This window comes from Allokutzneria multivorans (assembly GCF_039537405.1).
GTDB lineage: Bacteria > Actinomycetota > Actinomycetes > Mycobacteriales > Pseudonocardiaceae > Allokutzneria > Allokutzneria multivorans.
The window spans coordinates 173,015-230,685 of the sequence record NZ_BAABAL010000016.1 but is presented as its reverse complement, the minus strand read 5'-3'; the positions used below and the strand labels follow the sequence as shown (position 1 = coordinate 230,685).

Sequence of the window (57,671 nt, the reverse complement as noted above, 5' to 3'; positions counted from 1 at the left end):
AACGCCCGGAGGGTGATTCGAATGATCATGAGGTTCATGACGCCACCAGGTAGGAGAAGACGCGTTCCAGGGACTCGTCCGAGGGCAGCAGCTGCGCCAGGCGGATGTCCTGCGCCTTCGCCACCTTGGCCAGCTCGCGGGTGAAGCCGCCGAAGTCGTTGGCGCGCACCTGCAACCCGGCCGTGCCCAGCTCCACCCCGGACACCGACGGCAGGCCCATCAGCGCGGCGGCCAGCCTGCGGTCGTCGGAGGAGGAGATGACGAACTCGTGCGGGCGGTTGGTCATCAGCCGCCGGATGTGCCGGTAGTCGCCGGAGGCGGCCAGCCGCCCGGAGACGATCACCTGCACGGTCCCGGAGAGCCGCTCGACCTCCTCCAGGATGTGCGAGCTGAACAGGATGGTCCTGCCCTCCCCCGCCATCCGGTGCAGCAGGTCCATCATGTGCATGCGCTGCCGGGGGTCCATGCCGTTGAACGGCTCGTCCAGCAGCAGCACCGAGGGGTCGTGCACCAGCGCCGCGGCGACCCTGGTCCGCTGCCGCATCCCCTTGGAGTAGGTGGAGATGCGCCGGTCCATCGCATCGCCCATCTCGACGAGGTCGATGGCCCTGCGCGCGGCGGCCTTGGCGTCGGGCAGCTTGTGCAGCACCGCGCTGGCGTGCACGAACTCCCACGCGGTCAGGTAGCCGGGCACGCTCTCGCGCTCGGTGACCAGGCCGAGCGAGCGGTAGACCTCGGGGTTGCGCCAGCTCGGCGTGCCGTTGACCAGCACGGTGCCCTGCGAGGGCGCGAGGAACCCGGCCATCATGTGCAGCACGGTGGTCTTGCCCGCGCCGTTGGGGCCGAGCAGGCCGGTCACGCCGGGGCCGATCGTCAGCGTCACGTCGTTGACGGCGACCACGTTGCCGTACCACCGCGAGACGGAAGTCAGCTCGATCATGTTCGTGCTCACACCGACACCTTCCGATACCTCAGCAGGAGCAGGCCGACAGCCGCGCAGGTGACGAACAGCGTCACCACGCCGTGCATCGGTCCCCACACGCCGACGGCGTGGTTGGCGCCACCCAGCAGCCAGTTGTCCACGCCCTGCACCAGGTTCGTCGGCGAGATCATGCCGGGCAGCTCGGGCGTGCGGCTCAGCTCGGCGAGACCCTCCGCGATCGGGGCGGTGATCAGGAACAGCGCGAGCACGAGGGTGGAGGCGAAGATCCGCCGCCCGGAGAGCGAGGCCAGCGGAAGCGCGAGCGCGGCCAGCACCACCGAGTGGATCGCGACGGCGGCCATGCCCTGGCCGAACTGGCCCGCGTGGTCGAGCACGCCGGTCATCCCGGTCTTGGTGGAGAAGGCGTTGCCGGCGAACATGATCACCATCGCCGGGCCGAGCGCGAGCGCCACCGAGGAGATCAGCGCGGCGAGCTTGGACAGCGCGTAGTCGGCGCTGCTGAGCGGCCGGGCCAGGTACAGCGGCATCACGCTGTTGCCGATGTCGCGGGAGACCAGCTCCGGCGCGACGACGGCGAGCAGAATGATCGCCACGTAGGTGAGGTTGCCGACCAGGTCGACGTAGCCCACCAGCTGGAGGCCGGTCTGCGTGCTGACGATCATGATCACCAGCCCGGCGATGCCGGAGGCCGCGGTCAGCGTCCAGGGCAGCACCTTCGCCTTGAAGCCGCGGCCGAGGCCGAAGGCCGTGCGCAGGCTGTGCACGTACAGCGACCACATCGCGTAGCGCCTGCCGAGCCGGTGGCCCTGGTAGCGCTGGTACCCGATGTCGTGAATGACACCCTCAGGACCTGCCATGGCTGACCTCCGATCCCGGAGCGGGGTCGCGGAAGAGGTCCGCGACCTGGTGGCGGCGCTGCTCCAGCCGGTGCAGCGAGACGTCCAGGTCCACCACGGCGTCCCGGATCACGTCGTAGGTCAGGTCGTCGTCGAAGCGCACCAGCAGTTCCCTGCCCTGCACGCGGACGTCGAGCCCGGCGGCGGTCAAGCGCGCCACCAGCTCGTCGGCGCGCTCGTCCACCTCGACCGCGAGGACGCCGCTCTGCTGCGTCATCGCCGACAGCGAGTCCGAGCGCAGCAACCGGCCGCCCTCGATCGCCACGAGCGAGGTGCAGATCCGCTCGATCTCGCCGAGCAGGTGCGAGCAGACCACCACGGAGATGCCGAACTCGGTGCCGATGCGCTGCACCAGGCCGAGCATGGCCTGGCGGCCCTCCGGGTCCAGGCCGTTGGTCGGCTCGTCCAGCAGCAGCAGCTCCGGGTCGTGCACGAGCGCCTGCGCGAGCTTCACGCGCTGCTTCATGCCCGTGGAGTAGCCGCCGATCGCCCGGTAGCGCTCCTCGTAGAGGCCGACGTGGCGCAGCGTCTCCGAGGCCCGCTCCCGCGCGGTCGCGGCGGGCAGCCCGGACATGCGGCCCATGTGCGTCACGAACTCGGCCGCCGTCATGTCCGGTGGCAGGCAGTCGTGCTCGGGCATGTAGCCCACCTGCGACCGCACCTGTTCGACGTCGGTGAGGGGGTCCAGCCCCAGCACCCTGATCCGCCCCGCTGTCGGTGCGATCAACCCCAGAGCCAGCTTGATCAGCGTGCTCTTCCCCGCCCCGTTCGCACCGACCAGCCCGACAACGCCGGGCTCGATGCTCACCGTGAGGTCGGCGAGGGCGAGTGTCCCGCCGCCGTACCGTTTTTCGAGCGACTCGCTCTCGATGAGTGTCACGTCGTGCACACTACGGCGGACCACCGACGGCCGACATCCGGCGCGCCCCTGGGAACACCCCTAGGGGGTTGCGCTATTTCAGCACGATGGCGTGATTCCCTTGCGGCACAAGCTCTCCGACCACGATTCCGCCCGGCACCTCGCCCGCTACCAGTAGACCACCAGAAGTCTGAGAGTCTGTCAGCAACAGCGCCTCCGACTCCTCCACTGTGGACAGATCGACGTGCGGGCGCACCCAGTCCAGGTTGCGGCGGCTGCCCCCGCTGACGAAGCCGTCGCGCAGGGCCTCGCGCGCGCCGTCCAGGTACGGAACGGCGGCGGAGTCGATGATCGCGCTGACCCCGCTGGCGCGCACCAGCTTGTAGAGGTGGCCGAGCAGGCCGAAGCCGGTGATGTCGGTGGCACAGGTGATCCCTGCGGCGATGGCCGCAGCAGATGCCTCGCGGTTGAGCGTGCTCATCGCCTCGACCGCCTGCGGGAAGACCTCGCCGGTGGCCTTGTGGCGGGTGTTGAGCACGCCGATGCCCAGCGGCTTGGTGAGCGACAGCGGCACGCCCGCGCGCCCCGTGTCGTTGCGCAAAGTCTTTGCGGGGTCGACGATTCCGGTCACGGCCATGCCGTACTTGGGCTCCGGATCGTCGACGCTGTGCCCGCCCGCGACGTGGCACCCGGCGCTGGCGGCGACATCGCGTCCGCCGCGCAGGACCTCGGCGGCAAGCTCCATCGGCAGCACCTCCCGGGGCCAGCCGAGCAGGTTCACCGCGACGACCGGCTTGCCTCCCATGGCGTAGACGTCGGAGAGCGCGTTGGCGGCGGCGATCCGGCCCCAGTCGTAGGGATCGTCGACCACCGGGGTGAAGAAGTCCGCCGTGGCAACGAGCGCGAGGTCAGGTCGCACTCCGACCACTGCCGCGTCGTCGCCGGTGTCCAGGCCGACGAGCAGGTCGCCGACGGGGTCCTTGGGCGCCGCTCCGGTGAGTCCGGCGACGATGCTCTCCAGCTCGCCGGGCGGGATTTTGCAAGCGCATCCGCCGCCGTGGGCGTACTGCGTGAGGCGTGGGGTCATCACCCCGTTATCGTGTCAGGGTGGTGGCTGAGGGAGGTGTATCCGGTCTGGTGACCGGCGCGGTCTTCAAAACCGTTGAGCGGCAGTACCTGTCGCTGGCGGGTTCGATTCCCGTCCACCTCCGCCACCGGGGTTGGTCGTGACCGGTCCACGGCGGCTCGGTGACGACCCCGCAGCCGATCCTCGGCGGCTGATCCCGCGCACTGACGCCCTCCTCGCCGCCTTTTCCGACGCCGCGCGCGTGCACGGCACCGCGACTGTGAAGGCGGCGATCGTGGCCGCGCAGCAACGCGCTCGGGCCGGAGAGATCGCGCCGTCCGACGTGGCTTCCGAGGTTGCGGCGGCACTGCCGACCGGGCCTCGCCGCGTGATCAACGCGACCGGTGTCGTGGTGCACACCAACCTCGGCCGCGCTCCCCTGTCCCCCGCCGCGCGCGCCGCTGTCGACGCCGCTTCGGGCACCACGGACGTCGAGTTCGACCTTGCGACCGGGGCACGGGCGCGGCGCGGTCGGAGTGCGCTCGCCGCTTTGGCTTCGGCGGTTCCTGACGCTGGCGGAGTGCACGTCGTCAACAACAACGCGGCGGCTTTGCTGTTGTGCGCGTTGGCTTTCGCGGCGGGTCGGGAGATCGTCATCAGTCGCGGAGAGCTGGTGGAGATCGGCGACGGCTTCCGCATCCCGGAGCTGCTGCGCTCCGCCGGCGCGCGGTTGCACGAGGTCGGCACGACCAATCGCGTGCACCTGCACGACTACGCGGACGCCGTCGGGCCCTCGACGGGCTTCATCCTGAAGGTGCACCCGTCCAACTTCCAGGTCACCGGCTTCACGTCCACTGTGGACATTGTTGCCTTGAAGAGCCTCGGCGTTCCCGTCGTGGTCGACATCGGCTCCGGCTTGCTCGCGCCGCACCCGCTGCTGCCCGACGAGCCCGACGCGGCGACGGCTCTGCGCGCTGGGGCGGACCTCGTGACCGCGAGCGGGGACAAGCTCCTCGGCGGCCCGCAGGCGGGACTTCTGCTCGGCGATGCGGACCTGGTGGAGCGGCTTCGTCGTCACCCGGCGGCTCGGGCGTTGCGCGTCGACAAGCTCACGCTGGCGGCCCTTGAAGCAACCCTGCGCGGGCCGCTTCCCCCTGTGCGCCAGGCACTTGAGGCTTCCGTCGATTCGCTCTTCGACCGGGCCTGCGTGTTGGCGGCGGAGGTGCCGGGCGCCGAGGCCGTGTACTGCGTGGCGGCGGTGGGTGGAGGCGGAGCGCCGGGCGTCGAGCTGCCGTCGGCCGCCGTGAGCCTGCCCGTGGAGTACGCGGAATCCTTGCGGTTGGGCGAGATCGCTGTAGTCGGCCGGATCGAGCGCGGGCGTTGCCTGCTCGACTTGCGCACGGTTCTCCCGTCCGACGATGAGCTGCTGCTGCGCGCGGTTCTGGGCTGATGCGGGTCATCGCCACCGCCGGACACGTCGACCACGGCAAGTCCACCCTGGTCAGGGCGCTGACCGGGATGGAGCCGGATCGCTGGGCGGAGGAGCGGCGGCGCGGGCTGACCATCGACCTCGGCTTCGCGTGGACCACGCTGGCGGACGGCTCGTCGCTCGCGTTCGTGGATGTGCCGGGGCATCACAGGTTCGTGCCGAACATGCTCTCCGGCGTCGGCCCGGTGCCCGCGGTGATGTTCGTGGTGGCCGCCGACGAGGGCTGGATGCCGCAGTCCACCGAGCACCTGGCCGCCTTGGACGCGCTTGGCATCGAGCACGGAGTCCTGGTGATCACGCGCGCCGACCTGGCCTCCGCTGAGCCCGCGTTGGCGGAAGCGCGGGCGCGTCTGGCGGCCACCTCGCTCGCTGGGATCACACACGTCGTGGTGAGCGGCGCTACGGGTGCTGGGCTGGATGAACTGCGTTCCACCTTGTGCGGCTTGGAGATCCCTGCTCCGGACGTGGCCGCCGATGTGCGTTTGTGGGTGGACCGCTCGTTCAGCGTGGCGGGGGCGGGCACGGTGGTCACGGGCACGCTCGCGGGCGGGACGTTGAGCGTGGGCGACGAGCTGATGTTGAACGGTTCTCCGGTCGTTGTGCGCGGGCTCCAGTCGTTGGGGCGCAAGGAAGATCCGGTTGAGGCGGTTGCCAGGGTCGCGGTGAGCCTGCGTGGAGTGGATCGTGATTCTGTTCGTCGTGGCGACGCGTTGCTCACGCCGAACCGGTGGTTGCTCAGCTCCACTGTGGACGTTCTGGCGTCTGAGCTTCCGGCTCAGGTGGTGCTGCACGTCGGCTCGGCGGCGGTTCCCGCGCGCGTCCGTCCACTGGGGACAGATGCTGCTCGACTCACGTTGTCGCGCGCGTTGCCGTTGCGGATCGGTGATCGGGTGTTGTTGCGCGGCTCGGAGATTGTCGGGGCTTCGGTTGCCGACCTCGATCCTCCGGCGTTGACTCGGCGCGGAGCTGCGCGAGCGCGAGCTGCCGAGCTGGCGTCGCCGCTCGAACTTCAAGTGCGGCAGAGGAAGTTCGTGCACCGAGACCGCTTGCGCGCGATGGGGTTGCCGCACGACGGGCCGGAGTGGCGGGCTGATCCGGAGCACTGGGCGGGTTTGGTGACCCGGCTCAAGTCCGAAGTGGACGGTTGGCCGCCGCTCGACCCTGGAATGCCGGTGACGGTGGCACTTCAGCGGCTGAACATGCCTGCCGCGCTCATCGGAGACCTGGCGACCGAGGCTGGGTTGTTCGTGGTCGGTGGGCGGCTTCAGCGAACCGGGGCGGCCTCCCTCCCGGCTCGTGTCGAAGCCGCGCTGGCGACGCTGACGCGTGAGCTGCGGGCGGCGCCGTTCGCCGCGCCGGACGCGCATCGGCTGGCAGAACTCAAGTTGGGGCAGAAGGAACTCGCGGCGGCCGTGCGCGCGGGGCGGCTGGTCAAGATCGCGGAAGGGGTCGTGCTCCTGCCGGAAGCCCTCGGGCTGGCGCAGCGCGTCCTCGCGCGGTTGGAGCAGCCGTTCACCGCGAGCCAGGCGCGTCAAGCGCTCGGCACCACGCGGCGGGTCGCCGTGCCGCTGCTCGAAAGCCTCAACCGCGCGGGCGTCACCGAGCGCCTGGACGGCTCTCGTCACGCGGTGACAACGAAGCCAGAATGACGATCATGGCGAGCACGAAGCCGCCCGCCACGCAGAGCGCTCGCACGGTCAGCTCCATCTCCACCGGCGCGAACGCGGACGCGGCAGCGGCGACGACGGCGCGGAGCACGGAGACCCAGGTCGCGGGCTCGTCGGCGCCCAGGCAGCCGCACGGCGCGCTGGACCTGCGGCTTCGCAAGATCGTCAGGTAGACGGCGAAGACCGCGTAGAGGGCGGCTTGGGCCTGTGCGTAGCCCACGAGCGCTGCCAGGCCCACCACGATCTCGACCGGGCCGAGCGCCGTGGACACCGGCCCCCACGCGCGGCGTGGCAGCAGGGCCTGGACGCGCAGGACGCCTCGCAGGCGGAGCCGGTCGCGGGCGTGCCCGGCCCCCGCGAACAGCAGCAGGACGGCGGCGGCAGCGGCTACGGCAGTGGTCAGCGCGGGGAGCACGTGCGGCAACGTAGCGCAGGTAACGGCTCACAGCCGGTGATCGATAAGCGCGACGTGGCTGAACAGCAGTTAGACCTGATCTCGCCGAGCGGCGGCCGGGTGAGAGTGGCCCTGCCGGGCACGGCGCCGGTGTCGAGCGTGGTCACGGGCGTGCGCTTCGCCGGTGGCTCCTACGGGACCGGGTTCCAGATCGGACCGCGCGGCTACCACGACTTCGCGTGCGCCCACGTCGCCCCGGCGAAGCTGCGCGAGCGGCTCGTGGTGCACGGACGCGAAGTGCTCGTCGCGGAGGCGAACGACGGCGAGTCCTCGGTGGCGACGCTGATCGGCGCCTACCACGAGCTGATGACCGTCTTCGCCGGTCCGGCTCCGCAGCGCGATCGCGTGTTCTCGCTGTTCAACTCGCTGCTGATCACCGACAAGATCGGCGGCATGGTCGTCCGGCCGCGCTCGGAGACCTTGCTGGACACCATGGCTGAGCAGGTCGTCGTGGTGGTGAAGGACTACGGCTCGCTGTCCATCCCCGGGCCGCGCCAGGCCAGTGTGCTCGTGCCGAGGCACGCGGGCGCTCCGACGGCGCACGGCGAGGTGTGGAAGGCGAACTACCCTGGAGCCGCGCGCGGGCACGCGTTCATCCTCGGCTGTCCGAAGGGCCTGGCGGAGGTGCACCTGACCGAGTCGGCCGCGACCACCGAGCAGGATCGGCTCGACTGGCTCAACGGGATCGCCGTGTCCTGGCGGGATGCGAGCTGATGTCTGCCGAACTGGCGTTCTACTTGATCACGTGGGCTGCGATCGTCGTGCTGTTCCTCGGGCTCGTCGCGACCATGCGCGAGGTCCGGATGCTGCGCGCGATCGTGATGCGCAACCCCGACGGTTTCGCCGCCGCTGAGCCAGATGTCGTGCTCGGCGGCGCTTTCGCCGATGGCGCCGAGCGGCCGATCGTCGCGGCGGTGGACTCCGGCTGCCCGCTGTGCCGGGTCGTCGTGGAGGAGCTGGCTTCGCGCGCGCCGCAGGCTGTGGTGCTGACGCACGAATCCCCCTCGGTGTGGGGCGGCGTCGGTCTTGAGATCATCAGTGACCGTGAGGCTTGGCGCGCGATCTCGCACCTGTCGCCGCCGGTGCTGATGCACGTGGACGGCGGCGGTGCCGTGCGGAAGATGACATTGCCCGTGCGCGTCGAGGAGCTCGACGGCTGGATCGAGAAGAAGGGGACGCTCGGTGTCGTTGACGCTCAACGAGATTCCTGACCACGACCAGGCTCCGGCCTCGGCGGCGCCGTCCCGCGCGCTGTCCGGGTTGCGGATCACCGGCGCGCGGCGGACCGTGCTCAAGGCGATGGCGCTCGGCGCGGTCACCCTCGGCGCATCGGCGCTGGTCTGGCCACGCGCGGCGCGAGCGGAGACCGGCAAGTACGGCATGCACGGGTGGGACCGCAACGACTGCAAGGACGCCTATCCCGTTGGCTACGAGGAAAAGGGCGACACCAGCGGAGCGCACGTGAACACCTACGGCGCGTGCTTCAACGGTGCGTGGCGCGGCAGCAACTTCTGCGACGGCGGCTGGCACAAGTACGGGACCTGGAACGACAACGGCGTCCAGGCCGACCACGCGCCGACCTCGACCGCTTGTGGCACGACGACCACGAAGAACGCGTGGAAGTGGACCACGCCGGACGGGATCGTCTACCGCTGTTCCGACGGCTTCACCACGTTCTGGGGCGGCGGGCACACCGGGCAGACCTACCTGACGATCTGCCGAGCCGTCGTCTGACATGCGCTGGCACCCGCTGACGGTCGCCGTGGGCATCGTGCTCGCGGTGATCGCCGGCGCGGTGTGGTGGCCGCCGTCGATGTGGCTGCTCATGGGCGCGGCGGCGGGCTTCGCCACCAGCGGCAGCACTTGAAGCAAGAACTCGGCATCCGTGCTGAGCTCGCCGGTCCGGCGAGGTTCACCTGTAGTGGCGTTCTGCGCCGGTCTCGTCGTCGGCGGTGTGCTGACGGGCATGGGGCTGGTCGTCGTCGGGTCCCTGATCCGCGCGCCACTGCCTGACGCTGCCCGCTGGACGATCGTGGCGGCGGCCCTGGTTCCCGTGCTGCTGCGCGAATTCGACGTGCTGTCGTTCGCGCTGCCGGAGAACCGGCGGCTCGTGCCCGAGAGCGTTTTCCGGCTCGGCAGGCATCTCGGCCCGCTCCAGTTCGGCATCGAGATGGGCACCGCCATGCGGACCTACCTGCCCAGCGGGCTCCCGTACATCGGCGGCCTCGCCGTGCTGCTCTTCGCGTCGTGGCCTCTCGCGGTGTGCGCTGGTGTCGGTTTCGGACTCGGGCGTGGGTTGATGACCACGTCCAACGTCCGCTACTCCGGCGTTTGGGACGCTGAGTGGCTGCGACACTCGCGGTTGCTGACCGGGCTTCTGAGCGCGGCGTTCGTGCTCAGCCTGTTCTTCCTGCCATGACCCACTGGTGGTAGGCGTCCATGTTCACGTTGCCGCCGCACACGATCGTCGCCACGCTCTTGTTCGCGAAGCGCTCGCGGTCTTCGAGGATCGCCGCGACGCCCAGTGCGGCCGAGGGTTCGACGACGAGCCCCGCGTGGTCGAACAGCATCCGCATCCCCTGAACGATCGACTCCTCCTTCACCAGCACCGCGTCGTCCGCGACCAGGAGAAGATCCTCCAGCACCTCAGGAATCGGCCGCCGCCCCGCCACGCCGTCCGCGATCGTGTTGATCGAGTCCGTGTTGATCACGCGCTTCTCGCGCCACGAACGCGTCATCGCCGGAGCGCCCAGCGGCTGCACGCACACGACCTCGACGTGCGGCGCCAGCTCCTTCACCACGTGCCCGACCCCGGTCGCCATCGCCCCGCCGCCGAGCGCGATGAGGACCGTGTCGATGGGTTGTGCGCTTTCCACCAGCTCCAGGCCGATCGTCGCCGCGCCCTCGCACGTCTCGATGTCCAAGCTGTCCTCGACGAGGCGAATCCCGTTGTGCCGTGCGATGTCCACCGCCCGCTCGCGCGCCATCTCGATGTCGCCGTCCACCAGCTCCAGCGTGGCGTCGAGCGCGCGGATGCGGTCGAGCTTCGTCGCGGGGGCGCTGCGCGAGGCCACGACCGTGACGTTGAGGTTGCGTGCGCGGCCGGACCAGGCGAGGGCTTGGCCCAGGTTGCCCGCGCTGGCGCAGACGACGTCCTTGGCGTTGGTGTCGTCGAGGTGGCTGGCGACGATTTCGGTGCCTCGCCCTTTGAAGCAGCGGACCGGGTTGGCGGTTTCGAGCTTGATGTTGAGGGTGCAGCCGAGGTGTTGTCCGAGGGGTTCGCAGGGGTAGAGCGGGGTGTTTCGGAAGAGCGGGTTGATGGCTTTGTGGGCTGCGCGGATGCGTGCGGTGCTGAGGCGTGTTTGCGGCACTGGGTGAGTTTAGGGGGCTTTCGGTTGGTTGGTTGGGGTTTCGGGTTGTGGGCGGCTGGGGTTCTGGGTCGGGGACGGCTGGGGTTCCTGGTCGGGGACGGCTGGGGTTCCGGCTTGCACCGGCTGGGGTTCCAGCTGGGGGACGGCTGGACTTCCGGCTTGCACCGGCTGCGCTTCCAGCCCGGGAACGGCTGAACTTCCGGCTTGCACCGGCTGCGCTTCCAGCCCGGGAACGGCTGAACTTCCGGCTTGCACCGGCTGCGCTTCCAGCCCGGGGACGGCTGGGCTTCCGGCTGGGGGAAGGCTGGAGCTCTTAGCTCTTTCCAGCGGGGTACGGCTGCGCTTCCAGGTCGGGGACAGCTGGGGTTTCAGGTGGCACCGGCATCAGTAGCGGTGGGGTGCGTGTGGCGTGGTGGTTCCAGCGTGGGGGTCGGCTTGACCTGGGGCCCCTTGCGCGTGCCGTAGTGGGCCGGACGGGCACGGGATGAATCCCGGCCACGCTGACAAGCGTATGGCACGCGCACCCCAGGTAAAGCCGACCCGGTTTCGCCGACGGCTGACAGTTCCGTTTCTCCTTAGCCTGCAACGGATTTGACGCTGTCGGAGGAGTTGCTAAAATTAGAGGTAGCCAACGAGTGAGGGGGTGAATCATGTTGGATATCACGGCCGTGAAGTCTCTTTTGGTAGATCATCTCGAATCACACGACGTCTACACGTTGTCGGAGAAGGAGCATCTCGCGTTCCTGGTCGAGCTGGAGACCCTCACGAATCTGGTGACCGCAGCGAAGGTTGACGCTGCTGAGTATGCGGAGGATCGTGGTCTGCACACTGCGCAAGGGTGTCGGAATTTGGCGACGCTGTTGCGGTCGCACTTGAAGATTTCTCCGGCGGAAGCGAAGCGACGCTCGCTGCTCGTAGAAGACCTGCCCGGCGTGCCTTCCACGAAGGACGCCCTGTACGCGGGTGAGATCAGTGGGGATCACGCGGCGGTCATCGCCGATGTCATCAAGAACATTCCCGCTGATGCGGCTGATGAGGCTGAAGAGATCCTGCTTGAGTACGCGCCTGAGTTGACCGCGCGTGAGTTGGCGCAAGCAGGGAAGCGGGTTCGCTCCCACTTCGATCAAGTAGGCGCGTTCAAGGACGAGCAGAAGGCTGTGGAGGCGCGGTCGTTTCGGATGGGCAAGGATCAGCACGGGTCGTTGTTCTTCAACGGGTGTCTGCCGCCGATCGAGGGCGCGATCTTCGAGGAAGCGTTGCATGCGGTGTCGAAACCCCGGCCGACCAACGGCGAGCAAGATCCTCGGACGGTGGAGCAGCGGTATGCCGACGGGTTGTGTGAGTTGGTCGCGGTTGCGATGGCCACCCATGATCTCCCGGCCAGTGGTGGTGTTCGGCCGCAGATGGTCGTGACCATGCGGCTGGACTACTTGGAGGAGAAGCTTCGCTCGGGGTACACCGACTGGGACGGTGAAGCCACCGCCTCACTGATCCGACAGCTTGCTTGCGATGCTGAGCTGATCCCGGTGGTGTTGAACGGCGAGAGCATCCCCCTGGACTACGGGCGCTCCGCCCGCACCGCACCCCCACCTCTGCGACGGGCGTTGGCGGTGCGGGACAAGGGATGCGCCTTCCCCGGATGCGACCGGCCACCGGCGTGGACGGAAGCCCATCATGTGTTGCACTGGGTAGAGCATCGCGGGCCGACCGACTTGAACAACATGACGTTGTTGTGCTCGCACCACCATCACGTGATCCACCAAGAAGACTGGAAGATCGTCTTCGGAGAGGATGGGCGGCCGGACTTCATTCCGCCGACGTGGGTGGACCCCGAGCAGAAACCGATGCGCAACATCAGGGTCGATCCGCGAATGACCGCATAACCGAGAGGGGAGGTGTATTTGACGTGCGCGCAGCAGGCTGGAAGGTAAGGGGCGCAACGGAACCGAGGCTTTACCTGGGGTGCGCGTGCCATACGCTTCCCCAGGCGGGGAAGGACATGGGTCCTCTCCCTGGCGTCCTTCTCGGCACGCGCGAGGGGCCCCAGGTCAAGCCGACCCCACGCAGGGAATCAGCCGACCCGGGGCCCCGATCCTCACGGATTTCCGAACGGATTTCCGAGCTTGCCCTTCACGTAGTGCGAGTCGATCTCACGCTGCGACAGCTCGCGGTCGTAGAGCGCGACCTCGTCCACCCAGCCGGACAAGCGCTGGTTGAGGTCGTCGCCCCGAGCACCGATCTTGAGGCTGGAGTCGCCCGCGAGCTGGGGCGTGGCGGACTTGACCTCGGCGTCGACACGGCCGTCGAGGTGGACGGCGAGCTTGCTGCCGTTGAAGGTCACGGCGACGTGGTGCCACTCGCCGGGGGTCACGGTGGTGGTGCCGGTGACCTCGGTGATCGGCTGGCCCGGGGCGCCCAGGATCTCCGCGTACAGCTTGTTGCCCGCGCCGAGGCGGAGCACGAAACCGCGATGCCCCGGGGAGTCGTACTTCTCGATCAAGCTCTGCGGCACGGCGGCGGTGACCTTGATCCACGCCTCGTGGGTGTAAGCGCCGACAGAACTGAAGGGCCGCGCGTTCGGGACCTCGACGAAGCCGCCGATCAGCCGCGCCGAAGTGTTCTGATCCCCTTCAATGGCACCGGGTTCACCGTGCAGCGCACCACCCTGGTACAAGCCGTTGACGTTGTTCGGCGACACATCGGAGACGTTGACGCCGGTGTCGTCCATGCGCCAGTACGTGATCGGCTTGGCGTCCTTGACCAAGGTCGCGTAGTCCTTTGTGGACGGAACGGCGACGCGGACGGGCAGCTTGTGCGAGCGCGGCTTGCCGGAATCCGGAGTCGTGGTGACCGTGATGTCGTAGTCGCCCGGCGTCGTCGAAGCCGGAACGGTCAACCCGGCGGTGAAGGCCTGGCCGCGGATCACGCCATCGCTGGGGACGGCGAAATCGGAAGCGGTCTTCTCGACGGTCCAGCCGTTCGGCGCGGTCACGGAAACCTTGCCGCGCACAGTGGCGGAGCCGAGCGCCTCGACACTGCCGGACAGGCGAACTGCCTCGCCGGGGCGGAAGAGCTTGCGGTCAGCGGAAAGCGCGGTCGGCCGAGCCTGGTCGGGGTCCTCGACGGGAACGGCCTGGTACTCGGCGCGCACGATGGCGGTCGAGCGCAGGGCGCCCAGGTCCACGGTGGACTTCGCCGCGTCGACCTTCGCGGAAGCGCCGTTCACCGTCGCGGACACCAGCTTGTGACCGGCGGGCGGGCGCAGCGCCAGCACGAGATCCGAAGCCGCGGGCTGCCCGGCCCTCACCGGCGGCGGGGTCACGGTCGCGGTGACGTTGCCCTGCGCCAGGTTCGAGGTGACGGAGAACGACACCGGACCGAACATGCTGGGCAGTCGCTCGACCGACGTGGTCTTGCCGTTGAGCAGCCACTCGCGCGGCGCGCTTGGCATGACGTTGAGCCGCTTCGGCGTGCCGTCGGGACCGTTGTCCTCGGTCACCAGCAGCGACCGCATGGTCTGCACGTAGGTGGCGTTGTTCGCCGACAACGGCGGGAAGAACTGGCTGCGGTAGTACTCGCCCATCTCCGGGCACGGCGCGATCGTCGCTCCCTCGCCGCCGATGAACGTGCCGGGCGTGAGGTCGTGCGCGAGCTTGCCGTAGAACTGCAACGCCAGCAGGTCGCGGTCGTGGTTGTCGGACAGGAACTTCGACCAGCCGAAGCCGTACTGCTCGTCGAAGCCGCTGCTCTTGTAGCCGGGCGCGTTCAGCGGGAAAGCGCCGACGCTGCCGGAGTAGCACGTGCCGGGATCGATCGTGCTGAGGTTGAACCGGGTCAGGCCGAGGAAGCGCCCGCCGTGCTTGAGCACGTAGTCGCGGATGCCCTTCGCCTCGGGGCTGCCCGGCGCGAAGATCCCCGTCGACAGGATGAACGGGATGGTGATGTTCCAGTAGCTGCCGTCCCAACTCCGGGTCAGCGAGTCGTACGGCTTCTCGGCATTGGGGTCCAGCAACGACATCGGCACGAACAGCGTGCCGTCGGAGAGCTTGTGCTGCGAAGCCCTGATCGCCTTGGTCAGCGCCGCGTGGAAGCTCTCGGCCTCGGCCGCGACGCGGTCGGCCAACTCGGTCTGGCCGATCTGGCGCAGCGCGACGCCGAAGTCCCGCATGCCACGCCAGCCCTGCGCCTGGTGGTGCAGCCCGTAGATCAGGCCGTCCACGTCGGTGCCGTAGCGCTGCTTGGCGAGCAGGCCGTTGGGGTCCTTCGCGCGCTGCGCGGTGAAATCGTCCAGGTAGCCGGTGAACAGCGGCAGGTTCGCGTCCAGGAAGCTCCAGTCACCGGTCAGCAGCTGGTAGTTCGCGGCCTCCTGGAGCTTGATCCCCTTCTCCCAGTTGGGGAAGTACTCCGACCCCTGGCCTCGGCGCAGCAGCTCCTGCAAGCTCTCGCGGTAGGCGGTGAACTGCCCGGTCAGGCCGAGCGCGCGGATCGACAGCGCGACCTCGGGCACGAACGCGAAGACGGCGTCGGTGGACTCGTAGCCGTTGCCGATGCTCTGCTGGTAGCTCATCACCAGGTTCTGCAGCACCATGCTCTTCAGCGCGTCGTTGGCGTAGCCCTCAGGGACCTTCACCTCCGCGCCCTCGGTGAGCGTTCTCTTCCAGTAGGCGCTGACCTTCGCCAGCGCGGCGTCGAAGCCCGCCACGTCGGCGCCGACCCCGCCCAGGTCGCTGGGCTGGTTGGCCACCACGAAGTAGAAGCTCTGCTGCTTGCCCGCCGCGACGCGGTAGGTCAGCCGCGGCGAGTCCCAGCTGCCGCCGGGGCTGAACGCCGCGTAGGTCTTGCCGTCGCGGACCAGGCGGCCGTCCTCGGCGTCGACGTCGCGCACGTCGGCGGTGTCCAGCGCGAGCGCGACCTTGGTGGCCTTGCCCTTCTGCGGTGTCACGGTGAGCTTCACGTGGCTCACCAGCGGCCCGTCGTCACCGCCGATCCGGTGCACGAACGAGGTCCGTTCGACCTTCGCGCCAGTGCCGTCGGTGTAAGTGTTCTCCAGCACGGGCAGGAAGCCGTCCGCGAGCGCCGGGGTGTTCAACCGCGCCTGGTTGCTGCCGTAGACCTCGGTGCCGTCCTGGCCGACGAGGAAGGACACGCTCTGCGGGCTGTTCCAGCCCTTCGCCCAGTTCGTCAGCAGGGTGCTGCCGTCGGCCACGTGCAGGGAGAACGCGCGCTTGGCCTGCCAGGTGCCCGCGACCGGGCGCGGGTAGGTCAGCGGGAGGTAGTGGAAGCCGCTCTCGGTGAGGCTGCCGATGGTGTTGGCGGGTTGCAGCAACGGCCGCATCGCCTCCAGCGTCGGGCCGTTCGGCCGCGCGAGCAGCGCGTCCCCCCACTCGTCCCGGTTGCTCCGCAGCGCGTCGTTGACGCGGTCCACGTAGTCCTGCGACAGCGTCCCCGGCGGGTTGCCCTGCCGGGGCTGCGGATCGGACCACGCCGGAGTGCTCGCGCACACCAGCGACACCACTCCCCCGACAACCAGTGCCCGAACGGCGCCGAAAACCACTCGCATTCATTCCCCCAGCGCTCTGGCGAGAACTCCATCCACCGAGGAATCCCGGTTTCCCGCCAGATCTAACACGGGGCGCAAATTCGAGCAAATCGCACCAAGTGACTCCACCCGGTCCGGTGATCCACTTGACTTTTCGCAGGTCAGCACCTTCAGGGAAATTTTTCGAATCGACGCGAAGTCAACCCCCCTTAAGGAGTACATATAAGCCGAACACGCTAGAACCGATAAGCGCGGAGAACGGTTTGCGTCACCGATCCACCGGCCGCGTCGGTCGCCGCGATCCGCAGGCCCACGAATCCCGAACCAGTGGGGTGGTCGACGACGGCCAGCCCGCGATCGTTGATCCGGAGCACGGGCACCGAGCGCCAGTTCGCCCCGTCGTCGAAGGAGACCTCCAGGGTCAGTTTCGTGACCTCGGAGCGCGCCGAACCCGGTTGCCGTTGCACCAGAAGGGAAAGCGGGTGGATCCGGCCGAGCGCGCGGTTCTGGTCGTCGACCGCGCCGCTGGCTCGCACCACCATCAGTGGCAACGGAGCAGAGCTGGAGGCGCCCGGCTCGGCGAAGGTCCACGTGGTGTCGACCTTCGTCCCGATCACCGACCACGGCACCGAGCGCGTGGCCTCGGCGCGGAGGGTGTAGCGGGCGGGCACGTCCGGGATCGTGAAGCTCGCGGTTCCCGCGCCGGGAACGCTGTCCGGCGCTGCGCCCACGCGCGTCAGGGTCGTCGTGCCGGTGACCGCCGCGGCCGGGGAGGTGTACTGGTCGGGGTCGCTGCCGGACACCAGCGGGACGCCCACGGTCAGCTGGTCGCCCGCGCGCTGCACGCCCCACCCGTCCTCGGCGTTGCCGAAGGCCGGTCCCATCGCGCCCTTGTTCCACCCCACCTGGTAGTCGCCGGGCTTGTACGTCCGGTAGGACCACGTGTTCTCGGAGTCCTCACCGTCCACAAAGGACGCGAGCACGTGCCGCCACGTCACGTCCGGGTTGGCGGTGAAGAATTCCGTGCGCTTGCCGGGCACGACGTGGTCGGTGGTCTCGTAGACGCCGATCCCGGGCTCCTGCACGGCGAGCCGCGCGTAGTCGGCCCGCAGCGCCTTCCCCGGGGCACCCTGCGCGTAGTAGCGCGACTCCACCTTGGCCAGCTCGTGATCGCGCACCCGGTAGACCACGTTCGCCGGGACTCGGCCGCGCTCCAGGAACGCCAGCTGGTAGATCGCTGACGTGGACGGATCGGCCAGGCCCGCGCGGAAGGTGAACGCGTAGGTGTGGTCGGTGACCTTCGCGTCCGTGCCCACCGCGTACAGCTGGTGCGTCGGCCCGGCGGTCCAGCCGAGCGAGCTGATCCGCTCACCCTTGCCCGAGAGCAACGCGACCTGGCCGAAGGTGAACTTCGCGCCCGGACGGTCGACGGCGGCGCGGATCGGCTTGCCCTGCCTGGCGTCCAGGGTGATGACCGTGTTCTTGCCGATCACCAGACCCGGCTTGGACAGCGCGGTCACCGCGAGCGGCTGAGCCTTGTTGTCGGGGTCGTCGGAGGCCTCGAAGGCGTTGATGTCGTAGCGCCCCTTCGGCAGCCGCGTGCTGCCGTTGGGCCGAAGTCCGTACGCCGCACCGGTTTCGGTGTTCACCGCCTTGACGACGCCGCTGTTGGGCCGCCCGGTCCGGCTGATCAGCTCGACCTTCACGTCGTAGCTCTCGCCCTCCAGCACCGCCGCGAGCGCCGTCTGCACGACGACCCCCTGCGCGGTGGCCGTCACGCGACCGCCGTGCCTGCCAGCGGGCTTGTTCGCCGGGTCGGCCAGCACGCCGACGCCGGCGGTGCCACCGGCGGGCACGGTGATCTTCGGAGCGGCCACCGCGAACGGGCCGGTGGTGGCGAGGTCGAGCGTGACCGGGGTCGTGCCGTCGTTGCGGTAGGTCACGGTCTTCGGCTCAGAACGCTTGTAGGGCCAGGAAAGGAAGCCGAAGCTCACTCCGCCGGAGATCGCGCTCACCTGCTGCGTCACCGCGCGGCCGATGTCGAGCCTGCCCGCGCCCTGTTCCAACGCGTCGGCCGTCGGCAGCGCCGAGCCGGTCAGCGCGGCCTTGAGCCGGTCGGCCTTCCAGTCCGGGTGCTGCTGCACGAGAAGCGCGGCGGCTCCGGCCGCGTGCGGCGCGGCCATCGAGGTTCCGGACAACGTCGCGTGCAGGTCGTCCACCGGCGCGAGGTCACCGTCACGCGTGCCGGACGCGCGCGCGGAGACGATCTCCGAGCCCGGCGCGGCCATGTCCGGCTTCACCGCGAGGTCGCCCATGCGCGGTCCGCGCGGCGAGAACGGGCTCGTGGTGTCCTCTTTGGACACACTGCCCACCGCGAGCGCGGCATCGGCGGAGGCGGGCGCGGTCACGGACGCGAGCGGATCGGCCGAGTCCAGGTTGCGGTCGTTGCCCGCCGCCACCACGAACAGCGTGCCGTGCTGAGCGGAAAGCCTGTTCAGCGCCTGGGAAACCGGGTCGGTGCCGTCGGTGGCTCCCCCGCCGAGGCTGAGGTTGACGACCTTGGCCTTCGGTGCGATCCACTCCATCCCGGCGATCACCGCCGAGTCCGGGCAGCCGAAGTCGACGCAGACCTTGCCGCTGATCAGCTTCGCCTCCGGAGCGACACCCCGGTAGACCGAGGACCCGCTCGCGATGATCCCCGCGACGTGCGTGCCGTGGCCCAGGTCGTCGCGCGCGTCGGGGCGAGTGCCGGTGAAGTCCTTGGCCTCCACGACCCTCCCGGCCAGGTCGGGGTGGTCGGCCTTGACGCCGGAGTCGAGCACGCCGACCGTGACGCCCTTGCCGGTGAAGCCGGACTGCCACGCGCGCGGCGCGCCCACGCGGGGGACGCTGCTGTCGACGGCGGGCTTGGCGATGCCGTCCAGCCACACCTTGGTCGCGGGCGCGGAGCGCGTCATCCAGTCCCAGAAGTCCTTGGCGCGCTTGCGGTTCTGCTTCACCGCGACACCGTCGACGCTGGGCAGGTCGCGGACCTTGGTGGCGCCGGGCGGCGTGCCGGCCGAGGTGACGATCAGCGGCACCTCGTCCTTGCGGCGGCTCAGCGCGGAGACGTTGAACAGGCGGCGGTCCAGGCGGCCCTGCTCGACGAGCGCGGTCGCGTCGGAGGGGATGACCGAGACCTCCGCCGCGCCGGGACCGGCCTCGCGGATGAAGCCCACGTGCCCGCGCCCCGGCCCCGGGGTGATCACCACGCCGGGGGCTCCGCCGGGTTGGCGCAGCAGCCGGACCTGGTCGCCGGTCACCAGGGTGACGGCCCCGGCGGGGTCAGGGGTGGTGGGCGCCGCGGTGGCCGGGACGACCCCGGCCAGCACCGCGACGACCACCGGCGGCACGAGTCCAGTCATTCTCACGACGGGTACTTCGTCGTGCACTCACAGTGGCGTTACAGCTACTTGCGGGACCTGGCGAGTCCTGCGGCGACGGCGCTGATCACGGCTCCGGCGCCGAGCACCGAGGGCACTCCGACGCGGGCGAGCTTGCGGCCGGTGCGGAAGTCCTCGACCTCCCAGCCCTTGGCCCGCGCGATGCGGCGCAGCCCCGAGTCCGGGTTCACCGCGACCGGAGTGCCGACCGCCGTCAGCATCGGCACGTCGTTCTGCGAGTCCGAGTAGGCCGTGCAGCGCCGCAGGTCCAGCCCCTCGCGGGCGGCCAGCGCGCGCACCGCGTGCACCTTCGCCGGGCCGTGCATCAGCCCGCCGACCAACCGTCCCGTGTAGACGCCGTCGACGTGCTCGGCGACCGTGCCCAGCGCACCGGTCAGGCCGAGCCGCCGCGCGATGATCGCGGCCAGCTCGACCGGGGTCGCGGTCACCAGCCAGACCCGCTGCCCGGCGTCGAGGTGCTTCTGCGCGAGCGCCCTGGTGCCCGGCCAGATCTTGTCGGCCATCAGCTCGTCGTAGATCTCCTCGCTGACCTCCGACAGCTCCCGCACGGTCCGCCCGGCCACGAAGGCCAGCAGCTGGTCCCTGCTGGAGTCGATGCTGCCCTGGTCCTCGCGCCCGCCGACGCGGAACTTCAGCTGCTTCCAGGCGAACCCGGCCAGCTGCGCCCCGGAGACGTACTTGCGCGCCACCAGCCCGCGAGCGAAGTGGAAGATCGAGGCGCCCATCATCATCGTGTTGTCCACGTCGAAGAACGCCCCGGCCGTGAGATCGCGCGCGGCCCCGGCCCCGTCCTCGGGCACCGACACGACCGCGGCCTCCGCCGACGCGGCACCGGCCATCGCGGCCAACCGCTCCAGCTCCGGCCCGCTCGCAGGTTTGTGCGCTGGCATCCGCACCGCCTTCCCCAATGCACCAGGATATCCGGCCGTCCCCCGCACTCCGCCCGTGCCCCCAATGCCCCCTTCAGTGCGTTGAGGGTCCTGAATGACTCATTCAGGACCCTCAAGTACCTCAATGAGTCATTCAGCGCTCAACGCACGCGGGCTAGCCCTTGAGGGAGGAGAGGGCGGTCCACCTGTCCCACGGGTAGGCCCAGAAGTCGGCGCCCTTGGCGGGCAGGTCGATCGACGAGCCGGTGACCACGACGGGATCGCCTTCCAACGCGGTGGCGTAGTAGTCCTTGGCGTCCTTCATGGACAGGTTCGCGCAGCCGTGCGAGACGTTATTGCGGCCCTGGCTGGCCACGGAGTCCGGGTTGGCGTGGATGAACTCGCCGTTGTTGGACAGCCGCAGCGCCCAGTGCGCGTTGAACTCGAAGCGCTGCATGAAGTACTGCTCGTGCTTGGCCATGATGAAGTAGCGGCCGTTGCGGGTGACCAGCTTCGGGTCCGACTCGCGGCCGTAGCTGGCCGGGTAGTTGCGGAACTCCTTGCCGTCGCGCTCGACGATCAGCCGGTGCTTGTCGGTGTCCGCGCGCACCAGCTGGTTGCGGCCGATGGTGAAGTTCACGGTGAAGTCGTTCTTGCCGTAGGCGCCGTTGCCGAAGTGCACGCCGCGCAGTCCACTTCGGACGGTCACCTTGGTGTCGGGCTGCCAGTACTCCTTCGGGCGCCACACCAGGTTCTCGGCGTCGATCCAGCCCCACGAGCCCTCGGTCTTCGGAGTGCTCTCGACGGTCACGGCCTTCTCGACGGCGGCGCGGTCGGCGGGCTTGACGCCGGGCTGCGGGAAGACCAGCCACACCGGCTGCGCGACGCCGTAGGTGCCGCCGTCGTTCACGCGCGGGCTGACGGTGACCGGCACGCGCGGCTTCGCGGTGCGGAAACCGCTGTTCACCGGCAGCTGCTTGCCGTCGGCGCCGGTGGCTGAGCCGGAGAAGCTGTACTCGGCGTCGAACTCGGGCTTCTCGGTCGCGGTCCACGTGGTCTTGTCGTCGGAGAACGTGCCCGCGAGCGGCTTGCCCCCGGCCCCGCTGAGCTTGATGTCGCCGAGCTTGCCGCCCTTGACGCTCACCTTCAGCGGCGCCGCCGGAGCGACACCGGTGGCCTTGTCGGCGGGTTCGACGACGAGCTTGGTCTCCTGCTGAGGCGCGGCCGCGTTCGCGTTCGCGGCTTGCTGCGCGGGCGAACCGGTTGTGCACGCACTGAGCCCCAGTGCTGCGACAACGGCCAGGCCGACCGCGATCGACGTACGTCGCGCCATGTGTTTCTCCCTGTGGTGATGGTGACGCAGAGATGACGCGGTGCGCGGTGTCCAGGTTGTGTGAGCAGCCGCACAAGCTAACTTTCCGTTGTGATGCAACTCTGGACGAGCGCTGAGTGGCGGCGCGAGGCCGTGGCCTGGATGGACTCGCGTTTGGCCTCGGCTGGGATGACCCGCACCGGCGAGGTCGAGCAGCCGCGCGTGCAGTCGTGGGCCACCGTGCTTCGGGCCTCGACGAACCGTGGCGTCGTGTGGCTCAAGGCGTGCGGGCCGGGCACCGCGTTCGAGGTGCCGTTGTACCCGCTGCTGCACCGCCTCGCGCCCGACCGCGTGCTCACCCCGATCGCCGTCGACGTCGAGCGCTCGTGGCTGCTGCTCCCCGACGGCGGCCCGACCATGCGCGACAGCCCCCGCGACCTCGCCGAAGTGCTTGTGGGCTATGCGAAACTCCAGCTCTCACTGGCTGATCACGTTGACGAACTGATCGCGATCGGCGTCACCGACATGCGCGCCGCGATCATGCCGACCCGCTTCGCCGAGGCCATGGCGGCCGTTGGTGACTACGTCGAGCACCGCGGCGACTCGGCCGCGCACGAGACCTTCGCCGAGCTCACGCGCTTCGAGCCGACCTTCCGCGAGTGGTGCGACCGCCTCGCCGAGGACCCCGTTCCGCCCAGTCTCGACCACAACGACCTGCACCAGAGCAACGTTTTCGCGACCGGCGCGAAGTTCTACGACTGGGGCGACAGCGTCGTCGCGCACCCGTTCGCGAGCCTCCTGCTGCCGATGACCCGCGCCGAGGACCACCGCGTCCGGGACGCCTACCTCGCCGAGTTCGGCTCCCCCTCGCAGCTCGTCGAGTCCGCCGAGCTGGCTTGTCGCGTCGGCAAAGTGGCTCGGACCCTGGTGTGGGTGCGGGCGCTCGGCGGCGACCTGGACCACGAGTACGCCAGCGCGCCGCTGGAGCACATGGCGTCCCTGCTGTCCGATTCCTACCTGTTGTAGGCCGCGATCAGCGTCTGACCGATGGCGACCTGGGCCGCGTTCAGCTCGGGTTCGCCGTCCTCGACGTCCCACAGGCAGTTCTGCAGCACCCTCGCGAGCGTCCAGCCGTACGCCCGCTGCCGGTCCAGCCCCAGCCCGTCGGTCATCACGTCGAAGCGCCTGCGGACCACGCCCGCGACGTCCCCCGAGGCCACGACCTCGTCCCAGCGGTCCGCGAGTGCGGGCATCAGGTCGAAGCCGAGGTCCCCGACGAGCGGCTCCGGGTCGATGACCAGCCACGGTTCGCGGCCGGAGTCCGGCAGGGCGGCCAACACGTTGCCCTGGTGCAGATCCCAGTGCAGCAACTGCTCACCCGGCTCGCCCACGATCTCGCGGAGCACCCCGGTGCAGGTGTCCAGCAACGCCCGCTCATCCGGATCGGGCAGGCTCGGCACGTCCTCCAGCATCGCCGCCGCGACATCACCCAGCCTCCGGAGTCCCGCGGGCGGCGGCACCGCCGAGATCCGGCCGAGCAGCTCCACCAGCACGTCAAGCGCGGCCCACTCATCCTCCATTGTGGACAGTGGGCGCGCGTGGTCGAGCCGCTCCAGCAGCAAGGCCCTGCGCGCGCGATCCTCGGCGAGCAGCCGCACCGCCCCGTCGCCGCCCCAGGCGCGCAGAACGGCCGCCTCCCCCTCGTTCTCCTCCGTGACCCGCCCGATCTTGAGCGCCGCCGGAGTGCCGTCGACGCGCCGCACCGGCACGACGAGCGAGGCCATCCCGTGCCCCGCGGGTCCGTCGGGCCGCAGCTCCCAGCGTTCGAAGTACTCGGCGACGAAGCCGGGCAGGTTGTCGAGCCAGGCTTGGTCGCGCTCGCTGTGCTGGCGGACGAGACCGGCGGGGAGTGCGGTGGTCATGCCGCCATTGTGGCTGGTGGATTCGGTTTTGTCGCAGGGGTTTTCGTTCGTCGGCTGTCGGGTGGAGCGCTTTTGGGTTGGCCGCGCTGGGTTTCCTGGTCGGGGACGACTGGGGTTCCTGGTCGGGGACTGCTGGGCTTCCAGCTGGGGGACGGCTGAACTTCCAGTTTGCACCGGCTGGGGTTCCAGCTGGGGAAAGGCTGGAGCTTTTAGCTCTTTCCAGCGGGGTACGGCTGCGCTTCCAGGTCGGGGACGGCTGGACTTCCAGGTGGCACCAGATGCCAGTAGCGGTGGGGTGCGTGTGGCGTGACAGTTCGCTGCGTGGGGGTCGGCTTGACCTGGGGCCCCTTGCGCGTGCCGACATGGGCCGGACGGGCACGGGATGAATCCCGGCCACGCTGACAAGCGTATGGCACGCGCACCCCAGGTAAAGCCGACCCGGTTTCGCTGACGGCTGAACGTTGGTATTTCCCTTGGCCTGCAACGGATTTGACGCTGTCGGAGGAGTTGCTAAAATTAGGGGTAGCCAACGGGCGAGGGGGTGAATCATGTTGGACATCAAGGCTGTGAAGTCTCTTTTGGTAGATCATCTCGAAGCACACGACGTCTACAAGCTCTCCGAGAAAGAGCACCTCGCGTTCCTGGTCGACTTGGAGACGCTCACGAATCTGGTGACGGCAGTGAAGGTTGATGCTGCTGAGCACGCGGAGGATCGTGGCCTGCACACCGCGCAGGGGTGCCGGAACCTCGCGACACTGTTGCGGTCACACTTGAAGATTTCGCCCGCGGAAGCGAAGCGGCGCGCTCTCCTGGTGGATGACCTGCCCGGTGTGCCCGCGACCAAGGACGCGTTGTACGCGGGTGTGATCAGTGGTGATCACGCGGCGGTCATCGCCGATGTCATCAAAAACATCCCCGCCGATGCTGCCGACGAAGCCGAAGACATCCTGCTCGAGTACGCGCCTGAGTTGACCTCGCGTGAGTTGATGCAGGCGGGTAAACGGGTTCGCTCCCACTTCGACCAGGCGGGTGCCTTCAAGGACGAGCAGAAAGCTGTCGAGGCGCGGTCGTTCCGGATGAGCAAGGACCAACACGGATCGCTGTTCTTCACCGGATGCCTGCCGCCGATCGAGGGCGCGATCTTCGAGGAAGCGCTGCACGCGGTGTCGAAACCACGGCCGACCAACGGCGAGCAAGACCCTCGGACGGTGGAGCAGCGGTATGCCGACGGGTTGTGTGAGTTGGTCGCGGTCGCGATGGCAACCCATGATCTTCCGGCCAGTGGCGGTGTTCGGCCGCAGATGGTTGTGACCATGAGGTTGGACTACCTGGAAGAGAAACTCCGGACCGGATACACCGACTGGGACGGCGAAGCCACCGCCTCCCTGATCCGCCAACTCTCCTGCGACGCCGAACTCATCCCCGTCGTCCTCAACGGGGAGAGCGTCCCCCTCGACTACGGGCGCTCCGCCCGGACCGCGCCTGCTCCCCTACGCAGGGCGTTGGCGGTGCGGGACAAGGGATGCGCCTTCCCCGGATGTGATCGGCCACCGGCGTGGACGGAAGCCCATCATGTGTTGCACTGGGTAGAGCATCGCGGGCCGACCGACTTGAACAACATGACGTTGTTGTGCTCGCACCACCATCACGTGATCCACCAAGAAGACTGGAAGATCGTCTTCGCGAAGGATGGGCGGCCAGACTTTATTCCACCGACGTGGGTGGACCCCGAGCAGAAACCGATGCGCAACATCAGAGTCGACCCACGACTGGCGGCGTAACCGATGAGGGGAGGTGTAATGCGCACAACACGAGGGGCTGGAACGCAAGCCGCGCAACGGAACGGAGGCTTTACCTGGGGTGCGCGTGCCATACGCTTCCCCGCGAGGGCCGGAATCCCTTCCGTGCCCGTGAGAGGCCCAAGGGCACGCGCGAGGGGCCCCAGGTCAAGCCGAACCCACGCTGGAACTCACGTAGTCATGCACAGGAACAGCCCCCGCGAGCGTCAGATCGGCCACGATGTGGCTCGCCGACACGACCTCCAGCACGGGCAGATCAGCCAGTGGCGCCAACACGTGCTCGAACAGCTGCAACCGCGCAGGCCCGCTCCACGCCTGCGTCACGGTCACATCGGTGATCTGCGCCCGCACAAGCTCAGCAATCCGAGGCCGAGCGTCATAGCCAGGAACGATCTTCACCATGTAGGTCGGCACGGTGATCTGCCGCAACGCCTCCTCAGCACTCAAAACACAGTGCTTGTAGCCCATGGTCGCAGTGGCCACGCGCAACGACCCGACGTCCAACGTGCCGACGAGCGCCCCCGAATCAGCGAAAAGCTTTGCTGTGCCAAAGCTTTTCGGATACGCGGACAGCTCACGACCGCACGCGATCGCGGGAAAGTTGTCGAGGTACATGGCATGCAGGTACTCCCCGCGCTCCTCGCCAAAACGCACGGGCACAGCGATTCCGGCCTCGGTGTACGGACCGAAACCGCCGACGTCGCCCATGTGCATGACCTCGAAGCGCACCAGGGGCTCGTCGATCTCCAACGGCTCGGGGACGATCGAGCGCAGCGCCGAAAGAGACGTGCGGTAGAAGACGTTCAGGTACTCGCGATCAGTGAAACGGTAACGCCCCAACGGATACGGAGGCGCACTCAAAGGAACGGTGACCTTCGTCAACACCTCCTCAGCCCGCATCGCCCCTCCTCAAAGTCAACCCGAAGCGCGAGCCGTGGAAAGCGGTAACGCCGTCGACGGAGCACACGACATCGGCGATCACCACAGGCGAGTCACCGCCCCGGACCTCGGCGACGAACAGTTCGAACACCAGGAGCGAACTGGCGGGAGTGATCTGCCTGCCACAGCGCCATTTGAAGGTCTCCTCGCACAGGGGCTCGAAGCGCCAGCCGTCCCGGGAAGCGGTGAAACCCAGTGCTGCCACATAGAAAGCCATCGCCTGGAAAGCCCCATCGACCATGAGGTTGCCGGGCATGCACGGATCGTCGCGGAAATGGCCGTCGAAGAACCACGCGTCATCAGCGACCGGAGTCTCCACCCGGAGGTAACCACGGCCCCAAGGACCACCCGCCGGATCGAAATCGGTGACCTCGTGCAACAACCACGTCCGCTCACTGCCGAGTCGCGGCGAACTGCGGTGCGAAGCCAGCTCGGGCACGCCGAAGCACTCCGCAGCACGACCGGCCGCGAACGCGAGGAGCTGGTGCGGAGCGAATTTCCCAGGCGCACAAACAGGAACATCCAGCGGAGCAGACGCGGCCGGGACATGCGCAGCGGGATTCCACGGAACTCCGGGCGAGGTGGCGAGGGTCGAATCGGTGAACAAGCCGCCGCGCGAGCGTGCGGTGACACGCAGCTCGCCGCCGACCCAGAACTCCACACTGGACGAGTAGACGATCAACCCGTTGTACTCGCTGTGCGAATCGATGCTGACCCCACAGGTGATCACTTCACCCGCTCGCGCCGGAGCCCCGTGGTAGGTCAGCTCCGCGTCGAGCAGCCGATAACTCCGATCTCCCGCATGTCCGAGGTCCGCGCCGAGCCAGCTCAACAGCACCAGAACGCCCTGGCCGGTCTCGACCATGAGACCGGGCGGCATGTACCCGGTGTGGTCGAGGTTCCACCAGCCCGGCCGCACATCGGTCTCGGTCCTGATCACGCCGGTACCCATCGACGCCGGTTCCGCGTCCATCTCGACAACGCGGTCGATCAACAGCATGGGCGGCTGCGGGAGGCGGATGTGCCTGCGGTGGTTGTCCTGAGCAGCGAACCGAGGCCCGAAAACGCGGGAAACCGGCCCAGCACCAAGGAGTTCGAGCTGCTCCCGAGAGAAGACGAGCGCCTTCTCGGCAGGCCTGGACATCAACGCGACAGTCGTCCGCGTCTGCATCTCCAGGAAGCGCCGGTGTGCCTCCGTCTGCTGAGCGAGCACTGCGGCATGCACAGCCGCCACGCGCTCACGTTGCGCCACAACAAAGCTGAGCAAATCCGGAGCGACAGCAACAGCAGCAGGAGCAGCAGCCAACGACGGCAGACGCACATCGCCCCACTGCACCGGGAACCGCACAGTCTTGCCAGGAACCGGCAACGGAGCCTGAAAGCGGCCGAAGAACGAAGCCGCGTCAACGGGAACTCCGGCCGCGACAAGCTCGCCCAGCGCATAGCCGAACTGCCGCAACCCTCGCCCATCCGGAGCGTCCAACGCCACCGCCACGTGCGCGCGATCCCCGAGCGTGCGGCGAATCCACCCGGTGCACAGCCCCTGCGGGCCGAGTTCGACGAACACGCGCACACCGTCGGCCCACGCGCGCTCAACCACATCGGTGAACCGCACAGTGCCAACGCCTTGAGCACTCACAGCCTCAGCGGCAGTCTCCGAGGTCGCCGTGTAGGACTCCGCCGTAGCACCGCTGTAGAACCGAACTCCCGGCAGGTCGCGGACAGGCTGCGTCGCGAAATCACGCCACTCAGCACGCACAGCCTCCAACTCGGGCACGTGCGCCGCGAAGTGGTAGCCGATCTTGATCGACGGCAGGTCCAACCGAGCCATCAGCTGCGCGCACGCCCGCTCAGGACCGCCCACCACGCACACATCGGGCGCGTTCTCCGACAGCACGTGCACGCCGGGGTGATCATCGAGCAGCGCGCGAACCGAAGCGGCCGGACCGTTCACCAGGTGGCTCGCCCAGCGATCGTCGGGGATGCCCGCTCGCTCCCACTGCTCACGCAGCACACGGCAGTCGCCGGTGAGGTCGCTGATGAGCCTGTTGCTCCGGAAGTCCTTGTCCCACTTGACGATGTCCGGCCAGGCGCCCATCACCGTGAGCCCCAACGGCTCTCCGGCAGAGTACCCGATCACGGCCGTGGGCCGGAGCCCGAGCGAGTCGGTGATCTCCTTGTGCAGCATGCTGAACTTGCCGATGTCGGCGATGTCCTCGATCGTCGCGGGCGAACTACCGCTCGACAGCGCCAGCGGCCCACCGAAGCGCTCCGACACCGCCGCGACCGCGTCCGGGAACGCCAGCCGCATCTCGCGCCCCATCGACGGATAGACCGCAGCGCCGTTGGTGAAGACGAACGCGATCTCCCCGCCGATCGGCACATCCTGGTACGCCACGCCCGCAGGCTTCACACCACCCTCGGTGAACCAACTGCGAGCACGTTCGATCGCCGAAGCACGATCGCCCTCGATCACAACGGTAAGCCGCGCGGGCCCGTCGTCCGAAGCGCGACCGGCCTCCAGAGCCGCGAGAACCGAAGCGCGATCCCGGCCGGAGTAAACCTCCAACGTGGGCCGGTCAAGCGCCCACGGCGCAGGAGTCCCCGCCGAGCGCAGCCGAACAGTCGCACGAGGAGCCTCCAGCGGATCAACGATGACCTCAGCCGTCCGAATACCCGCCGCTGGCACGGCCGGAGCACCGACGGACGGAATCGCACCGTGCCGCAACGCCAACGCCGCCACCGCGACACCGACGAGCCCAACCGCCGCGTGCGCCGAACCAAACATGTCCACAGTGGACACACCGGAGTCACCGACAACGAGGTCGGCAGGCTCAGGAGAAGAGTCCAGCAACGCGATCACCTGGTCGCCGTCGCGCTCCGCATCGCCAAGCCGCTTCAGCACGAGCACAACGGCCGCGTCACCCGGAGCCTCCGAACGACCGAGCGAACGAAGAGCAGCCTGGTGCACCGGGTCCCCGGAGAGATCGACAGCGCCGACGATCGCCGCATCAGCCTCGCCGTGCCGCAAAGCGCGCGCGGCGATGTCGAGCGCCACAAGGCCGGACGCCTCCTCGGCCGACACGGTGAAGCCAGGACCCGCGAGGTCGAGCTGCGCATTGATCCGGTTGGCGACGAGGTTCGACAGGCCGCCGATCGCCGCGGCAGAGGTGTGCGGACCAGCGAAGGCTTCACGGAAGTCGGCCAGCCCAGCCAGGTCCGCGCCCGCATCCTCGATCCACTGTGGAGCGCGGAGCCGGGCGCCACACCTGGTGCCGGTGGGGTCGGTGCCCATGCCGACGAGCACCATCGTCCGCTCGCGCGGCAGTCGGACATCGCGAACAGCCTCGCGCGCAGTCTCCAGGATCACGAGCTGCTGAGGGTGTGCCCGCTCCAAATCACGCGGTGGGAAGCGCAACCCGCCCAGCGTCAGGTCGATGTCCGCGCGAAGAGCACGGCGGCGCTGCCCGGTGAGAACATCTCGGCGGAGGTCCTCCACGTTCGCGCCGTCGGCCACCTTCGCGCCGATCGCGACAATGGCAACGGGTTCGCGACGCGGGGGCAGCGGCGCAGGCTCGACGACCCCCGCGTTCTCCGCCCAGCCGTCGACCACGAGGTGCGCGTTGTTGCCGCCAAAACCGAACGCGCTCACACCGGCGCGCAGCGGCCCGGTCCACTCCTCGGCCTCGTTCACCAGACGGATCGGCGTGCCGCGAATCGCGTCGATCGGCGACTCCGCCCCGACGGTCGGCGGGCGGACTCCAGCCCACATGGCGCCGATCACCTTCAGCAGCCCGGCGATCCCGGCCGGAGCGAGCACATGACCGAGGTTGGACTTCGCGGAGCCGATCGGCAAGCTCTTGCTCGCCGCGAAAACGCTGGCAAGCGACCGCACTTCGATCGAGTCACCGACCGGCGTACCGGTGGCGTGACACTCCACAAGGGACACAGTCTCCGGGGCGATGCCCGCGACCTCGTATGCCTGGCGCATCGCCCTTTCCTGCCCGTCCTGCGCGGGCACGAGCAGACCACCGGTCCGACCGTCGTTGGACAGGCCGACTCCGCGCACCACACCGAAGATCGGCCTGCCCTCGCGCACGGCGTCAGCGAGCCGCATCAGCGCGACAGCACCGGCGCCCTCGCCGAGCACCAAGCCGTCGGAGTCGCGGTGGAACGGACGGCTCCGACCGGTCCGGCTGGTCGCCGACAAGGCGGTGAAGTTCACTTGCTGGACGAGCTGATCCGATCGGTTCACGGCTCCGGCAAGCATGAAGTCGGCGGTGCCGTCCAGCAGTCGATCACACGCGAGCTTGATCGCGTACAGCGACGACGAGCACGCAGCGTCGAGCGCGAAGGACCCGCCGTCCAGGCCGAGCGCCCGAGCCGCGAGGTGTGCGGGAAGCCCTGCGGAGAAACGGTTCCGCGCGTCCGGACGCGCCCGAGCACCGCGCAGCGCGGGCATCTCCTCCAGCAGCACGTGCTCGGCGAAGCTCGCCATCGACTCCGTCGGCATGCACAAGTTGCCGAGCACGAGCCCCGATCGGCGCGGAGCGGTGTCCACACCGGACTCTCGCAAGGCTTCACGCGCGGTGTGCAGAACCCACTGGAACAACGGGTCCAGCGCGAGCACGGATTCGGCCCCGATCGCGAAACCTGCGGGGTCGAACACCGACTCGAAGCCCCGGACGTACCCGCCCATGTCGGTGTAGGTGCGGTCGGCGGTGTCCTCGCCCGTCGCCATCGCCCAGTGCGGATCGAGTCCCCACCGGCCGGGCGGCACGCTCGACAGGCTCTGCCTGCCCGCAGCGAGGTTGTCCCAGTACTGGCCAGGGGTGAGCGCGCCGGGCAGCACGCAGCCCCGGCCGACGATCGCGATGTCCACGCTGTTCTCCCGCGTCACTGAATCTGGATGCGGGCACGGAAGTTCGGCTGGTCGCCGACCTCGACGTGCAGTTCCGACTCGCTGATCCGTCTTCCACGAACCGGAATGGGACTTCCCGTTCCGGCGAGAGGGCTCAGCTCCTGGACGTCCTCCAAGAGAAAACCGCGATCGGGGAACCACGAACGAGCGGCGCGGTCCATCCACTCGGCGGCGGTCTCCACAGCCACCCCGGCGTCGGCGTGGCCTCGTACCGCGACCGACGGCGGGTCTTGGTCCTGGCCTGTCATGACCGCGACGCCCTTCGCGGCGGTGACGATCACGCGCACGTCGCCACCAGCTCCTGTCACCTCGTCGGCGAAGGCGGCGGCGCCGTCGCGGAACGGGATCAGCGCGACCTCCCTGACGCGGAAGTACTCCTTCAACGAGGAGCCGATCATGCCGCCCTCCCACGGCCCCCACGCGATCGAGCGGACCAGGCAGTCCGGCCTGCGCAGGCTTTCCGCGACGGCGACGTGGTTCAGCGTCTCGTTGGCCATCGCGTAGTCGCTCTGCCGTTCGCTGCCGAAGGTGCCCGCGACCGAGGAGAACAAGCACAGCAAGGAAAGCGGGTCCTCGGCGGTCGCGGCCAGCAGCGCGCGCAGCCCGCCGAGCTTCGTGCTCGTGACGATCTCGTACTGCTCGTCGGTCTTGTCGACCAGTCGCTGGTCCTCGATCACGCCCGCCGCGTGCACGAGGCCGGTGATCGGCCCCCACTTGGCACGCACGGTGTCCAGGACCGCAGCGACCTCGGCCTGCTCGCGGATGTCCACCGCGTGGTAGCTGACCTCAGAACCGGCTTCCCGCAAGGCGTTCAGGTTCGCCCGCACTTCGCGGTCGGCCAGCACGCGCCGCACTCGGGCGCGCACGACACCAGGCGTCGAGCGCTCGCGCTGCGCGACGGCCCGCACCATCGCGGCCTCTTCGGTGATGCCGACGAGGTAGTCCGGCTCGTCCTCCACCTTGCTGCGGCCCAGGATCGCCAGCTTCGGCCGGTGCGACCGCGCGAGCGCCAGCAGCCCGGGCGCCGTCACGCCCCGTGCTCCACCGCCGACCACGATCACCGACTCCGGCCCGACCGCAGTGCCCGGAGTGCCGTCCAGCTCCTCGTTGGCGGTGCTCAGCGTCAGTCTCGTCCCGTCAGCGCGCAGACCAACGTCCAAAGTGGACCCACCGCCGAGCAGCTCGCCGACGATCGCCTCCGCGACCTCGTCCGGCGTGCGGCCACCGCGCTCGCAGTCGATCGCGCGGACGCTCGTACGACTCCATTCCTTCACCACAACACGAGAAAGCGCAGCGATGCCGCCGAGCCACGCGCGGTCCGGGCTGCGCCCGTCGAGCCCGAAGTCCCCGCCGGTGTCCTGGACGGTGACGAACACCCCGCCCCGGTCGGTGAAGGACGCGGCCGTGCGGCACGCGGTCTGGTAGACGTCGCGGTGGATGGCCAGCGCGTCGTCGACCGACTCGATCTCCGCGAGCCCGCCGAGGTGCACAACCCCGTTGGCGTCAGCGGGAACCTCGGCCACGACCTCGGCGCCGACGCCGCGCTCCGTCAGCTTCGCCGCGACCCGCTCCGCGATGCCGCCGCCGTCGTCGGTGATGAACAGCGGGACGTCGCCGAGCCCCGCCATGGCCAGCCCAGGAGCGGGAGTCTCCACCGCCCGCGTCACCAGGCGCACCACGGACTTCTCGGGCTCGGGGGCAGCCGAACCGCTCAGCTCGCTCGTGATCTGGCGCAGCGTTCGCAACGCGCCGAGCTTCGCCGAGTCCAGCTCAGCCAGGCCGGGAACCTCCCTGCGCAGAGCGGAGAACACCTCAACACGCTTGATCGAATCAATCCCCAGATCCGCCTCAAGCTCCATGTCCAAATCCAACATCTCCACCGGATAACCCGTCCGATCCGCCACCACATCCAGCAACACCCCGCTGACGTCGTGCGCGGGCTCGACCGCCGGAGCGCCGCCGAGCCCGGACGAGATCTCCCGCAACGTCCGCATCGCGCCGAGCTTCGCCGAGTCCAGCTCAGCCAAACCCGGAACTTCCCTGCGCAGAGCGGAGAACACCTCAACACGCTTGATCGAATCAATCCCCAGATCCGCCTCAAGCTCCATGTCCAAATCCAACATCTCCACCGGATAACCCGTCCGATCCGCCACCACGCCCAGCAACACCGCGCTGACATCACCGGCAGGCAGAGACACAGGGGGAGAAATCGGCATCGCGGTAATGCTCGGCATCACCGGAGCCGAAGGCATCAACGGCGCAGCTGGCATCAACGGCGCAGCGGAAACAACCGGTGCGGACGGCACCGGACTGACAGCAGGAAGTACAGGCGCGGCAGGCAGCTCAACGCTGTTCCCCAGCAACGCGGCGAGGGTGGCATCGGAAGACCGCAGGAACGCCAGGTGACTCTCGGACAGCAGTCGCTGGTAGGTGTTGTGAGCCTCAACGGTCTGCCGCTGGCTCTCCTCCACCGCGCGGAGCCACCCCGACGGAGCAGGCTCAACGGGACCTGAGACAGCAGGACCTGAGACAGCGGGACCTGACACAACGGGAACTGAGGCAGCGGGGGCCACGGGCGCCGGAAGCGCCGACGCTCCACCGGCGGGCGGGTACTGGCGGCCCTGGTTGGCCCCGTTGATGCGCACCGACATCTTGGTCTTGCTCTCCTTCTGCTCCGCGAGCGGTGCGATCCGCTCCCACAACGCCTCGAAATCCAACTCGGTCCCGCTCACCGCGAGCCGCGCCAACGCCTCGTTCAAGCTCGTGATCCCGTTGCGACCCTTGCGATCCGTCGCGACGACAAGGTGCTCTCGATCACCGAGAACCCGACCGACCAGCCCGGTCAGCGTCGAGCCCGCGCCCACTTCGACGAAGCGCCGAACACCAGCCGCGTACATCGCCTCGATCTGCTCGACGAACCGCACCGGAGCCGCCAAGTGCCCGGCGACGCGCTCGCGGATCTCCGATGGCGCGCTCGGGTACACCGCCGCGTCCGCGTTCCCGAACACCTCCACGCGAGGCGCAGCAACCGAAATGCCGCCCAGGAACTCCAGGAACGGAGCTGAGGCGTCCGCGACCAGAGGACTGTGGAACGCGGTCGCGGTGTTGAGCCGCTTCACCGCGAAGCCCTCAGCGGCGATCTTCTGCTCCACGACCTCGGCGGAATCCGCTCCGACGGACACCACGACCTGGTCCGGCGCGTTGTGGTTGGCCACCCACACGTCCGGAATCCCACTGCCCACCAACACGTTCTCGACGTCTTCGCGCGAGGCAGTGACCGCGATCATGACACCCGGGATCTCGGCCGCGTCGCGCATCAGCTCCCCACGCCGACGCGCCATCCGAAGCAACGCCTGCGAATCCACGGCGCCCGCCGCGTGCAACGCGACAAGCTCGCCAAAGCTATGTCCAGCAACGCAATCCGGCCGCAAGCCCAGCGACCCCAGCACGTCGAGCAGCGCGAGGCTGTGCGCGGCCAACGCGGGCTGAGCCCACTCCGTCGCGGTGAGCTGAGCCGCCTGCTCCGCGCGCTCGGCATCGGTGAACGCCGGACGCGGGAACACAACGCGGTGCAGCGAGCCCCCGATGCCGTCCCACACCCGCTGCGCAGCCGGAACGTGCATCGCGAGGTCCGCGCTCATCCCCACGTACTGCGATCCCTGACCGGGGAACAGAAACGCCGTCCGACCCTCCACAAAAGACAGTCCATAGTGGACTTCAGTGGGCGTGGAGAACGAGGCGGAAGGCGACTTCTCCACCAGAGCCGCGGCGCGGTCGATGTCCGAGGCAGAGGACGCCACCACGGCGAGCCGGACCGCATCACGAGCGCGGAAACGATGCTGACTCCGCCGAGCGATGTCCGCGAGCGAGCCGCTTCGCTCGGCGCGCAAGCTCTTCAGCAACTCCTCCGGCGAGGAAGCGCTGAACAGCACGAGTTCGCTCGCCTGCGTGCGGTGCCGCCACGCGGTCGCCGAGCCGGTGTACTCCTCCAGCGTCAGGTGGAAGTTGCTGCCACCGAAGCCGAAGCTCGACAGCGCGGCCCTGCGCGGGTGCGAGGGGTTGCCGATCCACGGGCGCGCCTCGGTGTTGATGTAGAACGGCGTCCGCTCCAACTCCAGCTCGGGGTTGGGCCGGTCGACCTTGATCGTCGGCGGGAGCACCTTGTGGTGCAACGCGAGCGCGGCCTTCACCAGGCCCACCGCCCCCGCCGCGCACTTCGTGTGCCCGACCTGGGACTTCACCGAGCCGAGCGCGCACCACTGCCGATCCGAGCGCCCCGCCTCGTCGAAGACCTCGCGCAGCGACGAGAACTCCGCGCGGTCACCCGCGATCGTGCCGGTGCCGTGCGCCTCCACCAGCTCGACGGTGCTCGGGTCGTAGCCCGCCACGTCGTAGGCCCGGCGCAGCGCCCTGGCCTGGCCTTCCGGCAGCGGCGCGTAGATCGCCGTGCTCCGCCCGTCAGATGATGCGCCGATGCCCCGGATCACCGCGTAGATCCGGTCGCCGTCGCGCTCCGCGTCGTCGAGCCGCTTCAGCGCGAGCATCGCCAGGCCCTCGCCGAGCATCGTGCCGTCGGCGTCGGCGGAGAACGGGCGGCAGTCCCCGCTCGGCGACAGCGCGGGGGTCTTGCTGAACGAGACGAAGGTGCCGATGTCGTTGGTGGTGTCCACGCCGCCGGTCAGCACGAGGTCGGCGCGGCCCATCGCCAGTTCCGCGATCGCCGCCGAGACCGCCGCGAGCGAGCTGCCGCAGGCCGCGTCGGTGGTGAAGTTGGCGCCGTGGAGGTCGAAGCGGTTGGCGATGCGCCCCGCGACGACGTTGCCGAGCATGCCGGGGAAGGTCGCTTCCTGCCAGTCCACCCCGTGCCCGGCGATGCCGTCGCACACCGCCTGCGCGGTCGCCTCGTCGACTCCGTTCTCCCGCAGCGCTTTCAGCCACACCGGGCGGCTCAGCCAGCCGGTCATCTCCGACAGCAGCTTCAGCGCGGAGACGCCGAGGATCACGCCGACGCGGTCCCGATCGGTCCGCTCCAGCCCACCGCCGAGGTCGGCGAGCACCTGTTCGGCGACCACGAGAGACAGCAGCTGGCTGGAGTCCGTCGCGGGCAGCACGTTCGGCGGGATGCCGAAGGCGACGGGGTCGAAGTCGACCTCCGACAGGAACGCGCCGCGCCGCGCATAGGTCTTGCCGGGCGCGGAGGGATCGGGGTCGTAGTGGTCCTCGACCAGCCAGTGCGTCCCGGGAACGTCGGTGATCAGGTCGCGGCCCTCGACGACGGTGCGCCAGAAGCCCGCCACGTCCAGCGAACCCGGCATGATCGAACCGAGGCCGACCACGGCCACCGGCGGCTGCGCGCTCTCGCGTGCCACAACACTCTCCTTCACTGTGATCTGTGCTCAGACCAGTCGGCGCGGCGCGAAGGCGAAGGCCTCCTGCGGCACGGGCAGGCCGTAGACGCGGAGCTGGTGGGCGCGGGTGAGCACCGCGGCCCCCTCCAGCAGGTTGAGCGCGATCTGGACGACGGTGCGGTTGGCCTGCTCGGCGAGGAAGCTCCCGGCGGTCCAGCGGTTGAACGAGCCGATCGCGGGCCCGCACCAGATCTGGAAGTCCGTGCGCCGCACGGGATCGCCGTCCACCGCCCAGCGGCTGCTCCGGCCGAGGTAGGAGCGGAAGACCAGCGCCATCCGGTGCTTCGGGTCGGCCTGAGCACGCGCCAGCTCGGCCGGGTCGCGCTCCCGCCAGAACCTCTCGGTCTCCGCCCATGCCTGCTCCACCGGCATGCGCAGGATGTCGCGCTCGATGCGGGCGCGCACCCGCTCGGGCAGCTCCTCCAGCGACGCGTGATCGCGATAGGCCTCGTAGAGCTGCGTCGCTCGCGAGGCGAACATGGTGCCGCGCCGCAGGACCTGGACCTTCACACCCTGTTCGAACATGTCGGCCGCGGGAGCCATGGTCACGTCGGCCAGGTCCGCCGAGGCCAGCAGCGCCTTCGCCTCCGGGGAGAGCCCCGACTCCACCGCGACCTGGTTGACCGAGCCGGTCACCACGTAGGCGGCTCCGGTGGCGAAGGCCGCGGCCACCGCCGTGGGCGTGCCGATCCCGCCAGCGGCTCCGACGCGAACCGGGCGCTGGTACCCAAAACGGGCGACAAGCTTGTCCCGCAACGACAGGATCACCGGGAGCAACGCGACAAGCGGGCGGTTGTCGGTGTGACCGCCGCTGTCCGCCTCGACGGTGATGTCCTCGGCAACCGGGACGCGCGCGGCGAGCTCGGCCTCCTTCGCGGTCAGCAGCCCGCGCTCGACCAGCCCGCGCAGCAGCTCCGGCGGCGCCGGGGACAGGAACCGCTCGGCGGTCTCCGGGCGCGAGATCTTCGCGAACATCCTGGTGCGCCTGATGATCCGGCCCTGCGCGTCCTCGGTGAGCCCGGCCGCCGCGCACCGCACCACGGCGGGCGTCAGGTCGGTGAACGCCGACGCGCACACGCACGGCACTCCGCTGCGGATGAGCAGATCGGCGACCTTGCCTTCGGTGACCGGCTCATTGGGCGAGTGGATCAGGTTGACGCCCCAGTTCGGCAAGCCCGCCAATGACTTCTTCAGCTCGGTGACGGCCGCGTGCACGCGCGGCAGGCCCAACCCGCCCGCGCCGAAGAACCCGAGCATGCCGCCGCGAGCCATCGCCGCGACCATCTCGACCGTGGCGATCCCACCGGCCATTTCTCCTGCTACATAAGGGAAGCGCGTGCCGTGGGTCTCGCAGAAGGTCCGGTCGCCGAGCCACTCCGGGTACAGCGGCGGCAGCGTGCCGACCACCTGCTGACCGGGCGGGAGCTCCCCGACCGCCACGCCGTAGCCCTCGCCGGCGACGATGTGCGCGGGCTCGCGGACGCGGCCGACCAGCGCGGCGATCTCAGCGGGGTGGAAGGCGGGCTTGGACAGCGTCTTCATGACTCTTCCCGGTAGTCGTCGTAGAAACCTCGACCGCTCTTGACGCCGAGCGCGCCCCGGTCGACGTACTCGCGCAGCAGGACTCGGGGTCCCTCCGGCAGCCCTTGGCGCTCGGCGGCGTAGGTGTTCTCGATGTCCAGCGCCACGTCCAGGCCGACCTGGTCCATCACCCGGAACGGCCCGGCGGGCACGCCGACGACCGCCCGGTAAAGCAGGTCCACCTCGGCCGGGGTGGCCACGCCCTCGGCCACCACCGCGAGCGCCTCGCGCTTCACCGCCGCCCAGATGCGGTTGTAGATGAAGCCGGTGCTCTCCGCGCGCACCTCCACGGGCGTGAAACCGAATTCGCCGAGCGCGCCGACAACGGAGTCCATGACCGCGCGCGAAGTCCTGCCGGAGGACATGACCTCGACGGCGTTGACGATCGGCGGCAGGTAGAAGTGCGTGTTGAGCACGCGCTCGGGAAAGTCCAGGCCGTCGATCAGCCGACTCGTGGGAATCGAGGAGGAATTGCTCGCGAGCACCACATCATGATCAGTGAGCGCGTCGAGCTCGGCGAACACCTCGCGTTTGAGGTCGAGGCGTTCGGGAACGGCTTCGACCACGAGCCAGGCATCGTCGACGGCGGCTTTGACCGACTCGACGGCAACGACCTGGCCGAGCGCGTCCGGCGCGTGGGCGGAGACGAACTCCACCGCCTGCGCGGCGTGCTCGGGAACGGGGTCGGTGATGCGGACCTCGGCCCCGCCGGTGGCGAACACGAGGGCGAGCCGGCGGCCGAGCGTTCCCGCTCCGACCACCGCGATGGGAAGCGCTGGGGGCACGGTCCGAGCATGCGAGCACGGCGCTCAGCCCGACAAGGAACCAGTGTCCGAGCGTTGTCCACGGTCATTGCACAAAGCAGAACCGCAGGTCAGGCGATGATCACGTGCAGCTGGACGTAGAGGCTCTCCGGGAAGAACTGCCTACCGCGCGCGTCCACCATCTTCCACCGCACGACGCACTGGCCGAGCTGCTCAGGGACGTGGAACGGCGCGGCGACGAGCACCGCCTGCCCCGGCCTGGTCATGGCGATCGGCACCCGCTCCGGCGAGGTGCACCCGTCCGGCCGCACGGGATCGATGCGCGCGAGATAGCGATCGGTCCACGTCGCCGAGCCCGCGTTCACCAGTTCCCAGATCTTGACGATGTCCGTTCCCGGGTGCACCACGGCACCATTCGGGTAGTTCACCATGCGGCGCATTCCGACATTGTCACCGGGAACGAGCCGGGCCAGGTGCGCGGGAACTCCGGTCGCGACGAGAGGCCCTTGTTCGGCGCTCGTCACCAAAACCGCGAGAAGCAGCAGGACGACCGCTATCGCGACAGTGCTCCCGCGCATTTTCACAGGCCGGTCCGGCTTCGGAGCCGATCGCTGAACGAGAGGGCCACCCTCAATTCGAGCGCGCGCCTTCTCCCACTTCTCGAACCATTCCGCGCGCGCCGCGTCCTCGTCCTCGCCCAGCGCGGTGACCGCGAGCGCGCGGACGTACTCCCAGGTCGTGTCCCTGCTGGGCAGGTGCTGGCCCCGAGCGGCGGCCGCGAGCGAGGACTTCGACGCGGCGGCGCCGTACACCGTGCGAATGGTGTCGTAGGAAGGGTCGCCCGCGCGCAGCTTCAGCTGCCACAACTCGTCGGCGAACTCAGCGACCGGCCCGGAGGTTGGGTCCGGACGCACCGCTCTGCGCCCCTGTTTCGCCCGTTCGACGCCAGGCATTCCCGTCGTGCTGATGGGTCAAGTACAGCGCGAGAACTGACCCGTTGTCATTCTCTTCGGACCCCACCGAACCAACCCCGCCGAATCACGCGTGCCAGGGTTCGCCAGTCTTCAAGACCCGCAAACCCCCGCCCGAGCCGTCTTCAACGACCACAAACCCCGGCGGCCCCGGGGCCGAAATCACGCGTGCAGCGTGTCCAGGATCTGCTGCCCGTACTTGGCCAGCTTGTTCTCGCCGACCCCGCTGACCCCGCCCAGCTCGGCGAGCGTCTTCGGCGCGTCGGTGGCGATCTGCCGCAGCGTCGCGTCGTGGAAGATCACGTAGGCGGGCACGCCCTGCTCCTTCGCCGCCGCCGCGCGCCACGCGCGCAGCTGCTCGAACACCGGAGCCGCCGCGGCGGGCAGGTCAACGACGGCCGCCTTGCCGCGCGCGGTCTTCGCCGCCTTCGGCGCGCGCTTCGGCTCACGCCGCAGCATGACCTCGCGCTTGCGGCCCAGCACGTCGTTGCTGGCCTCGGTGAGCGTGTAGACGCCGTACTCCCCCGTCACCCCGAGCAGGCCCTGCGCGATGAGCTGGCGCATGACGCCCTGCCACTCCGGGCCGTCCAGCTCCGTGCCGATGCCGAAGACGCTGAGCTGGTCGTGCCGGTACTGCTCGACCTTGGCCGTGCGCTTGCCCAACAGGATGTCCGCGATCTGCAACGCGCCGAAGCGCTGGTCGCGCTCGCGGTCCAGGCGGAACACCGTGGAAAGCACCTTCTGCGCCGCGATCGTGCCGTCCCAGGACTCCGGCGGGTTCAGGCACGTGTCACAGTTGTCGCACGGCTGACCGGTCTGGCCGAAGTAGTTGAGCAGCTGCACGCGGCGGCACGCCACCGTCTCGCACAGCGCCAGCATCGCGTCCAGGTGGATGGTCAGCTTCCTGCGGTGCGCGAGATCGCCCTCCGAGGTCTCGATCATCTTGCGCTGTTGCACCACGTCGGCCAGCCCGTAGGCCATCCACGCCGTCGACGGCAGTCCGTCGCGGCCCGCGCGGCCCGTCTCCTGGTAGTAGCCCTCGATCGACTTCGGCAGGTCCAGGTGGGCCACGAAGCGCACGTCCGGCTTGTCGATGCCCATGCCGAAGGCGATCGTCGCGACCACGACCAGCCCCTCCTCGCGCAGGAACCGCGACTGGTGCCGCGCGCGCGTCGCCGCGTCCAGCCCCGCGTGGTACGGCACGGCCGGAATCCCGTTCTGGCTCAAGAACTCCGCCGTCTTCTCCACCGACGCGCGCGAGAGCCGGTAGACGATGCCCGCGTCGCCCGGGTGCTCCGTGCGGATGAAGTTCAGCAGCTGCCGGTCGCCGCCGTCCTTGAGCACCATGCGGTACTGGATGTTCGGCCGGTCGAAGCTGGAGACGAAGTGCTTGGCCTCGGTCAGGTTCAGCCGCGTCGCGATCTCCGCGTGCGTCGCCTTCGTCGCCGTCGCCGTGAGCGCGATGCGCGGCACGTCCGGCCAGCGCTCGTGCAGCTCCGACAGCGCCAGGTAGTCCGGCCGGAAGTCGTGGCCCCACTGGGAGACGCAGTGCGCTTCGTCGATCGCGAACAGCGAGATCGTGCCGCGCTCCAGCAGGCGCACGGTCGACTCCACGCGCAGCCGCTCCGGCGCGAGGTAGAGCAGGTCGAGCTCTCCGGAGAGGAAGGCCGCCTCCACCGCGCGGCGCTGCCCCGGGTCCTGCGTGGAGTTGAGGAAACCCGCCTTCACCCCGAGCGCCGTGAGCGCGTCGACCTGGTCCTGCATCAACGCGATCAGCGGCGAGATGACGACCCCGACGCCCTTCCTGACCAGCGCGGGAACCTGGTAGCACAACGACTTTCCGCCGCCGGTCGGCATCAGCACCAGCGCGTCACCGCCGGAGATCACCTGCTCCACGATGGCCTGCTGGTCCCCGCGGAAGGAGTCGTAACCGAAGACGCGGTTGAGGACGTCCACTTCGGGGCGGGTCTCAGGAGAAGCCATGACCTCGATCCTACGAGCGCCCCCGACACTCCCCACTCCCCCCTTACGCGCTGAATGACTCATTGAGGTACTTGAGGGTCCTGAATGAGTCATTCAGGGAGTTCAGCGCACCAAACGAGGCGTTGGCGTGCGGGGGCGTGGGCGGTCCGTGGTGGTGGCGGGGCGGCTCAGGCGCGGGCGCGGCAGGTGTCGCGGATCTTCCAGAAGTTGTGCAAGTACTCGTCGTGCACGGCGCGGCCGGTGATGCGCAACAGGATCTCGTCGGCCTGCCGCAGCGCCGACCACGCGTAGTTGTGACTGCCGGTGTAGACGCGCGGCGTGATGTCCTTGTCGTACTTGCCGTCGATGAGCAGCGTCTTGGAGTGCACCTGGAGGTCGCGCTTGCCGGGCGTGCCGTCGAAGTCGCACTTGGTCAGCTGGGCCTTGGTGCCCTTGAAAGCGCCGAGGACCTCCTTGCTGGCACCGGCGTAGACGACGTCCACCCAGCAGCCCTTGCGGCTCAGTTCGGCGAGCTTCGCGGCGACGGGGTCGCGGTTGAAGGCGAGCATCACGACACGAAGGTCGGTCTGGTGCCACGAGCCGTCGGGCTCCTGGTAGCGGCAGCTGGGATCGACGGAGAGCAGGGTGTTGTAGACCGTGTCGGTGGCGGGATCGGCGTAAGGCTTGCCGGAACGTTCCTTGCGCGGGAAGAAGAACGCCCGGAACTGCGAGCCGCTGCCGGTGTCGGTGTAGTAGTCGTTGTTGCCCGCAGCGGTGCGCCGGTAGCGGACGAGATCGGCGAAGTAGGCCCGAAAAGCCTTGTGCGCCTTGGCATCCGTCAGGGTGAACATGTCGTTGTAGGCCTCGACGGCGTCCCAGTCGCCGACGTTGGACGAGCCGGTGAACACCACGTCCGGCACGATCGTGCCGTTGTTCATCCGCACCTTCGAGAACGCGGCGAACTTGGTGTGGTTGTAGCCGTTGCTCCAGCTGGAGACGCGCGTGGCGATGCACCCGCGGTCCGGCCCCTTCGGGAACTTGTCCTTGCACGTCACCACGAAGCTGGGCTTGGCGTCGTCGGCGCCGAGCGCGGCCTTGAGCTGCGCGTGCGCGCGGTTGCCCGCCTGCCCCTGGTCGAGGACGACCTTCACGCGCACCCCGCGCGCGTGTGCGGCGAGCAAGTGCGCGGTCGGGTCGGAGTCGTGCTTGAGCACGTCGAAGCCGAACCACGACAGCACGATCTCCTCACCGGCGGGCACGCGGTCGATGAGCCGGGCGAACTGGGTGAAGCTCGCGTACTGCGCGGCGGGCGCGCCCCACGGGTCGTTGAACACCGGACGGTTCACCACGGGATCGGGCTCGGCAGGAGTCACAGCGGCCATCGCGCCCGGAACGGGCGCCAACGCCACCGCCAGAACCGTCACCAAGCCCAGGAGCACTGCGCGCATCCGAATTCTCCGTCCTCAATGGACTGCTGCGGGGTTGAGAACCGGACGGGCACGATAGACGATCATCGCACGCACCACCCGAGAGCGCGAACTTTATTCACGTCCAACCACAGACATGAGGAAAAGACAAATTCTTCAAGGTTGGATGTCGGTCATGACCCGGACGGCCGCATCCGGAAGGATGCGTGAGACCGGTGACACAGGCCCGCGGTGAATCGAGGGATACCGTTGGCTGTGGAAAGGAACTGCGAGTGATGACGAGCCAGTCTCCGCCGTCCGACCTGCGGGCGAAGGGCACGGCCACGCGGCGGCGCGGGCGTTCGGGGGCGTGGTTTCGCCCCAGGAGGCAACCGGGGCGCCTCGGAGGTTTCGGCCTGGCCCGACTGATCACGCTCCAGGTGGTGCTGCTGGCACTGGCCTTCGGCGTGTTCCAGGGGATGTGGGCGCTCATCGCCTCCTGCGTGCTGGGCCTCATCGCACTCGCGCTCATCTTCGGCAGGTCCCAGGGCCGCTGGTGGACCGAGAGCATCGCGCTGTGGCTGCGCTTCCGCCGCCGCAAGGGCGCCTCCGGCGAGGTCCGCGAGGACCCGAGGCTGGCCGCGCTCAGCGAACTGGCGCCGACCCTGGTGGTCGACGACGTGGACGGTCCCAACGACCGCAAGCTCGGGCTCGGCTCCGACGGGGCGGGCTGGTTCACCGTCATCGAGGTGACTCCCTCCGACGGCAGCACCCCGACGCCACCGGTCCCGCTCGCCGGTCTCGTCAAGATCGCCGCCGAGGCCGAGCAGGCCGGGGTGGTCACCCAGGTCGTCGCGCACAACGGTCCGATCGTCGGCCCCGGCAGGCGCGAGCACACCACCTGGGTCGCGGTGCGCCTCGACGCGCACGCCGCCGCCGAGTCCATGATCGACAACGCCGAGGGCAGGGTGGACGTGCCCGCCGTGCTCTCCGAGATCACCCGCCGGGTGGAGCGGGTGCTCCAGCGGCGCGGCCACAGCGCCCGCATCCTCACCGCCGACGAGGTCACCGAGGCGCTGGCCCGCTCGTGCGATCTGGCCCGACCCGGCGGCCCCGAGCGCATCCGCGAGGAGTGGGACGCCTGGTACTCGCCGTGGCTGGCGCACCGGTCCTTCTGGGTGCGTTCCTGGCCGGACCCGGTCCGCGGCGTGGAACTGCTGGCCGGGCTCGCCGAGCTGCCCGCGCCGATGGTCAGCGTGGCCCTGCTGCTCGACCCGACGCTGGCCGGCGCCGACCTGCGCTGCCTGATCCGCGTCGCGGCCCCGCCCGACCGCGTCGAGCAGGCGTGCTCCTCGGTGCTGGACATGGCTGCGCGGTGCGGGGCGCGGCTGACACAATTGGACGGACAGCACGCACCGGCGGTCTACGCGTCGGCGCCGACCGGGGGAGGTGCACGATGAACGAACCCGAGCAGCCGGACTCCCAGCCCCGCAACAATCCCCAGGGCAACGGACCGCAGCGGCCACCGGGCCCACCACAGCCGCCCCAGCAGCAGCGCCCGCCGCACCCCGGCCAGCAGCAGAACCCAGGCCAACAGCAGCACAGCGGGCCGCAGCAGAACGGGCCGAACCAGGGACCGCCCCGGCACGGACAGCAGCAGGGGCCGCCCAGGCAGGGTCAGCAACCCGGTCAGCCTCCCGGCCAGCCACTCGGTCAGCCGCAGGGCCCGAGGCACGGGCACCCGCCCACCCCGCAGCAGGGCACGCCGCAGCAGAACCGTCCCCCGCAGCCGGGCCCGCCCGGCCAGGGCGCGGTCCAGCAGCGCCCGCACCCCGGAGGCCCTGGCGGCCCCGGCGGGGCGCGCCCGGTGCTCGGCGGCCAGCACCCGCACACACCGCCCGGTGGACAGGCGCTCCAGCAGCCTGCTCCGGGACCGCACCAGCAGCCACCGCCGGGCCAGCAGCGCCCCGGTGGCCCCGGGCCCGCGCCGCAGCACCAGCAGCGTCCCCAGCAACCAGGCCCTCAGCAACCAGGCCCTCAGCAGCCGGGCCCGCAGCAGCCAGGCCCCCAGCAACCGGGCCCGCAGCACCAGCAGCAGGGTCAGGCGCGCCCGGTGGCCATGCCGCCACCGGGTCAGATGGGCCAGGTCCTCGGCGGCCCGATGGCCTACACGGGCACCGCGGGAACGAACCAGTCCGCGGCGGCGGCCCAGGCCGCGGCCACCGGCACCCTGCTCGCGCAGCCGCTGGCCCTCGGTTCGAGCCCGCCGCTGGCCCCTCCGACCCCGCCGACCACCGCCCCGGACAAGGGCGCGGGCAAGGACGAGGAGCCGTGGCAGGCCCGCAAGCACGGAGGCCTCGCCCCGCTGCGCATCGGCCACCACCACGCCACCGACGAGGAACTGGACCTGCTGCAGATCGCCGGGGACTCCTTCGGCCTCCGGCTGGGCAGGGACCAGTCGGGCCAGCCGGTCGCGATCCCGCTGTTCCGGCCGGAGCAGACCGAGGCGCTGCTGGTGGGCGGCATGTGGGCGGCGCGGCTGCTCGCCTTCCGGGCGCTGCGCTTCGGCGCCCGGGTCGTGGTGTTCACCCGCCAGGCAGCGGGCTGGCCGGAGCTCGGCAACCTCGCGGTGGGCCGCGCGGACCGGCTCATGGTGCTGCCGCCCGGGTCCCCGAGCGAGCTGAGCGCCTCGGCCGACAAGCCGCTGCTGTGCGTGCACGACGACCAGCCGCCGCCCTCGGAGGACCCCCTCCCGTGGCGGACCAGGCTGACCGTGCTGCGCCAGCTCACCCCCGAGCGGGCCAGGCTGGCCCCCGACTCGGACCTGGTGCTGCTGCAACGCCTGGCGCCGTTCGAGGCCTCGCTGGTGGCCACCGAGATGAGCTTCACCCCGGACACCACGCAGGAGCTCTCCCGGCTCCGTGACGACATGGTCGCGATGTTCATGGGTTCGACGCGCCAGTACGCGGCGCTGACCGTGAGCGGCCAGGAGCAGCGTCTGGGCCGTCCCGGCCGCTACTGAGGCAGGACAACGAGAAGGGGGCCGTCCACTGTGGACGGCCCCCTTCGTCGTTCTCGATCTACATGCCGGTCAGCTGGCGGTTGCGCGCCGCCTCGGTCTCGGCGAGGTCCTGCCAGTCCTTCGGCTTGACCGGAACCGGCTGCTCACCGACGCGCTGTTCGTTGATCCGCTTGTCGTCCTTGCCCTCAGTGGTGTAAAGGGTCTTCGACTCGGTGTTGTTCTCGTGGTTGCGCTGGGTCTCGACGTGTTCGGTCCGCCTGCTGGTGACCTCACCGTTGGCGTTGCGCTGCTCCACAGTGGTCTGCTCGTGCGTGGTCTGCGGTCCGGTCTTCGGGCAGTTCGTCGACGACGACCGCGTGGTGACCGTGCTCCCCGCGGGCTTGTTGTCCTGGTAGAACGTCGTCGTGGAGCCGGTGCTCGTGCTGACCATCGTGTAGAGCGTCTGGCCGTCCTTGTCCTTGACGATCTCTTCGACCTTGTCCCCGGTCGTGGTGACCACGCGCTCGCCGCCCTTGGCGGTGCGGTAGGTCGTGATGGTCGTGCCGTCGGCCAGGCACACCCCGCCCACCTTGACATCCATCCCGGCAGCGCCTGCCTCGCCCTTCCCCTTCGCGTAGAGGTCGTTGATCGTGACCAGCTTGCCCTCGGGGAAGAGGTAGGACGGGGCGCCGGGCGGCTGCTTGCCGCCCGGCTCCTGGTAGACCCACTGGACGGCGCTGAGGCTGATGCCGTTGCCGCCGTCCCCGGCCTCGTAGCAGTCCGCGAGGGTGTGGAAGGCGCTGCCGTCGGCCAGCATGCTCCGGTAGGCGTCACCGCAGAACGCCTGCGTGCTCGCCTGGTTCGACGCGCTCAGCTCCTCGGCGGAGGCCCCGGCTTGTAGCCCCCCGGTGCTCAGCGGGAACTTGCCGCCGCTGGTGAACAGATCCATCATCGGGCCGTTGGAGTCGGAGAGCAGGTTGGCCGCGATGGTGGAGATGTTGGTAGCGAAGCCACGGAGGCCGGCAGGGTCGGCCTTGAGCTCGTCGCCGCCCTTGACCCAATCCGGGGTGCTGTTCATCGAGGTCCTCCCACGGTCCTGTCTCTGCTGACCGGTGTGCTGCTGCTGCGGTTGCTACTTGGCGCGGACATCGGGCTTGGGTTCCGCGCGGTACTCCTGCTCGGTCCGCTTGTCCACGACCGGGCCACCGGGGGTGGCTTGCGGAGCCCACGCTTCCTCGGTGCTCTCCGCGACCTGCTTGCGGATCTCGCGCGCCACCTGGTCGGCGGAACGCTGCGGAGCGGAGCGGCGGTCGAGCACGGCGGGTTGGGCGCCGAGCAGTGACTGGGGCACCGAGGCCTCCTTCTCCCGCTTCGCGTCCACCGGGTCCTTCGCGGCCATGCGGCCCTCGAAGACCGCTTCCGCGACCGCCGGTGGCACCGCACCGAACTCCGAGTTCTGACGCTCCAACTCGCGGCGCCGTTCCTTGCGCTCGCGCAGCGCGCGCTCGCGCGCCCGCATCTCCTCGGTGTGGGTCTTCGGCGCGGTGCCCCGATGCGGGTTGGACAGCACGGGCGGCACGGAGTCCCCGCTCAGCGGCTGGGCTCCCGGCGCGGCGGGCCTGCTCTGCCGTGCGGACGAGGTCGGCTTGCGGTCACCGAGCACCGACGGCGAGGAGGTCGACGGCGGTGCCTGGAAGGCCTCGGCCACGTCCGGGTTGTGCTGCGCGGCCTGCTTCGGCGCACCCGGGCGGTTGCGCTCGTTGGCGCCCTGCGAGGGCGGCGGCGTCATCTGCTGCGGCGCCTGCATCCCGCCGCCGGCTCCCGGGGCGTCCTTGCGCTGCTTCTGCTGCGGCGCCTTGGCCTGGTTGTTGGCCTGCGGCGCGGGCGGCGGGTTCATCTGACTGCCGAGCGCGTTCTGCCCCAGCGTCGAACCGCCGAGCCCGGGCGGAGCACCGGCACCGCCCTTGAAGGCGCCCGGGGTCGGCGCTGCGCCGGCGTTGAGCGAGGGGTTGTTCCCGAGCACGCCGAGGTTGCGCCCGTTGAACGCAGGGGGCGCGCCGGGGTTGCTGATCACGCCGGGGCTCGGAGCGTTCAGTCTGCCGGGCACGGGCGGGGCACCCGCCGTGCGCAGCCCGTCGGGCAGCGGCGGCGGAGCGAGTCCGGTCGGGACCGGCGGCGCCTTCGGGGCCACCGGGGGCGGCGCCACAGGTGGTGTCACCGTCGTCGGCACGACGGGAGGAGGGGTCGGCGGTGTTGGCGCGTTCTTCGGTGCCACGGGCGGGGGCGGGGGCGCCCCCGGAGCGTTCTTCGGAGCGGGCGGGGCACCGGGTGCGGTACCGGGCGCGGGTGGGCCGCCGCCCAGGGTCGGGGGCGGGGGCATGCCGAGCGCCTGCGGGTTGTAGACGGCGTTCGGCGGCTGGAGAACGGCGGCCTGCGCGTTGGCAATCCGGCCGAGGTAGCCCGCGTAGTCGTTCTCCATCCGGTTCATCAGTTTGCGGGCCTTGACGCTGTACTCGTCCTGGACTTCCTTCTTCGCCTTGGCCTGCTGCTGTTTGAGGCCGCCGGTGCCGAGGAAGATGCCACCGAGGTGGTCGAGGATGCCGGGCGATGCCTCGCCGTGCTTGTCCTCGTACTCCTCGAACAACTGCGTCATCTCGGTCTGGTACTGCTTCATCACACCGGCGAGCCCGGTGAGGGCCGAGGCGTTCTCGGTGGCCGCCTGCCGCCACACGTCGAGGTAGGCGAGGTCCTTGCCCAGCTTGGTGAAGGCCGCCGCCTTGGCGGCGGGCGACTCCCACTCGACGTTGAGCGCGTCGGCCTGCTGGCGCAGCTGGGTGGCGGTGTGCTGGAGGTTGCTGGCGACGTTGGTCCACAAGCTCGCCCGGTGCTCGGCGTTGCCGGGCTGCTCCCCGAGGACCATCAACTTGATGGCCTCGATGGTCATCCCTTCGACCTTGCCAGGGTCGCTCGCACGGGGCTGCGGCTTGGGCAGCTGCTGGCCGTCCTTGAGCTGCGCGGCCTGCTCGCGCCCCTGTTTCACGGGGTAGGAGTCCAGGCCGGTCACCGGACCGACGAAGCCGGGGTGCGCCCGGTTGACGTTCTGGATCGTCTTCGGGTCGAAGCCGTAGTAATCGTCGCCCATGCGCTCTCACCACCTGGTGTTCGCCGTCGCCCCGCCGCCTGGAGGGATACCGCCGTTACTAGAGACGGTGCCAGTGTGCCGATGGTTCCAGGCTGGCGGAGCGAAAGCTGACCGAAAGGATTCAGATTCCTTGTAGGAGCATGCTTCTTGATTCAGTCTTCCTGATCCGGCGGCAGGTAGCCCAGCTGGATCAGCTCGTTACCGTTGCGTGATGTCAGCCAGCCCCGGCCGGGTGGCAGCGGCTGCGCCTTGATGTTGCCCAGCAGCGGGCCCTCCTCCGGGCGCCCGGACATCAGGATGCCCGGCGAGGCCAGGTCCCTGATTCTGGCGACGACCGGGTCGTACATGGCCCGGGAGGCGCCACCGGTGCGCCGGGTCACCACGATGTGCAGGCCGACGTCACGGCCCTGGGTGAGGAACTCCAGCAACTGGACCAGCGGGTTCTGGTGCGAGCCCGCCGACACCAGGTCGTAGTCGTCGACCAGGATGAACAGCTCCGGGCCGCTCCACCAGCTCCGCTTGCGCAGCTGCTCGGGGGTGACGTCGGAGCCGGGCAGCCGCTTGTTCATCACGCCCATGGTCAGCTGGACCATGTCCCCGACCTTGGCCTGCGTGGTGGTGTAGGAGATGAGGTACTCCTCCGGCACCAGCCCGAGCATGCTCCTGCGGAAGTCGACCAGGGCGATCTGGGCCTCCTTCGGCGAGTAGCGGGCCATGATGCCGGTGGCCAGCGCCCGCAGGAACGAGCTCTTGCCGGACTCCACGTCACCGAAGAGCACCAGGTGCGGTTCGGCTGCGAAGTCCAGGTAGACCGGCTGCAGGTCGCGCTCGGCGATGCCGATCGGCACGGCCTTGCGATCCGGCTCGGCGGCGGGCAGCTCCTCGTAGGGCAGCAGCGCGGGCAGCAGCCGCACCACCGAGGCCCTCGGTCCCCGCCAGGCGCCGTTGACCATCTCGACCAGGTTCTGCGTTCCCTCGGTGAGGTTCTCCGCGGTCTCCTTCGAGTCGATCCTCGGCACCCCGGCCAGGAAGTGCATCGCGTCCGGGGCGAGACCGCGGCCGGGCGACTGCTCCGGCACCGCAGAGGCCTGCCTGCGGCCGATGACCGAGTCGGTCGCGTCACCCATGCGCAGCTCCACCTTGGTGCCGAACATGTCGCGGATGTTCATCCGCAGGTCCATCCACCGGTTGCACGCCACGAGCAGGTGCACGCCGAAGGCCAGACCGCGGTTGACCAGCTCCGACAGCGCGGGCTCCAGGGTCTCGAACTCCGTGCGGATGGTCGCCCAGCCGTCGATGACCAGGAACAGGTCGCCGAAGCGGTCCTCGGGGAAGCGACCGGCGCGCAGCATCTGCCGGTAGGTGGCCATGCTGTCGATGCCCAGGTCGGCGAAGCGCTGCTCCCGCTCGGCGAGCAGGCTCTGCGCCTCGGCCACCGAGCGCCGCACCTGGTTGCCGTCCCGCCGCGTCGCGACACCGCTGACGTGGGCGAGCGAGCGCAAAGCGGTCAGACCGCCACCGCCGAAGTCCAGGCAGAGGAACTGCACTTCGCGCGGGGTGTGGGTGAGCGCGAGGCTGCCGATGATCGTGCGCAGCGCGGTGCTCTTGCCGCTGTGCGAACCACCGGCGACGGCGATGTGCCCACCTGCCCCAGCCAGCTCCAGCCAGTAGGTGTCGCGGCGCTGCTCTGCGGGCCGGTCGATGACGCCGACCACGGCGCGCAGCGCCCCGCGCGGTTCGAGCGCGGAGGAGGTCAGCCCGCGTTCGGGGTCCACGGTCAGCGGGCCGACGAGCTGGTCGAGCGTCGGCGGCGCGTCCAGCGGCGGCAACCACACCTGGTGGGCGGGCCGCCCCTTGCCTGCGAGCCGGTCGACCAGGACGTCCAGCAGGGTCTCGCCGATCTCCTCGCTGGTGTCCGGCTTGGCCTGCTCCACCGGCTTGTCCGCCAGGCGGGGGCGCAGGTAGCGGGTCGAGTAGTCCTGCACCGGGTCGATCTCACGGCCCTCGTCGTCGACGAGCCGCTGGCCGCCCTTGTGGTGCACCCCGGAGACGTAGGCCGCGCGGAAGCGGACCAGGTCCTCGGTGCCGGTGCGCAGCAGGCCGTTGCCGGGTGCCCTCGGCAGCTGGTGCGCGTCCGGAACGCCGAGCACCGCGCGGCTCTCCATCGCGGAGAACGTGCGCAGACCGACGCGGTAGGACAGGTGCGAGTCCAGGCCGCGCAGCCTGCCCTCGTCCAGTCGCTGCGAGGCCAGCAGCAGGTGCACGCCCAGCGACCGGCCGACGCGGCCGATCTGGACGAACATCTCGATGAAGTCCGGCCGCGCGGTGAGCAGCTCGGAGAACTCGTCCACGATCACCAGCAGCGCGGGCAGCGGGTCGAGCGGGGCGCCCGCGGTGCGCGCCTTCTCGTAGTCGCGCTGGTTGGCGTAGTTGCCCGCCTTCCGCAGCAGCTCCTGCCTGCGCATCAGCTCGCCCTGGATCGCGTCGAGCATGCGGTCGACGAGGTGCAGCTCGTCTTCCAGGTTGGTGATCACCGCGCTGGTGTGCGGCAGTTTGTCCAGCTTGGTGAAGGTCGCGCCACCCTTGAAGTCGGTGAGCACGAAGTTGAGGATCTCCGGGTCGTGGGTGATCGCCAGCGCCAGCACCAGGGTGCGCAGCAGCTCCGACTTGCCGGAGCCGGTGGCCCCGACCAGCAGGCCGTGCGGGCCCATGCCGTCGTGGGCGGACTCCTTGAGGTCGAGCTCCATCGGCCTGCCGTCGGCGGTGAGGCCGATCGGCACCCGCAGCCGGTCCCGGTTGGACCTGGCCGCCCAGGTCTGCCCGACGTCGAGCTGGTAGGGATCGCCGAGCCCGAGCAGGTCGGTCAGCTCCAGCGAGGTCGACAGCGGCTGGTCACCGCTGGCCAGCGCGGACAGCCGCATCGGCGCCAGGCTCCTGGCCAGGCCGAGCATCTCCTCCACGGAGAGCGCGTCGGCGGTGCCGATAGCGGCCTCGCCGTCCATCGTCCTGCTGCGCATCGCGCCGTCGGAGTCGATGTCCAGGACCAGGGTGGTGGAGTCGAGCACCCTCGGCGGGGTCTCGGAGAGGTTGAACACCGTCACCCCCTCGACACCGCCCTCGATCATCAGGTGCTCGGAGCTGGCGGTGTTGCCGCCGTCCACGAAGGCGACCAGCTGCGCGGAGCCCTCGATCGGCATCGCGCCGGGGTTGAACCGGGGCCGGTTGGCCAGCACGTCGTCGAGCATCGCCTCCAGCGCGGTGACCGCGGAGGCCACCAGCCGGATCTGGCCGACGGCGTCGGTCTTGCTGTCGTGCAGCGCGTGCGGCAGCCACTTCGCCCACTCCCACAGCGGCCGTTCCTCCTGCCGTGCGCAGACGGCGACCAGGATCTCGCCGGGCGCGTGGAAGGTGACCAGCTGCGCGACGACCGCCCTGGCGAAGGCGCGCTTGCGGTCCTCGTCCCCGGTGACGTAGATCCGGGAGAAACCCCGCAGCGCCACCGCGATCGGCAGGTCGGGCACGGTGGAGTAGCGGTTGACGAACTTGCTCAGCGCCATCGCCGACATCGGTTCGAGCTCGTCGACCGGCTTGGTCTCCGGTGGCACCAGCGGGGTGGCCAGCGCCTGGCTGCCGAGACCGATCCGGACGACGGAGAAGTCCCACTCGTGCGGTCTGCGCTCCCACAGCCGCGCGCTCTGCACGGTCGACCAGAGCCGGTCGGGGTTGGGGTGGCGGTAGAACATCGCCAGCCGCTGCCGCTCGATCGTGTCGCGCACCTGGGCGCGTTGCTTGCTGAGCTTGCGCAGGTAGGAGCGGCGGTTCTGGGCCATCTCCTGCTTGCTCGCGCCCTGCCCCTGCTGGCTCAGGATTTGGTAAAGCACCATGCCCAGCGCCGCGGTGCCGTAAAGGCCACCCGCGACATACATGAGAGGTCCTCGGTTTCCGCCGGCGCCGATCAACAGCGCCATACCGGCGGTACCCGCGAGCATGGGCAGGATCATCATGGCGCGACCCCAGCCCTTGCCGCCGGGGGGCGGATTCTCCGGTGGTGGCTCGAGAACCACCTCACCCGAGGGGAGCTCGGGCGCCGCCCGGCGCTCCGGCCTCCTGACGATGATCGTTGCCAAAACCTGAACCTTCTCCCGAAAATCCTGGTGCTGAAACGGCCGCGGTATTGATGGGGCAAACTACCCCGGTGATTGTCTGTGCTGCCCGCCCCCGCGAATCACGGTCTCATTGTGCCCGGTATGCCCGATCCATTTGTGGGAGGTGCGCATGACGATGCCCGCACGGGGTGCCACCCTGGCCAAGGTGACGGTCGTGACCCCCAAGCGCACGATCGACGTGGCCCTGCCCGAGGACGTCACCGTCGCCGAGCTCCTGCCCTACCTGCTGCGTCACGCGGGCGAGGACGCGGCTGACGAGGGCGAGCGCCACGGCGGCTGGGTCCTGCGACGGCCGACGGGGGAGGCGCTGGACGGCCAGCGCCCGCTGAGCGCGCAGGAGGTGCGCGACGGCGAGATCCTGCACCTGGGTCCCGGCCAGGCGGAGTGGCCGGAGATCTCCTACGACGACCTGGTGGAGGCGATCGCCAGCGGTTCCCGCCGCTTCGGCCGCAGCTGGGGCAACACCGCGACCCGCCGCTGCGGGCTCGCGCTGGCCACGGCGATCCTGCTCGCCGGATCACTGGGCGGTCTGCTCTTCCAGCCACCGTGGCTGGTCCCCGGCATCATCATGCTTTCGGGTGGTGCCGTGCTCATGGCGGTCGGCGTGACCATCGCCAGGGCCGTGCCGGACGCGTGGGCCGGAGTCGTCTTCGCGGGCGGCTCGCTGCCCTACGCCTTCATCGGCGGCTACCAGCTCACTGCGGCCAACCACATGCCTCTGCTCGGCTTCGGCTCGACCCAGCTGCTGCTGGCGGCGATCGCGCTGCTGGTCTTCGGCGTGGTTGGTTACGTCTCCATCGCCGTGGCCGGGCGGGTGTTCGTCGCCGCCATCCTCACCGGGGTGCTCGGCGCGCTCGGCGCGCTCCTGGCCGGCTCGATGACCGCGGGCGGCGCGGCGTCAGTGGTGCTCGCGGTGGGCATCGGCCTGCTCCCGGGCTACCCGATGCTGGCGATGCGCATCGGCAGGTTGCCGCTGCCGGAGCTGCCGCAGCGCGCCGCCGACCTGGTCAAGGAGGACAGGCAGCCGCCGTCGCCGGTCGTGGTGGCCGCGGTCGGCCGCACCGACGAGGCGCTCTCCGGCCTGCTGCTCGGCGTCTCCCTCTGCAGCGTCGTGGCCTCGATGTACCTGATCTCCGAGGGCGGAGCCTCCCGGATCACCATGGCGGTCCTGGTCGCGCTCGCGCTGGTGCTGCGCGCCAGGTTGTTCCCCATCCCCCGCCAGAGGCTCCCGCTGCTGCTCTCCGGCGTGCTGGTGACGTTGATGCTCGCGGGTGGGTGGGTGTCGGTCGTGGACACCACGCTGGCCAGGGCGCTGCTGCTGCTCGGTGTCGTGGTGCTGGCCGGGTTGGTGGCGTTGTCCGCGCTGACCTACAGCAAGAAGGCGCCGTCCCCGTGGCTCGGCCGCTTCGCCGACATCCTGGACGTGGTCGCGCTGATCGCGCTGATCCCCTACGCCGGCTACATCACCGGCTTCTTCTTCTACGTGCAAGGACTGATGGCCTCGGTCGGCTGAGGCCTCGACCGACGACCCCACCCAGCGAAGGACGAGCGTGGCTACCCGACGCGACCAGCTCCAGGCGTACCAGTTCATGATGCAGCGGGTGATCTCCGCGGTGATGCTGCGCGAGACCGACCCCGAGCAGACCCCGCTGCGCCGCGGCGTGGGCGCGGTGTTCGCGGGCGTGATGATCGCGGTGCTGGTCGCGGCCGGGTACGGCATCTACGGCATCTTCACCGGGATCGGCGGCACCTCGTGGAAGCAGCCGGGCGCGGTGATCATCGAGCGGGAGACCGGGGCGACCTTCGTCTACCTGCCCGGTGCGGGCGCGGACGCGCAGCCGAGCCTGCAACCCACGCTGAACTACACCTCCGCGAGGCTGCTCAGCGCGGGCGGGACCACCACGTCGGGCCCGTACCGGGTGTCCGCCGCCGACCTGGCGGGCATCGCGCGCAGCGGCGCGACGGTGGGCATCCCCGGGGCTCCGATGTCGCTGCCCGACGCCAAACAGGCCCTGACCGAACCGTGGACGACCTGCTCGGTGCTCGGCGACAACGGCACCGGTGGGCTGACGCCGACCACCACGCTGATGGTCGGGGCCGGTGTGCCCGGCAGCACTCCGCTCGGTGAGCGCGGCCTGCTGGTGCGCGACGAATCCGACCGCAGCGTGCACCTGGTCTGGCACAACCACCGCTACCGGATCGCGGGCACCTCACCCGAGCCGCTGCTGCGCTCGGTCTTCGGTGCCCAGAGCATGATCGAGCCGGTCGGCGCGGCCTGGCTCAACGGCCTGCCCGCGGGCCAGGACATCGGGCAGATCCAGGTGGACAACCAGGGCCAGAACTCCACCGTGCTGACGGGCCGCAAGGTCGGGGACATCGTCTTCCACCAGGTCGGCAACGGCGTGCAGAACTACCTGGTGCGCACCGACGGTCTCGCGCCGATCAACGACTTCCAGGTGCGCATCCTGCGCGGCCAGTACTCGGTGCAGCCGGTGGAGGTCTCCGCGGCCGCCGCGACCGCGGCCCCGAGCAGCAAGGCGCTGGAACCGACCCCCGGCACGGCGGCCCTTCCCGCGCAGCCGCCCGCGCTCGCGGTGGTCGGCGACAACGGCAAGGCCCCGGTGTGCTCGCGGGCGGTAAACGCCAAGTCCGCGCCGGAGGTCTCGCTCGGCGGCCGGGCCGACGCCCTGGCCAACGGCCTGGCGACGCGGGCGCAGACGCAGGGCGGCACGAAGCTGGCCGACCGCGTGCTGCTGCCGCCCGGCGGAGTGGTGATCGTGCGGGCGACGGCATCGGACCGGGTGGACGGCGGGGCGCTCAACATCGTCACTGACCTGGGCATCCGCTACCCGGTGCCCAGCGCCGAGGTGCTGGGCAAACTCGGCTACTCCCCCGCCTCCGCGGTGTCGATGCCCGCCTCGCTCGTGCAGCGCATCCCGGTGGGTCCGACCCTGGACCCGAGCATGGCTGGATCGGTTCACAGCGCGGGCTGAACGCACGCTAAACCCGAATAACTTTTCCATCGGAACTGAAGAGTCGAGGCTTCAACCTGCGGTTAAGCTTGTTCTAGGGTCCGGTGGAACCGCGCACCCCCACGGTGCGTCGGAGAATGTGAACGACTCGCTGATTCCAAGATCGAAGGTGACCAGCCCGTGTCGGAAGCCAAGCTCACAGAAGACATGATGATCAAGCTCGAGAAGGCCATCGAGCAGACCGGTAACGACTCGCTTGAGATCATGAACAAGATCCGGCAGGACTACATGAGCAACGTCGGTGGCTCGTGGACCGGTCCGGCGGCCAACGCGGCGCTGACGAAGCAGGAAGACTTCAGCGACGAGTGGAAGCGGATCCAGGAGATCCTGACCAAACTGCTCAACGGTGTCACCCAGACCAAGAACCGGGTGCTGGACTTCTCCGAGGAGCAGAAGCGCAACTTCGAGGCGCTGAACCTGGGCGACGACGGCAAGCTCTTCAACAGCCGCATGGGCTGATGCCCCGTCCAGTGACGCTCTGCCAGCCACTCAACCAGCGAAGATCAGACTCGAAGGTGGAAGACCAATGAGCCAGCCCATCGGTTACAGGTTCGGTGAAGTCGAGACGCTCGGCGCCAACACCCGGACCCACGCGCAGGCGCTGAAGGAGGCGTTCGCCGCCCTGATGCGCGAAGCCCAGTCCATCTGCGGTGACGCCTGGAAGGGTGCCGCGATGGGGGCGTTCGAGCAGGCCCAGATCGAGTGGAACCAGATGGCCGACGGCATGGGCAGCGCCCAGGAGAACTTCG

The 57,671-nt window shown here is 69.6% G+C and carries 40 protein-coding genes and 1 tRNA gene (2 of these 41 running past the window's edge); 17 read left to right on the top strand and 24 right to left on the bottom strand.

The features are described 5' to 3' along the window. From ABD798_RS20075 to selD, 5 genes are all read right to left on the bottom strand, one after another. On the bottom strand, positions 1 to 29 hold the start of the coding sequence (locus ABD798_RS20075) for an ABC transporter permease (RefSeq protein WP_344877017.1). 676 nt of this gene lie to the left of the window's left edge; the window shows 29 of its 705 coding nt (coding positions 1-29); it begins with the start codon at positions 27 to 29; its stop codon lies beyond the left edge, outside the window. A gap of 5 nt (positions 30 to 34) precedes the next feature. Further along, a complete protein-coding gene (locus ABD798_RS20070; RefSeq protein ID WP_344877015.1) occupies positions 35 to 952 on the bottom strand; it encodes an ABC transporter ATP-binding protein in 918 nt (305 codons plus the stop codon). Next, a complete protein-coding gene (locus ABD798_RS20065; RefSeq protein WP_344877013.1) occupies positions 949 to 1,800 on the bottom strand; it encodes a hypothetical protein in 852 nt (283 codons plus the stop codon). The genes ABD798_RS20070 and ABD798_RS20065 overlap by 4 nt, the downstream gene beginning before the upstream one ends. Further along, positions 1,787 to 2,719 carry an ABC transporter ATP-binding protein gene (locus tag ABD798_RS20060; protein WP_344877012.1) on the bottom strand — a complete coding sequence of 311 codons (933 nt, stop codon included), beginning with the start codon at positions 2,717 to 2,719 and terminating at the stop codon, positions 1,787 to 1,789. Before ABD798_RS20060 ends, ABD798_RS20065 begins: the two co-directional genes overlap by 14 nt. A 73-nt stretch (positions 2,720 to 2,792) precedes the next feature. Then, a complete protein-coding gene (selD, locus tag ABD798_RS20055; RefSeq protein WP_344877010.1) occupies positions 2,793 to 3,785 on the bottom strand; it encodes a selenide, water dikinase SelD in 993 nt (330 codons plus the stop codon). Between the two features lie 32 nt (positions 3,786 to 3,817). On the opposite strand from selD, the gene ABD798_RS20050 reads away from it, so the two are divergent. The 3 genes from ABD798_RS20050 (at position 3,818) to selB (ending at position 6,902) form a co-directional block, all read left to right on the top strand. After that, a tRNA-Sec gene (locus ABD798_RS20050) sits at positions 3,818 to 3,912 on the top strand. A gap of 66 nt (positions 3,913 to 3,978) precedes the next feature. Next, a complete protein-coding gene (gene selA, locus ABD798_RS20045; protein ID WP_425549248.1) occupies positions 3,979 to 5,214 on the top strand; it encodes an L-seryl-tRNA(Sec) selenium transferase in 1,236 nt (411 codons plus the stop codon). After that, positions 5,214 to 6,902 (top strand): selenocysteine-specific translation elongation factor, encoded by a 1,689-nt coding sequence (gene selB / locus ABD798_RS20040; protein ID WP_344877006.1) that lies wholly within the window; start codon positions 5,214 to 5,216, stop codon positions 6,900 to 6,902. Before selA ends, selB begins: the two co-directional genes overlap by 1 nt. Here selB and ABD798_RS20035 read toward each other — a convergent pair. After that, positions 6,850 to 7,335, bottom strand: a complete 486-nt coding sequence (locus ABD798_RS20035) for a MauE/DoxX family redox-associated membrane protein (protein WP_344877004.1) — start codon at positions 7,333 to 7,335, stop codon at positions 6,850 to 6,852. The two genes, selB and ABD798_RS20035, sit on opposite strands and share 53 nt — an antisense overlap. Before the next feature lie 54 nt (positions 7,336 to 7,389). Between ABD798_RS20035 and ABD798_RS20030 the strand changes: the two genes are divergently transcribed. From ABD798_RS20030 to ABD798_RS20010, 5 genes are read left to right on the top strand one after another with little or no spacing between them, the layout of a single operon-like run. Further along, on the top strand, positions 7,390 to 8,088 hold the full coding sequence (locus ABD798_RS20030) for a hypothetical protein (protein ID WP_344877003.1): 699 nt from the start codon (positions 7,390 to 7,392) through the stop codon (positions 8,086 to 8,088). Further along, positions 8,088 to 8,585 (top strand): hypothetical protein, encoded by a 498-nt coding sequence (locus tag ABD798_RS20025; RefSeq protein ID WP_344877001.1) that lies wholly within the window; start codon positions 8,088 to 8,090, stop codon positions 8,583 to 8,585. Before ABD798_RS20030 ends, ABD798_RS20025 begins: the two co-directional genes overlap by 1 nt. Continuing rightward, complete coding sequence (locus tag ABD798_RS20020) at positions 8,557 to 9,108, top strand: hypothetical protein (RefSeq protein WP_344876999.1); 552 nt, start codon at positions 8,557 to 8,559, stop codon at positions 9,106 to 9,108. The genes ABD798_RS20025 and ABD798_RS20020 overlap by 29 nt, the downstream gene beginning before the upstream one ends. A 1-nt stretch (position 9,109) precedes the next feature. Further along, entirely contained in the window at positions 9,110 to 9,241 is a 132-nt protein-coding gene (locus tag ABD798_RS20015; protein WP_344876997.1) for a hypothetical protein, read from the top strand. 54 nt (positions 9,242 to 9,295) lie between these two features. Further along, on the top strand, positions 9,296 to 9,793 hold the full coding sequence (locus tag ABD798_RS20010) for a hypothetical protein (protein WP_344876995.1): 498 nt from the start codon (positions 9,296 to 9,298) through the stop codon (positions 9,791 to 9,793). Here the strand turns inward: ABD798_RS20010 and ABD798_RS20005 are convergent. Beyond that, positions 9,771 to 10,745 carry a threonine ammonia-lyase gene (locus ABD798_RS20005; RefSeq protein WP_344876994.1) on the bottom strand — a complete coding sequence of 325 codons (975 nt, stop codon included), beginning with the start codon at positions 10,743 to 10,745 and terminating at the stop codon, positions 9,771 to 9,773. The two genes, ABD798_RS20010 and ABD798_RS20005, sit on opposite strands and share 23 nt — an antisense overlap. 650 nt (positions 10,746 to 11,395) lie before the next feature. Here ABD798_RS20005 and ABD798_RS20000 point away from each other — a divergent pair. Beyond that, complete coding sequence (locus ABD798_RS20000; RefSeq protein ID WP_344876992.1) at positions 11,396 to 12,628, top strand: HNH endonuclease signature motif containing protein; 1,233 nt, start codon at positions 11,396 to 11,398, stop codon at positions 12,626 to 12,628. Between the two features lie 212 nt (positions 12,629 to 12,840). Here ABD798_RS20000 and ABD798_RS19995 read toward each other — a convergent pair whose 3' ends face one another. The 4 genes from ABD798_RS19995 to ABD798_RS19980 form a co-directional block, all read right to left on the bottom strand. Further along, positions 12,841 to 16,305 carry a LamG-like jellyroll fold domain-containing protein gene (locus ABD798_RS19995; RefSeq protein WP_344876990.1) on the bottom strand — a complete coding sequence of 1,155 codons (3,465 nt, stop codon included), beginning with the start codon at positions 16,303 to 16,305 and terminating at the stop codon, positions 12,841 to 12,843. A gap of 215 nt (positions 16,306 to 16,520) precedes the next feature. Next, complete coding sequence (locus ABD798_RS19990; RefSeq protein WP_344876988.1) at positions 16,521 to 19,688, bottom strand: S8 family peptidase; 3,168 nt, start codon at positions 19,686 to 19,688, stop codon at positions 16,521 to 16,523. A 44-nt stretch (positions 19,689 to 19,732) separates the two neighbouring features. Next, the gene (locus ABD798_RS19985) at positions 19,733 to 20,617 is read right to left on the bottom strand and encodes an HAD family hydrolase (protein WP_344876986.1); all 885 of its coding nucleotides are present in this window, start codon (positions 20,615 to 20,617) and stop codon (positions 19,733 to 19,735) included. 154 nt (positions 20,618 to 20,771) lie between these two features. Then, entirely contained in the window at positions 20,772 to 21,929 is a 1,158-nt protein-coding gene (locus tag ABD798_RS19980; RefSeq protein WP_344876984.1) for a L,D-transpeptidase, read from the bottom strand. A gap of 93 nt (positions 21,930 to 22,022) precedes the next feature. Here ABD798_RS19980 and ABD798_RS19975 point away from each other — a divergent pair, with 93 nt between their 5' ends. Next, entirely contained in the window at positions 22,023 to 22,934 is a 912-nt protein-coding gene (locus ABD798_RS19975; RefSeq protein ID WP_344876982.1) for a phosphotransferase, read from the top strand. Here the strand turns inward: ABD798_RS19975 and ABD798_RS19970 are convergent. Continuing rightward, the gene (locus ABD798_RS19970) at positions 22,922 to 23,830 is read right to left on the bottom strand and encodes an aminoglycoside phosphotransferase family protein (RefSeq protein WP_344876980.1); all 909 of its coding nucleotides are present in this window, start codon (positions 23,828 to 23,830) and stop codon (positions 22,922 to 22,924) included. The two genes, ABD798_RS19975 and ABD798_RS19970, sit on opposite strands and share 13 nt — an antisense overlap. Before the next feature lie 548 nt (positions 23,831 to 24,378). Between ABD798_RS19970 and ABD798_RS19965 the strand changes: the two genes are divergently transcribed. Further along, positions 24,379 to 25,611: an HNH endonuclease signature motif containing protein gene (locus tag ABD798_RS19965; protein WP_344876978.1), complete on the top strand. Its 1,233-nt coding sequence runs from the start codon at positions 24,379 to 24,381 to the stop codon at positions 25,609 to 25,611. Between the two features lie 165 nt (positions 25,612 to 25,776). Here the strand turns inward: ABD798_RS19965 and ABD798_RS19960 are convergent, their stop codons facing one another. The 8 genes from ABD798_RS19960 to ABD798_RS19925 form a co-directional block, all read right to left on the bottom strand. Continuing rightward, entirely contained in the window at positions 25,777 to 26,529 is a 753-nt protein-coding gene (locus tag ABD798_RS19960; RefSeq protein ID WP_344876976.1) for an acetoacetate decarboxylase, read from the bottom strand. Next, positions 26,519 to 31,450, bottom strand: coding sequence for a beta-ketoacyl synthase N-terminal-like domain-containing protein (locus ABD798_RS19955; protein ID WP_344876974.1), 4,932 nt, complete (start codon positions 31,448 to 31,450; stop codon positions 26,519 to 26,521). The genes ABD798_RS19960 and ABD798_RS19955 overlap by 11 nt, the downstream gene beginning before the upstream one ends. A 14-nt stretch (positions 31,451 to 31,464) precedes the next feature. After that, the gene (locus tag ABD798_RS19950; RefSeq protein WP_344876972.1) at positions 31,465 to 36,858 is read right to left on the bottom strand and encodes an SDR family oxidoreductase; all 5,394 of its coding nucleotides are present in this window, start codon (positions 36,856 to 36,858) and stop codon (positions 31,465 to 31,467) included. A gap of 27 nt (positions 36,859 to 36,885) precedes the next feature. Next, positions 36,886 to 38,439 (bottom strand): PfaD family polyunsaturated fatty acid/polyketide biosynthesis protein, encoded by a 1,554-nt coding sequence (locus tag ABD798_RS19945; RefSeq protein ID WP_344876971.1) that lies wholly within the window; start codon positions 38,437 to 38,439, stop codon positions 36,886 to 36,888. Then, positions 38,436 to 39,263: a 3-hydroxyacyl-CoA dehydrogenase family protein gene (locus tag ABD798_RS19940; RefSeq protein WP_344876969.1), complete on the bottom strand. Its 828-nt coding sequence runs from the start codon at positions 39,261 to 39,263 to the stop codon at positions 38,436 to 38,438. The genes ABD798_RS19945 and ABD798_RS19940 overlap by 4 nt, the downstream gene beginning before the upstream one ends. A gap of 89 nt (positions 39,264 to 39,352) precedes the next feature. After that, on the bottom strand, positions 39,353 to 40,156 hold the full coding sequence (locus tag ABD798_RS19935; RefSeq protein ID WP_344876967.1) for an NBR1-Ig-like domain-containing protein: 804 nt from the start codon (positions 40,154 to 40,156) through the stop codon (positions 39,353 to 39,355). Between the two features lie 219 nt (positions 40,157 to 40,375). After that, complete coding sequence (gene recQ, locus ABD798_RS19930) at positions 40,376 to 42,196, bottom strand: DNA helicase RecQ (protein ID WP_344876965.1); 1,821 nt, start codon at positions 42,194 to 42,196, stop codon at positions 40,376 to 40,378. Positions 42,197 to 42,363: 167 nt separating this feature from the next. Continuing rightward, complete coding sequence (locus ABD798_RS19925) at positions 42,364 to 43,623, bottom strand: phospholipase D-like domain-containing protein (RefSeq protein WP_344876963.1); 1,260 nt, start codon at positions 43,621 to 43,623, stop codon at positions 42,364 to 42,366. 254 nt (positions 43,624 to 43,877) lie between these two features. Between ABD798_RS19925 and ABD798_RS19920 the strand changes: the two genes are divergently transcribed. Then, positions 43,878 to 45,041, top strand: a complete 1,164-nt coding sequence (locus tag ABD798_RS19920) for a type VII secretion protein EccE (RefSeq protein WP_344876961.1) — start codon at positions 43,878 to 43,880, stop codon at positions 45,039 to 45,041. On the opposite strand, the gene ABD798_RS19915 is transcribed toward ABD798_RS19920, so the two are convergent. Next, positions 45,005 to 45,670: a hypothetical protein gene (locus ABD798_RS19915; protein ID WP_344876959.1), complete on the bottom strand. Its 666-nt coding sequence runs from the start codon at positions 45,668 to 45,670 to the stop codon at positions 45,005 to 45,007. The two genes, ABD798_RS19920 and ABD798_RS19915, sit on opposite strands and share 37 nt — an antisense overlap. Before the next feature lie 30 nt (positions 45,671 to 45,700). Between ABD798_RS19915 and ABD798_RS19910 the strand changes: the two genes are divergently transcribed. Beyond that, positions 45,701 to 46,603, top strand: a complete 903-nt coding sequence (locus ABD798_RS19910) for a hypothetical protein (RefSeq protein ID WP_425549247.1) — start codon at positions 45,701 to 45,703, stop codon at positions 46,601 to 46,603. Between the two features lie 58 nt (positions 46,604 to 46,661). Here the strand turns inward: ABD798_RS19910 and ABD798_RS19905 are convergent, their stop codons facing one another. The 3 genes from ABD798_RS19905 to eccCa all read right to left on the bottom strand — a co-directional run bounded on the left by ABD798_RS19905 (position 46,662) and on the right by eccCa (position 53,851). Beyond that, positions 46,662 to 47,660, bottom strand: coding sequence for a hypothetical protein (locus tag ABD798_RS19905; RefSeq protein ID WP_344876955.1), 999 nt, complete (start codon positions 47,658 to 47,660; stop codon positions 46,662 to 46,664). A 54-nt stretch (positions 47,661 to 47,714) separates the two neighbouring features. Beyond that, complete coding sequence (locus ABD798_RS19900) at positions 47,715 to 49,724, bottom strand: hypothetical protein (RefSeq protein WP_344876954.1); 2,010 nt, start codon at positions 49,722 to 49,724, stop codon at positions 47,715 to 47,717. A 152-nt stretch (positions 49,725 to 49,876) separates the two neighbouring features. Then, complete coding sequence (gene eccCa / locus ABD798_RS19895; RefSeq protein WP_344876952.1) at positions 49,877 to 53,851, bottom strand: type VII secretion protein EccCa; 3,975 nt, start codon at positions 53,849 to 53,851, stop codon at positions 49,877 to 49,879. A 148-nt stretch (positions 53,852 to 53,999) separates the two neighbouring features. Between eccCa and eccD the strand changes: the two genes are divergently transcribed. The 4 genes from eccD to ABD798_RS19875 form a co-directional block, all read left to right on the top strand. Continuing rightward, positions 54,000 to 55,403: a type VII secretion integral membrane protein EccD gene (gene eccD / locus ABD798_RS19890; protein WP_344876950.1), complete on the top strand. Its 1,404-nt coding sequence runs from the start codon at positions 54,000 to 54,002 to the stop codon at positions 55,401 to 55,403. Positions 55,404 to 55,440: 37 nt separating this feature from the next. Continuing rightward, a complete protein-coding gene (gene eccB / locus ABD798_RS19885) occupies positions 55,441 to 56,883 on the top strand; it encodes a type VII secretion protein EccB (RefSeq protein ID WP_344876948.1) in 1,443 nt (480 codons plus the stop codon). A gap of 159 nt (positions 56,884 to 57,042) precedes the next feature. Then, positions 57,043 to 57,381 (top strand): hypothetical protein, encoded by a 339-nt coding sequence (locus ABD798_RS19880; protein WP_344876946.1) that lies wholly within the window; start codon positions 57,043 to 57,045, stop codon positions 57,379 to 57,381. A gap of 67 nt (positions 57,382 to 57,448) precedes the next feature. Then, a protein-coding gene (locus ABD798_RS19875; RefSeq protein ID WP_344876944.1) for a WXG100 family type VII secretion target crosses the window boundary here: on the top strand, positions 57,449 to 57,671 show its 5' portion. It continues 68 nt past the right edge of the window; the window shows 223 of its 291 coding nt (coding positions 1-223); its start codon is at positions 57,449 to 57,451; its stop codon lies off the right edge, out of view.

Coding starts and splice junctions, on each gene's coding strand:
- ABD798_RS20000 (WP_344876992.1), top strand. CDS start 11,396: ATGTTGGATATCACGGCCGTGAAGTCTCTTTTGGTAGATCATCTCGAA.
- ABD798_RS19990 (WP_344876988.1), bottom strand. CDS start 19,688: ATGACTGGACTCGTGCCGCCGGTGGTCGTCGCGGTGCTGGCCGGGGTC.
- selB (WP_344877006.1), top strand. CDS start 5,214: ATGCGGGTCATCGCCACCGCCGGACACGTCGACCACGGCAAGTCCACC.
- ABD798_RS19965 (WP_344876978.1), top strand. CDS start 24,379: ATGTTGGACATCAAGGCTGTGAAGTCTCTTTTGGTAGATCATCTCGAA.
- ABD798_RS19910 (WP_425549247.1), top strand. CDS start 45,701: ATGCCGCCACCGGGTCAGATGGGCCAGGTCCTCGGCGGCCCGATGGCC.
- ABD798_RS20025 (WP_344877001.1), top strand. CDS start 8,088: ATGTCTGCCGAACTGGCGTTCTACTTGATCACGTGGGCTGCGATCGTC.
- ABD798_RS19905 (WP_344876955.1), bottom strand. CDS start 47,660: ATGAACAGCACCCCGGATTGGGTCAAGGGCGGCGACGAGCTCAAGGCC.
- recQ (WP_344876965.1), bottom strand. CDS start 42,196: ATGGCTTCTCCTGAGACCCGCCCCGAAGTGGACGTCCTCAACCGCGTC.
- ABD798_RS19995 (WP_344876990.1), bottom strand. CDS start 16,305: ATGCGAGTGGTTTTCGGCGCCGTTCGGGCACTGGTTGTCGGGGGAGTG.
- ABD798_RS19920 (WP_344876961.1), top strand. CDS start 43,878: ATGACGAGCCAGTCTCCGCCGTCCGACCTGCGGGCGAAGGGCACGGCC.
- ABD798_RS20065 (WP_344877013.1), bottom strand. CDS start 1,800: ATGGCAGGTCCTGAGGGTGTCATTCACGACATCGGGTACCAGCGCTAC.
- ABD798_RS19945 (WP_344876971.1), bottom strand. CDS start 38,439: ATGAAGACGCTGTCCAAGCCCGCCTTCCACCCCGCTGAGATCGCCGCG.
- ABD798_RS19925 (WP_344876963.1), bottom strand. CDS start 43,623: ATGCGCGCAGTGCTCCTGGGCTTGGTGACGGTTCTGGCGGTGGCGTTG.
- ABD798_RS19975 (WP_344876982.1), top strand. CDS start 22,023: ATGCAACTCTGGACGAGCGCTGAGTGGCGGCGCGAGGCCGTGGCCTGG.
- eccD (WP_344876950.1), top strand. CDS start 54,000: ATGACGATGCCCGCACGGGGTGCCACCCTGGCCAAGGTGACGGTCGTG.
- selD (WP_344877010.1), bottom strand. CDS start 3,785: ATGACCCCACGCCTCACGCAGTACGCCCACGGCGGCGGATGCGCTTGC.
- ABD798_RS19900 (WP_344876954.1), bottom strand. CDS start 49,724: ATGGGCGACGATTACTACGGCTTCGACCCGAAGACGATCCAGAACGTC.
- ABD798_RS19960 (WP_344876976.1), bottom strand. CDS start 26,529: ATGCGGGCTGAGGAGGTGTTGACGAAGGTCACCGTTCCTTTGAGTGCG.
- ABD798_RS19985 (WP_344876986.1), bottom strand. CDS start 20,617: ATGCCAGCGCACAAACCTGCGAGCGGGCCGGAGCTGGAGCGGTTGGCC.
- ABD798_RS19970 (WP_344876980.1), bottom strand. CDS start 23,830: ATGACCACCGCACTCCCCGCCGGTCTCGTCCGCCAGCACAGCGAGCGC.
- ABD798_RS19980 (WP_344876984.1), bottom strand. CDS start 21,929: ATGGCGCGACGTACGTCGATCGCGGTCGGCCTGGCCGTTGTCGCAGCA.
- ABD798_RS20015 (WP_344876997.1), top strand. CDS start 9,110: ATGCGCTGGCACCCGCTGACGGTCGCCGTGGGCATCGTGCTCGCGGTG.